This is a genomic window from Neptuniibacter caesariensis, from assembly GCF_000153345.1.
GTDB lineage: Bacteria > Pseudomonadota > Gammaproteobacteria > Pseudomonadales > Balneatricaceae > Neptuniibacter > Neptuniibacter caesariensis.
In genome coordinates this window covers 1,328,394-1,386,064 of sequence record NZ_CH724125.1, presented here as the reverse complement: position 1 = coordinate 1,386,064, position 57,671 = coordinate 1,328,394, and the positions used below count along the sequence as shown (strand labels likewise).

Sequence of the window (57,671 nt, the reverse complement as noted above, 5' to 3'; positions counted from 1 at the left end):
GGAGGTCGCAAAGGCGCTAAATTATAAGTTGGGGGATTCGATTGTTATTGCCCATGGCATGGGTAATGCTGCACTTGTCGAGCATGGTGATAAGCCCTTTGTGGTGAGCGGTATATTGAAACCGACAGGTACGCCGGTTGATAGAACATTGCATGTCAGCCTTGAAGCCATTGAAGCGATCCATGTTGACTGGAAGGCCGGGACTAAAATTCCAGGACTTAACATCAGTGCAGAACAAGCACTGGGGATGGACCTGAAACCTAAGCAGATCACTGCTTTTATGCTGGGGTTAAAATCGCGCCTAAGTGTGTTTCACCTGCAGCGATCTATTAATAACTACCGATCTGAACCTTTGCAGGCGATTTTACCTGGCTTAGCTTTGCAAGAGCTTTGGCAGATGTTTAGTCTCGCGGAGAAAGCGCTGATGTTTGTTTCGGCGCTGGTGGCCCTGTCCAGTTTTATCGGGCTCTTGGCCCTGATGTTAACTTCACTCAATGAGAGAAGACGAGAGATGGCTATTCTGCGATCGGTCGGCGCGAGGCCGATGCATATTCTCCTGCTCCTTGTGATCGAGTCTTCACTCTTAACTTGTTTAAGCGTCTTATTTGGCGTCGCGTTACTTTATCTTTCTTTGGGAACTTTATCGCCGTGGATCCAGTCTGAATGGGGATTCCGTTTAATCGTTCAACCGTTAACTCTTTGGCAGTGGCAGCTTTTAGGTATACTGATGTTAGCGGGTAGTTGTGTTGGGGTGATACCCGGTATTCGAGCGTATAAACAATCTTTGATCGATGGTATGGCGATAAGGCTTTAGAGAAATGAAAGTATTGGTAATCCGCTGTGTGTTAATGCTGATGGTGTTAATGCCGTCTTTTGCTTCAGCTACAGAAAATATGCTGAATGGCCAACCAGTTGAGGAGATGGAGTGGGATCAATTGATGCCTGCGGATTTCTCATTGGAAAGCATCTTTAAGCAATCCGATGAACTGGCGATGATCGACGATTTTGATCCACGTGCGCAGAAGCTCTTGGATGAAATGATGGTGGCGATGCAGTCGGCGCCCGTGATCCCAGAGTTAGATGGAAAAATGATCAAGGTGCCAGGCTATGTAGTGCCAATGGAATCTGATGGGCTTAATGTAACCGAATTCTTCCTGGTCCCCTATTTTGGGGCCTGTATCCATGTGCCACCCCCACCTTCAAATCAGATTATCTATGTACGTTTTGAGCCAGGTACCAAGGTTGAAAACCTATACGATGCAATTTGGGTAACAGGGCGGCTGAAAACCGAGACTGTCAGTACCGATATGGCGACTTCCGGTTACAGCATGGAAGCTTTCCAGATCGCGCCTTATGAACTTTAGTAATTATTGGTCATACCAATAGAAATAAAGATTATAAAAGCGCTAGCTTAGCTTTTTCTCGCTCGATAGAATTAAACCTCGTTTAATTTGCTAGGAGCAGACAGTGGAGCAGTTAGTCACCCTTATACTCGATTCCGGACGTGCGGGTCTGGATATGGGCCTGTACATACTGCTTCCTATCATGGTCGTGATGCTTGCGTTGATGAAGCTTCTCGATGCTAAAGGGGTACTCAGCTGGATCTCCAACCTGCTTGCTCCTGTCTCAAGAATCTTTGGTATACCGGGGTTAGGCATTTTCGCGATGTTGAAAATGCTTTTTGTTAGCTTCATCGCACCGGTCGCCACTTTCGCGTTAATGGACAAAAATGGTACTTCGCAACGTTATATCGCGGCGACTTTAGCGATGGTACTTGCGATGTCCCAAGCCAATGCGACATTCCCTTTGAGTGCTGTAGGGCTTAATCTTGGGGTTACCCTTATCACTTCGATCATCGGTGGTTTAGCCGCTGCTGCCTTTACTTACTATTTACTGACTCGGCATATTCAGGAGCCTGAAGCTAAAGAGATTGAAGTCGCGCGCCAACCCGAAGAGAAAAAAACCGTGATTCAGATATTGGGTGCAGGCGGTAAAGAGGGGATGCAACTTGTTTTCGATATGCTTCCAATGCTCATTTTGGCGATTTTTTTAGTGAATGTCCTCAAAGAAACTGGAGCAATAGGACTACTAAGTAGTGCTCTAGCGCCTGCTTTGGCGTTAGTTGGATTGCCTGAAGCGACTGTCCTTCCCTTAGTGACCAAGTTCATTGCTGGCGGTACAGCTTATATGGGGGTGACTATCGACCTGATCAATCAAGGGGCGATCACGGCCAATGAGCTAAATCGTATGGCGGGCTTTGCTACCAACCCCTTGGATATCGTTGGCGTTGCTGTTTTTGCCGCCGCGGGTAAACGGGTAGGGCAGGTGGTACGCTTCGCGGTGTATGGCGGGCTTTTCGGGATGTTACTCCGTGGCGTAATGCACCTGCTAATCTTCTGATCTGAACAGCGCTGTAAACCTCATCGGTTTAGCACTAACTGAGGACCTTTCTTTCCAGCTGGAATGGTGTGTTTAGCGAATACGCCATAGATATGTCCACAGCCATCGCAGTAAGCTACCTGAAACCACGCGTGATTATCGCGAGCACGTTCTTCGCTGTCTTTAGAAACGATATGTTTTATTCCTTCAATCTGGCATTCAGGGCACTTTGGTTCAGCCATTTTATTTCCTCACATAATTAGCTTTGCATTCTTAGTACGGTGTTTTTGCGAAAGGTTCCAATAATTTACACCTAGCTTAGCTCACTTAGACAATCCTCGAGTACCGACATCGCTTTGTAGATCTCTTCGGGACCGATATTCAGGGCGGGCATTAGTCTTATACAGTTACTTCTTGGAGCATTGATCAGTAGCTGTTTTCTGAATGCGCTTGCTGCAATTTGATGGGCATCATAGGCCCCGGTATCTATCGCCAGTAACAACCCCTGACCTCTGATCTGGCCTAATCCGTATTTCTGGCTCAACTCAAAGAACTCGGTTTGCAATAATTCGCTCATCTTATTAACGTTACTCAAAATATTCTCGGCCTCTAACGCTTCCAGTACAGCCAAAGCCGAAGCACACATGAGAGGGTTGCCATTAAAAGTACCGCCCTGATCCCCAGGAGCAAAACAGCTAACAGCTTGTTTAGCCAGCAGGGCAGATATTGGTACCCCACCACCAAGCCCTTTGCCCAGGGTTAGAATGTCTGGGGAGATTCCATAATGTTGATAAGCAAATAGCTTCCCTGTCCGACCCACCCCGGTTTGTACTTCGTCGACGATCAATAACAAATTGTGTTGCTTGCACTGGGTTTCCAACTTTTTGACAAAATCGTATTCGGCAGGGATGACACCGGCTTCACCTTGTACAAGCTCAAGCATAATCGCTGTAGTGTTCGACGAAATAGCGTTGATTAGTGCTTGTGGATCATTAAAGGGTACTTTCTTGAAACCGCTGATTTTTGGTTCAAATAAGGGGGCAAAGCTTGCCTTTCCAGTGGCGGACATTGTCGCAAGGGTTCTGCCGTGAAAGCTATTTTTAAACGTAATAATCTCAAAGGCGCCTTGTTTGTTAAGCTGTCCCCACTTCCGGGCTAACTTAATCGCTCCTTCATTCGCTTCAGCACCGCTGTTAGCGAAAAATACATGATCAAATACCGATGCGGAACAAAGCGTGTTCGACAGCTCGATCATTGGCTTGTTGTAAAATGCCGGTCCAGGATTGATTAGCTGCTCAGCCTGGTTCAATAGGGCATGTTTCAAAAAATTGGGGGAGTGGCCGAGGGTATTAACTGCCCATCCTTGCATCATATCCAGATAAGCGGTACCTGAAGCGTCGAACAGGTAGTGCCCCTTTCCTTTGGTGAAGACAACATCCGGCCTTTGAGTGATTGGCATAAGATGCTGAGTCTGGTTTTCGATCGGTGGTTCTGCCACTGATAATAGTGATTTATTCATTTCTCAAATTTCCTTTAGGCAAAAAAAAACCGCAGGCGATTAACCTGCGGCTTTTCAGAAATAGTGATTGGTTATGCAATTAACATATCGATTCAACTTTCCTCAAGGCGCAGGAGATCGATACGCGACGTCGCAGCGTATTTTTCAAAATCATCAGGCCTTGCTGTGGAGTTGTTTTCATAACGATTGGGAGTATCTCAGCATTTTTTATCTGGCGTCAAGTTGCACAAATGATTACCGGGTGTTTTTCCCAAGTTACTTATTAATGATCAGATCTGCGGGAAGAATTGAATGGTAATGATCTGTTGCAGAGATCAACGACTTCGCAGTCAGTGCTTCGATTGAATAGACTTCGGTTGTTACCTTGTAAGTACTGCGGATCTTTTTAAGTAACAGATCAAAGTCCCCATCTCCAGATAAAAGGATGACTTTATCCACATGTGCAGCCTGTTCTAAAACGTCTATGGTAATGCCCACATCCCAGTCCCCTTTTGCTGTGCCATCCTTACGCTGGATAAAAGGTTTTAATTTAACGTTAAATCCGATGTGACGAAGGGCATCCTGGAATTTTTTCTGGCCGTCATCCGCTCGTTCAATAGCATATGCATTGGCTTCCACAATCTCCCCTTGTGTTGAGATCGCCTGCCAGAACTTTCTGTAGTTGAAGGATCCGCCGAACGCTTGCCTTGTGGTGTAGTAGATATTCTGGACATCAACAAAAATGGCGATTTTGGTCACAATAAACCTATGGGGTAGCGCAAAAAAGGAAAACTATATCAGATTGGCGGTAAATAGACGCGCAAAGGCTGGAAAACTCTACTGGAGTGCACTATCGTTGCATGAGAAGTGAAAAAAGGTTTTACTCAGCCTTAATGTTTGATTATTCGGAGCTTTTTGATGTCTGAAGCAGAGGTTTCTGTTGCCAAAGGTCCTAAGGGAAAACGGATCGATATAGCGGTCATGTTTGCCCTGTGTGGCACTCTGTTCTCACTATTGATTTTTATCTTCATGCTTAAGCAGGAACGAGATGCTTCTGTGCAACAGTTTAAGATGGAGATGACTCAGTTAGCCGCTGCTTTTCAGCAGCAGATAACAACTGAATTGTATGCCCTGGACCGTTTGCAGATCGCGTTGGGTGTCGAAAACGAATCACTTGATAATGTCGTTGAAGAAAACCTTGCCGCTTTTATTCAACGCCGAGATTCATTGCAAGGTGCATTTATTTCGGGTGAAGGGGCTATTCAGGTCTCTGCATTGAAACAGGATTCGTTATTACAAAGTCGTTTTATTTCCGATTACTTTCAGCGATTAGGCCCAAATGAACAGCCGTCACTTAATGGGTTTGAGCATGAAGGTAGTGCCCTGGCGGTCGCTTCTCAACAGTTAGTTCAAGGTGGCCAAATCTCTTTGGTCATGGATCTGAATACACTGCTGAAAACCTCGATAAATGACGAAGAACTCAACGGTGTGAGTGGCGCTTTGTTGGCGGGTACTGAGGTATTAATGCCTATTGGTTCTGCAGATGAGTTGAGCGAGGCAGAGTATGTTAAGGCACTGCGTCTTCCTTTGGCGACTGACTGGAATATACGCTTAGTTGCATCAGGTAATCGTCTTGATTCAGCGATGAGCTGGACCCCGGCAATGTTCCTGCTTACCGGATTACTCCTTTCATTTCTAATTGCTTCCTATTTGAAGCGCGTGAGAAATCACTTACATAATCTAAGTGAACAACAAACGGTTATGTCAGAACAGCTGGTGGACACCGCTTGGCACGATCCTTTAACAGGGCTGGTCAATCGTATCCACTTTGATGAAACACTGGATGTGGAATGTCGTCGGGCAGTACGTGAATTTTCGCCGCTGACCTTAATGCTGATCCGCGTTGACCATTACGAGCAATATTCTGAACGCTATGGTGTACAGGCTGCTGATATCTTACTTCAGCAGGTGTCTGAATCGCTTCGCTCAGCTGTGGGTAGGCCTGGGGATATTATTGCAAGATTAGATGGTTGCCTGTTTGGCTTGATCCTTCCCTCAACAAATGAACAGGTCGTGCAGCTCGCTCAGCGTTGCAATGAGATCATGCACCAACGGAAAATTCCGCATGAGGGTGTTGATGATATTGACTATGTCACGCTGAGTATTGGGGTTGCGACCTTACAGCCTTCCCGAATGCTCACACCTGATACGCTGCTTGATCAGGCTGATCGACAGCTAAACAACGCTGTGGAAGCAGGTGGTGACCAGTATCAGGCTTATGCTGAGTCTACGCTCGAGCCTTCTGCGACTTATTCTGTTTAGTGCCTAGTTGTGCGAAATATAGGCCCGGTAAGTCGTCGTTGGCTCGCTGAAGTTGATGTTTACGACCTGGCTGATCTAAAACAGGTGGGTGTCATAGGCACCTATCGGATGGTATGTGCGGTCAAAGGAAAAAAGGTTAGCTTAAATCTGTTATGGGCGCTTGAAGGAGCACTGCAAGAGATAGATTGCAGAGACTTGTCGCCTGAGTGTAAGGCAGAGCTGAAGCAGCTACTATAAACCGACAAGCCTATTGTCATTTACAGGGCAGAATGTTCTATGCTCAGCTCTCTGTTTGATCGTTTAGCAAAAGATGCGCTTGCGCATTTCCATCGCAGACTGCTCGTTGTGAGTGGCAGTCGGGACTGGTGCCATCAACAGGTCAAACAGTTAGAGAGTATCCAAGGGGTAATTTGGGTAGGAAATGACTACTCGGGCCCTGCTAAAAGTGTCGGTTCTCGACAAGTACATCGTTTGCTGGGCCAGACTGTAGAGCATCTTATTTTTGATGCCTGGAGTGGTTTCAATCCGGATAGTTTTGGGCAGGCTGCCGGGCTTCTTCAAGGCGGTGGAGTCTTTATACTATTGTGCCCCGAACTCGATGAATGGGGACACTTTGATGATCCAGAATATCGCAGTTTAGTTCCGCATCCTTTACCCTCGTCGGCCGCGGGCCGACGCTTTATCAATCGTCTCTGTTTGTTGTTAGAGGACGATGCTTATACCGTACTCTATCGTGAAAAAGAGGAGCTTTCCGGTGTAGAGATTGAGCTTCCGGAGCAGTCAGATAGAACCGACCTTGTTGATGAAGAAGTTGTTTCTCCGCATAAAACAAAAGATCAGCAACTTAGTGTTGAGTTAATTCTCAGTCAATTTAGAAGGGGACGTCGCCCTGTTGTGATCACCGCGGACAGAGGGCGCGGAAAATCGGTTGCACTGGGTATAGCGGCAGCGCAGCTTTCTGGTCTGGATTTTACCGATATTCTGGTGACTGCGCCTGAATACGATTCAGCAGAAGAAGCATTTTTAATGGCTCATCAACTTCTTCCCGATTACGAATATAGCCCAGGACGATTGAGTAAAGGCGACCATCATATTCGGTTTGTTGAGCCCGAACTTGCTTGTCTTGAAACAGGTGAGGGCAAGGTCCTGTTTGTAGATGAAGCCGCAGCGATACCCGTACCTATTTTGAGGAAGTGTTTAGAGAATTTTCCGCGGGTTGCTTTTGCATCGACAATACATGGCTATGAGGGCAATGGTCAGGGATTTGCGATACGGTTTAGGCAGATTCTCCAGGAAATAACACCGAACTGGAAATCGATCCATCTCAAGCAGCCTATTCGCTGGAAAGAAAACGATCCTCTTGAAACGCTGGTTTTTGACGTGCTATTGCTGAATGCCCAGGCTGCCAGTATTGAAGCGCTGAAAGGAGACAGTGATCACTATTCTCCGGAAATTGTAAAACTTGATAGAGATCAGTTATCTGAGGATTATGAGACCCTGAATCAGCTGTTCGGTTTATTGGTCTTAGCGCATTATCGTACCTCTCCGGGTGACCTCAGAATCTTACTAGATAGTCCTGGGCTGCATATCTGGATTCTTCGTATCAATGGGCAGGTTGCAGGGGCTGTCATGGTTTCTGAGGAAGGGCCATTGGACGCAGAATTAGTCGATGATATCTGGTCAGGAAAGCGCAGGCCGAGAGGGCATTTGTTGCCACAAACGCTGGTTGCTCAGGAGGGGGTAAAAAATGCCGCACCCCTAAAGGCGGGCCGGGTAATCCGTATCGCAGTGCATCCTCATCTCCATGGTAAAGGGCTGGGTTCTCAGTTGCTACAGAGTGTTGAAGCTTATTCAAGAGAGCAAGGCTGGGACTATATAGGGTCCAGTTTTGCAGTAAACGCTGCTCTGGTTAAATTCTGGCAACAAAACAATTGGCAAACGCTTCGCCTGGGCTCTTCTCAAGACAGTGTAAGTGGGAGTTATGCAGCCTTAGTGATGCAGCCTATTTCAGCTGAGGCCGTGCAGTTAGCTGTGCAGTTAAAGGCAAGGTTTACGGAGCAGTTTCATTATCGGCTTGGGGATGACCTGAATTCGCTGGATATAGCAGTGGTTTGTAACTTGTTAAGCAAAGGGGCTAACAGGTACGAATTAACTGAACATGAGTATGCCGATCTGATCGCCTTTACACAGCACAATCGCAGTTACGAAAGCTGTTCACTGAGCATCAACAAATTCCTCAGCTCCTTTCTCTCTGTTGTCGATGCTATTCAATTAGATCATCTTCTCCAGGATGAAGAGGTGATTCTACTGCTGAGAAAATCGTTTCAGCAGTATGGTTGGCAAGAACTAGGGCAAGAGGGCTTAGGTCGCAAGGGCTTGATAAGACAGTTGCGTAGCGCTTTATCTTTATTGCTAGAGCTCTATCAAGATTACTAAGGAACCTGCGAACAAGTCCTGAACGACTTTTCTATGCCCTTTGGATAAAGGCTTTCAGAGCGGTTCAAGATTAAGGCAACGATTACAGGGATATAGATTGTACGTCGAAGTTTCCTAACGTCGTAACGTTAGCGTATTCCCTTTCTGAATGATCTCCAGGTTACGCATGAAACTCATACCTAGAAGCACGGTATTGCTATCCATATGTGGATTGATATGCCCCTGAATATCATTAAGGGTAATTCCTCCTAAGCTAACGGAATCCAAACGCGTTTGAAAAACCTCAATCATGCCATTAGCCGTACCTACTTGTTGTTTATAACCCCCAATAAGGCCGATATTGTCAGCGACTTTTTTAGGTACACTAATGGTTGTTGCTCCGGTGTCCAGTAGGAACACGACCGGCTTGCCATTGATTAAACCGGGCGCTACGTAATGCCCTTGCCGGTTACGTTTGAGGATAACTTCCCCAGAGTCGTCTGATGACAGGGCGTGATTCGGGTCATATTTTTCCTGAATCAGATCCTCAAAATAAACAAATAAAATGCCCATTAGGATCAGCCATGCGGCTAGCCACATCCCTTTGCCGATTTGTTGAGGGGTTTTATCACTTTCCATAGATCACGCTCCTGCACTACAAAAGGCTCTGAAAATAATCAGGTTTTCTTCAGAGCTTCTGCAATTGTAGGAGGATTAGTAATCTAGTAGAAGCTTAATTCACCTGCTTCAATTCGTTTAGATGTTCCAGAGTGATTTGAATCTGGGCGTCAATCGCTTGAGTCATTCGCTGGAAATATACCCGGGGTTCTATATGAATTTTTTCCGGCTCAAGTATCTCTTTTTCAATGAGAGATTTAATCTCTATGCACGTTGTGCTGTCCATAGAGTTATTTGCCAGACACTGTAACTGATAATGCAGTTGCACCCGGATATCGGCAGGGCAGTAGCCCAGAGAAGCCGCTTTATTCCCCAGTGCCCTGAGTTTACCTAGTGACTCCGCAAACATAGGACGTTCGAGAAGGTTTTGCCACAGTTCAGAATGGTTAATGTTGGTTTGGGTTGACGTGAGTGAACAAGTATCCGCAATCACATTTAATTCATTGAGTAGCATCTCAATCAGCTGACAATGCGGCATAAAGCTATTTTCCGGTTGTGCTGCCAGTGCTTCCCAGTTTCGCTTCTGAATATGTAAACGTGTTTGGTTACCATCGTATTCGGGTGAAATCAGACTATCCCAAATTGAGTTAATTTCAGCGCTAAGGCGCTGTTGCTGTTGGCGGTTGTTCGGGTCCAGGTTTGCACAAACTCCGCGATGCCGCTGAAGGTTCTGAATCAGACTAAGTAATAAAGAGAGTTGGTAGATCCCTTTTTGCAGCTTGGCATGGTTTTTACGCTGAAGTCTAAATTTATTGTAAAGGTTTGCGCTGATGATTAGCGCGATTAAGCCGATGAAAATAATAGTCTCAATCATGCTACAGCCTCCTTAGAGGATGCCTTCTCTGCTAATTTTTCCAGGTAGCCGGTTAACTCAGTTAATGAACCCGCTTGTTGACTATGCTGCTCAAGCAGATCGCCTATCTGAGTAAGTTTTTCACTCAACTCGTTGCTAGCGTGGGCATGTTCATCAATTGAGAGATTCACTTCACCAATCAGTTTCAGGCTGGTATCGCTTCCGGATTCTATGTTCTGTAAAAGTCCCTGCATTTTATTGCAGGTAGTTGAGCCCAGTTGCAGTACTTCATCGCATTGCTGCATGCTTTTTGTGACTTCATGCACCCGGTTCTGCATAGATTCAACCAGTTGTGTGATATCAGCTGTTGCACGTTCGGTATTTCCCGCTAGCTGGCGTACCTCGTCAGCAACGACTGCAAACCCGCGCCCTGCTTCTCCAGCTCTGGCGGCTTCAATAGCGGCATTCAGGGCAAGTAAATTGGTTTGTGCAGCCACCTCTTCGATAGTGCTGACAAAATTTTGAATCGCCTGAGCTTCTTCTGAAAGTTCTGAAATCTTGTGGCAGGTCTGGCTGAACTGCTCTGAAACCCCGTTTAATGAGTAACTCAGTTCAGCAGCTTCACTGCTGCCTTGCTGGCAAATCTCTTGGGAGGTATGTGCATTGTCGTAAGTATTCTGCACGTGACCGCGGATTATCTGAACCGTCTGGCTCATCTCTTCAGAAGCGCTGGCGATTGTTAGTAATTGGTTCTGCTGTTCGGAAGCCGCATGGGCTGTATGGGTCGCTAGATTCTCTAACTCGTGAGTTGAATAGCGCATCTCACTGCATAACTGATCTGAAAGGGAGTTTAGCTCCTGATAATCACGTGAAATTGAGTACAGGTGCTGGCTCAGATCACATAAGGGTTTGTCAGCACTGTTATATCGGCTGCGGAATTGGTGATCCTGATCGGCAAAGGCTGCAATAATCTGCGAAAGGTGCTGCCAGCGCTGTTGGCAAAGAAAGATAAAACAGATTTGCAGATAGACTAAGGGTAAAAGCAGCCAATACGCATGAGGAAGATCTGCATAAGTGGCTGCAAACAAAGCAATCCAGATCAACAGTAAAGTGATTCCTGAAAGCAGAAGTGATGCTCTGCTCAGCAGTGTGTAACCCAATGATAGAAACAGCATGGCTGGCTCCTTAAACTTGCTCTCCTGACAACCTTTGAGCAAAACTTGAGCCAATTTAAGATAAAGAGAACTTAAGCGCCCATTTTATGGGCAATTTGTGACTGATTGTGCAAAGTAGTTGGGCACAAATGAGGGTATGGATTGGTGGCTGGGTGCATTGTTTTGGTGCGGGTGGGTTCCATTAAGTTGCACGGCATAAACCCTGCCGGGTGTTATTTAATCCGGTTTGATCCTGATATTAGCGTTAAATGCGACTGAACGTCTTTCACCTTCGCCAATAAAGGGTTCAGCGCCATGAAGTAACCAGCCTGGAAAGACGTATAAGTCGCCAACCCTGGGTTCGAAACTGATCAAGGATTTGGAAAAGCGCTGTTTATTGCCTTCAATAAAATTGATAAATCCAGCTTTACGTCCCGAGATATAGTTACGTTCATATTGCTGCGGGTCGATCTTTGTCGGTTCTTTGAGATAGAAGACACCCGAGATATCGCCGGAATGGAAATGGACCGGGCTTGGGGTATCTTCATACTGGCTAACCACCCAGAATACTTCAAATTCAATATGTTCAACCTCGCTACCTTCTACCTCCTTCACATAATGGCTGATCTGTTCCTCAATTAATGAGGCCAGGGAAGGGGAGCCGCTGAAAACGGCCTCAGCAGAGAGCAGTGCTTCACTACTCTTATTCTGGTCAATATGCGGGTCAATGGACTGGTTTAAACGATCTATAACAGCCGTGGGCAGTGTCGTTTTTGCGATCTGTGGCCCGAAAGGGGAGTGCAGTTCAGTGGTCGGATTTGAGTGAGAGGGTCGCCCAAGATTGTCATCTGCTTCATACTTGCGTAAGCGACGGGTTCTTTTTAATTCACTCATAATTGGGCCTGTTGCAGTATTTTTGTCATCATAGCACTTTATGCTTCATGTAATAGAGGATCTACATGCACATTTGGGTTGATGCGGACGCTTGTCCAAAAGTTATCAAAGAGATTTTATTTCGGGCTTCTGATCGTAAACAGGTACCGGTAACCCTGGTTGCTAACCAGTTTTTAAGTACGCCGCCATCACCGCTGATCAATGCTGTTCAGGTCCCGCAGGGCTTTGATGTCGCGGATAACCATATTGTTGAGAAGATGGCGCCTGGTGATCTGGTCGTAACCCAAGATATTCCTCTGGCATCTGAAGTCATTGATAACCAGGGCGTGGCGATCAATCCAAGGGGAGAACTCTATACTCCTGAGAATATTCGACAGCGTTTGTCGATGCGTGACTTTATGGAAACGTTGCGCAGTTCAGGTGTTGAAACGGGTGGTCCGGCAGCCTTTAGCCAGGCTGACAGGCAGGCATTTGCGAATGCTTTGGATCGCTTTTTGGCCAAGCGCTTAAAATAATTTTGTGCAATGCACAAAAAAGTGCTTGACTAAAAAATAGACAAGATTTATCTTTGCTGTAAATGGATTGCTGCGCCGCAGCATTAATTACTTTTGGAGACAAAACTATGTACGCTGCTAACAACCCTTTCGCTGATTTCTTCAAACCAGAAATGTCTAAAGAGATCGAAGCGCTGTTCAAGCCAATGCAGAATCTGGCTGAAGTAAACACTAAGACTGTAGAAACTCTGGTTTCTCTGCAGAAAGCTTACATCGAAGAACTGGCTAATGCTTCTGTTGAGCAGTTCAAAACTCTGTGCGAATGCAAAGATCCTAAAGAAGCAATGGACCTGCAGGTTAAGTTCTACAAGTCTGTTGAAGCTAAAATGACTGAAGCTGCTGAAAAAGGTGTTGCTGCAATGACTGTAGCTAAAGACGCTTACGTTGCAACTGTAGAAGAATCTACTAAACAAGCAACTGAGATGGCTGAAGAAGTGGCTAAGAAAGCTGCTGAGATGAAAGTAGCTTAAGTTCAGACTTACTCTCTACCTATTTAAAAAACCGCTACCTTGGGTAGCGGTTTTTTTGTGCCTGTTGTGCCAAATTCAGCAGTTAAATACGTTTAGTATTCAATGACGACATCCGTCTCTGGTGTGCAACTGCAAGCGAGTACAATCCCTTTGGCTTTTTCCTCCTCAGTCAAAGGAATTTCGGAGCTTCGATGGGCGTCACCGGCAATCAGCTGAACTTTGCACGCACCGCAGACCCCTGAACGGCATCCTGCCGGAATGGAAAAACCATTCTCTTCCGCTTGTTCCAGTAATGTTTGTTGATTGTCACCGGTAAAACTGTCGCCATTCAAAGTCACTTGTACACTATGTGAATCGGCTGTGGGATCAATACCAGGAGGTGCCCCGAAGCTCTCCTCAAACCAACGTTGTTCAGCTAAACCTAATTGGCGGCAATAGTCTTTAGCATGCGACATAAAGCCTTCCGGTCCGCAACACATGACCGTGCGCTGGGGTAGATCGGGTATATGATGAATGAGCTGTTCCCGACTAATTCGGCCTTTAATACCGAGCCAGTCAGGTTCGGGCTGGCTGAGGCTGAAGATAAGCCGTAGTTTAGGGTTTTGCCGGGTCAGCCATAGCAATTCATCTTCGCATATCAGATCGGCTTCAGTTCGGGCCTGATGGTAAAAGACAATATCGCGTTCGCTATGGGTATCGGTTAATTGTCTAACGGCCGAAAGCATCGGTGTAATACCGCTACCAGCAGAGAGCAATAGGAGCGATCCATTTCCCGTTACGGCTTCATTGAATTCGCCTATAGGCGCCAGTGCTTGTATCTGATCGCCAGGCTGAAGGTTTTTGTGCAACCAATTGGATATCTTCCCATCCGTTACTCTTTTAACTGTGATCGCGATATCCTGAGGCCGGCTGGGTGAAGACGACAGGGTATAACAGCGGGAGACTGGGCTATCATCAATCATAAGATTTAGGGTGATAAACTGCCCGGCAATGTATTCCGCTCGCAACCCTTTTGGTAGAGCAAAACGGAAGGTTACAACATCACGGGTCTCATCAACACGTTGTAGACATTGAAGTGTCACTTCCTGTCCCGCTTGCCAGCTATTTTCCTCTATGCTGCTGTCGTTGCTTCGAATGATCGGTGCATTGTTTGGATAGGTTTCAGATGCCTGAGTCTCTAAAACTTCCACTCGGTCTGTTGTGCTGATCTTTCCCTCGTTGAGAGGAATAAGGTTTTGCCCAAAGTAGACCTCATTATCAGCACCTAAACGATACTTAGCCAAGGTGTTAATAGGCTCCCCCTGGGGAATTTTTTCACCCGTAGAAGGGTTAAATGTCGTCATGACGCAACGGGAGCAGGGTTTGACTGCTTCAAACTCTACCTCACCGATACGGATACGCTTCCAGCTATCTTCAGCAAAAGGTTCGCACCCATCTACAACCAAGTTGGTACGAAAATGATCCATAGTGATAGGCGTCGATGAGCGGCTGTTTAGGTCATCTAGTGAAGCCTGCGATATCACCAGAATAGGATAGCCGTCGGCAAAGGCGACGGGTTTTTCAGGTCTTCTAGATGTAAATCGTTCGGATTGTTCGCCAAAGAACAGAAGATGGCAGTCCCGCCCCAGTTTTTCAGTGAACCATTCATCAAAACCGATTCCGCAATGTTGGGCATTAATCTCCGTACCCCACACAGTGACCTGTTTATAGTTCTGAAAAAGTTCCGGGTATTTAATACTCAGATGATCACCGTCGGGTGCAATAACCTCTATCCCGTCATCCCGCAGTAAAACTGAATACTGAAGAAGGGAGGGGATCTGGCGAGCAGAGAGTAACTCGCCATCGGGATTACTGAGCATAAATCTTCGATCAAACGAGAGTCCCTGCTCGCTAACAAAGACGTCTGAAAGATTTAGCCCGCCGAGGGATTTGATGGGAAATACATTGATGGAACTAAGTGTTACCTCTGACACATCGTCTTCCTTCTGATCAGTATGGCAATTGGCTGAAAATGGAATCCAAACGAATCTTGCGTGGTTCCTTCTGCTCGTTTTCAGCGATTAGAAACTCACCTTTTTTACTGTATTCAAGATCAAGGAAACGTAACTTCTCTGAATGCGTTTTGCCTTGATCAATCCATTCAACGTTGTGGATTGCTTTACGCATGCACGCAAGTTCATAGCCGTCATGAATTTCACAATTAATCGGTGTGTATTGCTGTTCGTTGGCCATGGCTATTGCCTTATATTTTTCTCCTTAGCATACTGCCTGAAATTGAGATTGGATAGTTCGGAGCCCGATTTGGACCTAGATAAGCAGCACCTAATTAAGCTGGCAAACATGAAAATGCCATTTGGCAAATATCAGGGACGTGTCCTGCTGGATCTGCCCGAAGAGTACCTGCTTTGGTTTGCAAAAAAGGGCTTTCCACAAGGGGAGCTGGGTTTCCTTTTGCAACTGATGCTAGACATTCGTATCAATGGTGTTGAATCTGTTTTACAGCCCCTTAGAAATAGAAATCGCGCGGATATCTAATACACTAAAACATGAGCTCAACGTTTAAGGGTAAGTTCATGTTTAGATCAATACTATCAATTGTATTCTCTGTTTTTTTCCTTTTGGGAATCGCTTCCCCAGCTATTGCGGCTTCAAATGCTGAGATAAATGCTAAATCAAAGCAGGCGCTAAAAGAGTTTTATAGACACTCTTCTGCGGGTAAGCAGCTGTTTCAACAGGCGAAAGGGGCTCTGATCTTTCCTGAAGTTTATAAAGCGGGGTTCGGCATAGGCGGGGAATATGGAGAAGGTAAGCTGGTAGAAAACGGCAGAACCACTGGTTATTACTCCATTGCTGCCGCTTCAATCGGCTTTCAACTGGGGGCTCAGGTTAAAACTGAGATTATTCTGTTCATGACGGATAAAGCGCTTCGTCAGTTTAAACAAAGTGATGGTTGGGAAGCAGGGGTGGACGGAAGTGTTGCCGTAGTGACCTTAGGTGCTGGTGGCGAAATCGATACCAGTACGATTAAGGATCCGATTATTGGCTTTATTTTTTCAAATAAAGGTTTGATGTATAACCTATCGCTTGAAGGCTCTAAAATTACACGGAAATAGAAGGTGAAATAATGCTTATGAAACGTTTGATGGTATTGATGGTAGCGGTTTTACTGCCTGTTTCTTCATGGGCCGCAAAGCCCGAATGGGCAGGTAATAAGGGTGGTAAGCATGCTGAAAAGTCGGAACAGAGAGCTGAAAAAAATCACAAGGAAAAGCAGGAAGAAGAAAGTATCGTGAGTGACACCGAGGAGATTCTTGACGATATATTCTCATCAGAAGAAACAGAAACAATTCGTGATTATTATAATGAAAAGGTAGCGTCAGGGACGGGCAAACACAAAGGTAAAAAGAAAGAGTTACCTCAGGGGCTTAGGAAAAAGCTGGAACGCGGGGGGGAACTACCTCCGGGTTGGCAGAAAAAGGTTGCTCGAGGTGAAGTGCTAGATAGTGATCTTCGTAGTCAGGCTGAGTCAATTCCTGACGATCTTCTTTCACGTTTACCGGGTAGCGATCAGGCCACCGAGATCATCAAGCTTAAAGATAAGATTATTCGCGTGGGCAAAGGGGAAGGAACCGTTGTCGATATTATTGATATCGCCGATATTCTAACTGGACGCGGTGGTAGTTAAGATTAAAATAGTATCCTCTACTGAGCCGGCGTAGTGCCGGCTTTTTTAATTCTTGCAAGAGACAAATATGACTCCAGCAATTAATGCCGCAAAAAAAGCTAAGGTTGAATTCAAGGTTCACGAATATGACCATGATCCCAATGCTGCTTCTTACGGCGAAGAAGCGGCTGATGCCTTAGGGCAAGATCCTTATCGTGTCTTCAAGACGCTGCTGGTCGCCATTAATGGTGATAATAAGAAGCTTGCGGTGGGCGTTGTGCCTGTTTCAGGCCAGTTGGATTTGAAAGCGATGGCGTCAGCGTTAATGGCGAAGAAAGTCAGTATGGCTAATCCTCAGGATGCAGAGCGCGCGACCGGATATGTTGTCGGCGGAATTAGTCCACTGGGGCAAAAGAAACGTTTACCGTTGTTGTTGGACAGCAGTGCGAGCAATTACCCGACAATATGCATGAGCGCAGGTAAGAGGGGGCTGGAGATCGAAATGCATGCAGATGATTTGCTGCAGATTACCTCAGGTAAAATTGCTGAGATCGCCAAGTTTTAGTGAGATGTTTGTTTTTTTAGGATCTCTTCTAATTCATCGGCAGGAATGGGCTTACTGAAGTAGTAACCTTGTGCCATATCACAGTTCTTTCTTAAGAGAAGGGCTGTTTGTTCTTCGGTCTCAACCCCCTCTGCAATCACTTTTAGGCCCAGACCATGAGCCATATCGATCGATGCATTAACTAATTCCAGGTCGGCTGCATCAACCGATATATCATTTATAAAACTACGGTCGACCTTCAAAATATTAAAAGGGTAGCTTCGCAGATAGCTCAAGGATGAATAGCCAGTACCAAAATCATCCATGGATATACTGATCCCTTTTTGGGTCAGTTTGGCGATGGCCTCTTCAACATCGGCATGTTGTGACATAAGTACGCCCTCGGTAATTTCCAGCTCGAGGTTGCGCCCTTCAAGACCGTAACTATTTACGAAAGATTCTATATTATCAATCAAATGAGGGTCACGAAACTGGCGTGGTGATAGGTTGATTGCGATATGGAAATCCGGGATGAAGGTTTTTATCCATCTGCTTGTGGTGCGCAGGGCATCGTCCAAAACGAACTTTCCTATCTCAACAATTAGACCTGTATGCTCCGCTACCGGGATAAATTCCTCTGGAGATATTGCTCCCAGTTCTTTTGAATCCCATCTCAGCAGAGCTTCGGCACCGACGATTTTACGTGTTTTCAGATCGACAACAGGTTGGTATAGCAAACGAAGTTCATTTCTATCCAGTGCATTATGCAATTGCTCTTCCAATTGCAGGCGACGGTTTGCCTCGATATTCATCTCCTGCGTATAGAAATGAAAGCTATTCCTGCCAGCCGCTTTGGAGTGATACATGGCCGAGTCTGCATTTCTCAGCAGTTCAGAAGGGGTTGTGCCGTCGCCAGGGTATAAGGCGATGCCAATACTCATTGTCAGCAGGATATCTCTACCATCGATAGTAAGGGAGGAGCGGAACTGTTGCAGAAGATTTTGTGCAATAGGGAGTGCTTGTTCAGGCCTTTCAAGGTGGTTTATCAAAACGATGAATTCGTCGCCGCCTAAACGACCAATGGTATCTGAATCCCGGACCGACCCCTGTAACCTTTTGGCGGCTTCAACGAGTATTTTATCCCCCATATCGTGACCAAGAGTATCGTTAACTTTCTTAAAGTCATCCATATCAAGGAAGAGAACAGCGATCTGGTGTTGGTTTCTCTTTGCCTCATGCATCATGGTCTCTAAACGATGCATAGCAAGAAAACGATTTGGCAGTTCGGTGAGTCCGTCGAAATGAGCTTGGTGAAGAATCTTTTCTTCCTGGGCCTTCTGTTTGGTTACATCCTGTTTCACGGCAAGAAAATGACGAACTTCGCCTTCGGCATCAAGCACCGGAGCGATATGAGCTTGTTCCCAGAATATTTCGCCATTTTTCTTTTTATTTTGGAATTCGCCTTGCCAGGATTCCCCTTGTACGAGCTTGGCCCACATATCGGCATAGCGCCCAGGCGGTGTTTTACCTGACTTAAGAATGCTCGAATCTTTACCTAGTACTTCTGCTTGTGAATAACCGGTAACGCTTTCAAAGGTACTGTTAACATACTCAACCTCCCCTTTAAGATTGGTAATCACTACTGACACAGGGCTTTGTTCTACTGCTTGAGAGAGGGTCAGGATACGTTCTTCAGCCTTGCGTTTTTCAGTAATATCCCGGCTGATGCCTACGATACCCTGGGGCTCACCATCCATATCCAGAAAGGGGGCTAATTGAGACTCTAATAGTATTGGAGAGCCATCTTGTTCATGAGTCCAGGCTTCGCGGTTAATCGGCAGTAAGTTATTGATGACCTGAAGCGTGTCACTTTTATCGGTTATTGCATGGTTACTTTCAGAAAAATCCTGATCTGTCTTACCGATCAGGTCTGCCTCTTGATGCCCGGTAAAACTCTGGAATGCTTTGTTACAGCCGAGGTACTTACCTTCTTTATCTTTAATGAAAATATGATCAGGTAAAGCGTCAATTAGTCCTCTTAACAGGCCTCGTTCTCTATTTAGGATCTGTCGACTGATATGGAGTTCTCGCTCAGCTAAACGGCGTTCCTCCTGCCGACTAAGGATCATACCGAGCAACATAGTGCCGATAGGGTAGAAGATCAGGATGGTTGGAGCGATAGCCGCAATAATTTTGTATCTAAGATGCTCAGGCATAAAGAACATCAGACATAACACGGTGATTTGTACACTGAGACCAAGAAAATAAAGACGCCACCAGGTAAGGGCTTTATTGTGTTTCTCAATGTAAGCCCGCCAGCCTAACCCAATGAGAGCCGAACAGATAATGACAGCGGAACCAACATAGATGCCCGCGCCTCCCTGATAGAGCCTGAGGGTGACCGTCATTACTACTGCGATCAAAGTGGGTATGACACCAAAATACAAGCCACACAGGCTGATCAGGACCCAGCGTGCGTCAAAGAAAACACCGGGGATCAGCTCCCATGGCGTTAACATGACCGCCATACCAAGCAGACCGACGAGTATCCCTGTTATTCCTTCACGCAGGAAACGCTGGTGTATATTCTGTAAGCCCAGAGAATCATAGACGATGCCCATCGCTAAGAGCAGGGCAACGTTATTAATAAGGCCTATAAAGCTGGATGATTCCATTTCCAGTAATTCTCATCTCGGGCTTTGCTTTTAGTATAACCATGTTATCGGGTTCTATGAGATTGATTTAAATCTATTTTCGGAATGTTTTAAATTCATTTAATGGATATGTCGTTAAAGCAGTGGCAATGGAATGGCTTGATAGACAGTACAAGTCGCCTAGTGTAGTTTTCAGTTTAGGGCTCATTGATAACTACGATAATGCGGGGTCATAAAAATCGCTACACTTCTTCATCCATATATTATTGACTTGGAAGCGTCTGGCTTTGGTCCGGATAGTTATCCTATTGAGGTAGGTCTTGCGCTGGATGAAGGAGAACGATATTGCAGTTTGATCCAGCCTAAACCCGAGTGGACCCACTGGTGTGAAGAGGCTGAGGCCTATCATAAGATCCCGCGAGAGAATCTAATCCGCTTTGGTTTGACTGCAGAGCATGTCGCTTCGGAACTGAATAAGCGGCTATTTAATCTTACTGTTTACAGTGATGGTTGGGTGGTTGATCAAAGCTGGATGATCAAACTTTTCTACAGGGCCGGATTGCCAATGCAGTTCAGAATCAGCCCTTTAGAGATGATCCTGAATGAAAGTCAGATGGAATCCTGGCATGAAGTAAAGGATCAGGTGATTCAGGAACTTAAGTTAGAAAGGCATCGTGCCAGTAACGATGCCCTTATAATCCAGCTGACCTACAAACGTACCTTAGCGATGTCGGCTAGTTAAAATTGGCGCCAAACATCTCTCCAATGGCTTGAGTGAGGGCTTCGCTCCTCTCACCATTTCTAAACTGCATGAGGATCAACGCCCTCAGAGTTGGCAGGAACATCAGATCGGATAACACCCTGGAAAACCCAGCCTGGCCTGCTTTGCCAATTGCCAGTTTCTCAAGAAAGACGGCGAGTAACGCCGGGTCTTGAAGGCTATCGCTGCAACGCGTGGCTATTGAAACAATCACTTCAGGTTCCAGTGCGTAGTCACTCTCCAGAATATTTTTAATAATGGCTTGTTTGCGATCCGAATGCCTTCCATTGGAAAGCCCGCGGGTAAGGGCTGCAATATGATTTGCGTTGGCCGTGCCCCGTGTTAGGGTTTGTTCCGCTCTTACACAGAGTGCCTCAAATAGCTTATGGTCTGGCTCAATACTTTCCAGACAGGTACACAGCACCTCAAAAGGGACATCCGGTAGTAGGGGGATGGCCTTAGTCAGGATTGAACTGTTACTGCCTTTTTCGTGGCGAACTGCAAGATCAGCAATGCCCTGGAATCCAAGTGCTTGCCAGTTATCGAAACCTGCCTGGCCAGCAAAGTATTGCTGCGCATTCTCATAGTATTGTGAAGCAGGTTGGCTTGCTGCCAGCGTTGAATAGGCATGGAACAGTGCCATTTTTTCCTGATCAGGTTTAAAGGAGAAGGGGTTATCCTTCAGTGCGTCTTCAGGCATCTCGCCGGTTTCTTCATGCTGCAAAATACCTCCAGCATTTTTCAGTAACCGTCCCAAAAGATCATCGCGTACGGCCTGAATCAGAAAACCTTGCTCATCAAGTGGCAGCTTTAAAAACCAAGCAACACCTTGATCCTTGTTCTTAGGATTCCAGATCATCAATGCCAACCAGGCATGTTGAAGATAAGGGTACGGATAAGGGGTTTGTTGATTTTCAATTTTTTCGAAGAGATCAGCAGAGATTTTCTGGACCCTGCGACCCATATCAAAAAAACGAATCTGACCGCCGCTGTGGCGAAGTACTTGAGTGAGTGAAGAAAACTCGGACATGACTGCTACCTTTACAATGAGGTCGCAATTCTAACAGTTCAGGGGCAAGGAGCAATAAGACCTGTGATCAGGGCTTAGATTGTAAAAAACTGGTTTTTACCCGCTTTTTTCGCCTGGTACATCGCTTTATCTGCCAGGTTTATACACTCTTCAGCACTGATATCCTCTTCGTTGTGTATATAGATCCCGATGCTCGCGGTAAATGAAAACTGATAGGGGCCGACAGAATATGTTTTATTCAGAGTGTGAATAAGTTTATTGGCGACCACTGTTGCATGGGAAGCTGCGGCAATATCGGTCAGGATAACGAGGAACTCATCTCCGGCTAAACGACCCAAAATATCTGAACCTCGTAGGGCTTTTGCCATCGCTTCGGAGACTTGCTTTAAACATTGATCACCCACGTCATGTCCATAATCGTCGTTGACGGGTTTAAAGTTGTCTAAATCAATAAACAGTACAGCGGTATGTTCTTTTTTACGTTTTGATGAGGCGATGGCCACCTCCAGTTGGTTCAGAAGAAAGAGCCGGTTGGGGAGGCCTGTCAGGGTGTCGTGGCAGGCAATGTGTTCCAGCCTTTGGTTAGCTATAGCCAGTTTCATGCTCTGTTTGCGGGTATTAAATATAACGATGCTAGCGAAGAGTAATCCGCAGAACACTATAGCTATTAACGTAACGATCAGATCCCTTAATAAAATCTGTAAGTTAAGTGCAGAAGCTTCACGAACCGCAATATTTTGCTGTTGCTGGTGGTCGATCAGGCTATCCAGTTGGTCGGCCACAATGATCTGGTCTGAAAGAACTCTGTTAAGTTCAGGTGTGTAATCGCGCTCGACATCTTCCATAAGAAGATCAGCAAACCTTCTCAAAACAGGTGCCCTCTGTGTGGTTTCTGCATCGAGGGTGGTAAAGATTTCACGTTCGGTCGAATCCAGCTCACTGCTTAGTAGGGCCAGTCGGGATTTTTGGTAATTTGAACCATGATTGTAGAACCGCTCGAATAGCTCATCACGTTCAAAAAAATCTTCTGAAAGGGTCATATGCCAGAGCAATATAGCTCGTTCACGGACAGCGACTCGCATTGCCATAGCCGCACGTAACTGTGTGTCATTATTTTTGGTGGTTTGGACTAAGGTGTCGCGCAGCCCTGCGAACTGCTGATAGAAATAGATTGAAGAGCCAGCGAAGGCGAAAAAAATCAAACAGAAACCGATGATGTAGAAAAGTATCTGAGATCCCTGATTCTTTTTCGTCATCTTTATGAATTCGTTATCAGCTAATATTTTACCAGTCTAGCCTAGTTTATTAATGACAGCATGGTAGTTATGGACCTATGTGAATAAATAATGAGCTGTATCAGTTGAAAGAGCATTCACTTTTTATGGCGCGCCTCGGTAATAGTGCCATAGAAAAAGTGATCCAACACTCAGCCATGGGGACCAATGTTCGGTTATGACACGCGCCTCTTTTGCACTGGGGCGTTCCTCAAGACCTTTTAGTTTTTGTAAAGCAATGACGATAGCCAGATCGTCGGCTGGGAAAATATCTTGTCGTTGCAGTGAAAACATCAGGTAGATCTCTGCACTCCAGCGGCCCATTCCCCGTAATTGAGTAATATGATTAATCGCTTCGCTATCGGGCATCTGTTTTAAGGCTTCCAGATCTAGCCTGTTAGTTTTAATGGCTTCTGCCAGCGCGCAAACATATTCGATCTTTCTGCGTGAAAGTCCTGCTGCTCTCAGTTGCTCCGGAGGTGTTTTAAGAATGGAATTGGCGCTTATATCGGGCAGGAGGTTTTTTACTTTTGCCATGATACTTGCTGCAGCTTCAGTGGAAAGCTGCTGGCTGATGATAATTGAGACAAGGGCCTCTATGCCATGGGGCCTGATACGTGGTGCGGGTGCGCCAATCAGTTCAACAGCATCTTGAATATCGGGATCGATTGATGCCAGATATTTTATTCCCTTAGCGATCATTGTGTTATCCATAGCTATTTAGCCTAACGCTATTCAGGGGTTTGAAAAAGTTTTTTATTTTGCGCGAATGCGCAAGAAACGGGTGGCTTGATGAAAATAGGTTCCATAGAATTCTATGGAACCTACAAACAAGTCTTGAACGACTTTTCTATGCCCACTGAGAAAGTCCAAGACTTATTCGCAGGTTCCTAAGGCATTATATCGCAGGGGTATCAGCATGGACGGTGCTAGTGTTGTTCGTTTACTTCTATTAGCCGCAATTTGGGGAGCATCCTTTCTGTTCATGCGTATTGCTGCGCCGGAATTAGGCGCTGCATTAGTGGCTGAGATAAGAGTATTGCTAGCGGCTATGTTTCTTTGGGCGGCCAGTGTTTTTTTCAAGCGTTCCTTAAGGGTGGGTGAAAACTGGCGTCATTATCTTATTGTCGGTTTTTTTAATTCGGCACTACCGTTCATCTTATTTAGTTATGCCGCCTTGCAATTGTCCGCATCGATTCTCTCGATACTGAATGCCACAGCACCCTTGTGGGGGTGTGTCATTGCAGCGGCTCTGGATCGGCAGCGAATTCCGGTTAAGACATTCAGCGGCCTTGTTCTGGGGGTTATCGGTGTGGGTGTGCTGCTTGGCTTTGATACTGCAGTCGTCAGTGAAGCGGGCTGGTTACCCTGTTTGGCGGCGATAGGTGCAGCATTCTGTTATGGTATTGCTTCTAACTATACCCGTAGAGCTAAAGCAGATGATGCATTTAGCAATGCTCATGGGACCATGTGGTCTTCAACTTTGATTCTCTTGCCTATGGTGATCCTGTTCTCTTCTACAGAACAAGTAACGGTGATAACGGAAGGGGCTGTACTGATGTCGGTAACCGCACTCGGGGTAATCTGTACCGGGATCGCTTATCTGCTCTATTTTCGTTTAATCAAAGACGTTGGAGCAGCCTCCGCTTTAACTGTGACATTTCTTATTCCTGTGTTTGGTGTCTTATGGGGCGGGTTATTCTTAAATGAAAATATGGGCTGGCATACCTTCTGTGGAGGAGTCATCGTGGTGATCGGAACGATGCTGGTGACAGGCTTCTCGCCAAAAAACCTTTTTAAAAACAGGTCTGCCCATGTCTGATAATGGTTTGTACACCCAGAGTAGACATTATCAGCAGATCGCTGCTGCAATTCGGTTTATATCTGAAAACCAGACTGAGGGGTTATCGCTGGAGCAGATTGCGGAAAGTGTTGGGCTAAGTGTCTATCATTTTCAGCGCCTTTTTGCTCAATGGGTTGGCATATCCCCCAAGCGCTTTATTCAGTTTCTGGGTAAGGAGAGAGCTAAGCAGGCTCTGCTCACTACTTCTAGTGTTCTGGATGCGGCTGAAGAAGCCGGTGTCTCAGGTGTGGGACGAATGCATGATTTGCTGGTGACATGTGAGGCAATGAGCCCTGGGGAGATCAAACGCCAGGGTGAAGGGTTGTATATCAGTTATGGATTGGCTTTCTCACCCTTTGGTCAGGTTCTTATCGCCTGGACCGATCGGGGTGTTTGTTATCTGATGTTTGGTGATGTCTTTGACTCGTTATTCTGTGGTTTACGGCAGGAATGGCCCAATGCAGTATTTTGCCGGAAGGATCTTGAAGCATCTGGCTTGGCTGAAAAGATCTTTACGCCTGCAGATAAACCGCTTCCTTTGCATCTGCTTCTTAAAGGTACCAATTTTCAGATCAAAGTCTGGGAAGCGTTGTTAAAGGTTCGTGAAGCTGACCTGGTCTCTTATTCGCAGTTGGCTAGATTGTGTGAATCCCCGAAGGCTGCCCGTGCTGTGGGCAGTGCGGTAGGGAAAAATAAAATAGCTTATTTAATTCCTTGTCATCGTGTTGTTAGAGAGACAGGTGAAATAGGTCAATACCGATGGGGCAGTGATAGGAAAGCTGCAATGCTTGGCTGGGAAGCTGCCCGGTACTCGACCGGGCGTCGGTAAAACAGAGTTTTTTATTCGGGACAAGCCCCCTCGATGACCCAATCAACTTGTTTATCAGCACAGGCCCCGCAAGCGTTAGAGAACGTTTTTACGGCTTCTTTGTCACGGGTGTAACCGCAGGCGGGCCGGTAATCCATGGTGCAAAATTGCGGTCTGGGTTCCTCGCAAACCAGCGCACCTGAAGGGACTTCAGGTTGGCTTTGACAACCCGTCACTATCAGGGCGCCGCAGATAAGAAAGATCTTAGTTTTCATATTATGTACCTGCCTTATTCTGATGGGCTTGTGCCTTTTAGTTTTTCTCTAAGCGATTGCATGGCTACAAAGAGAGAGGGGATAAAGAAAATACCCACTATCGTAGCCAGAAGCATACCGCCAAGTACCACAAAGCCTATTGAGATACGGCTAGCTGCACCTGCGCCTGAAGCCGTGACTAGCGGAAGTACCCCCAGAATAAATGAGAAGGCGGTCATTAAAACGGCTCGGTAGCGAAGGTTTGCTGCTTCGTTTGCTGCTTCAATAATCCCCTTGCCTTGCTCCCTTAACTGTTTAGCAAATTCGACAATCAGAATGGCTGATTTACTGGCTAAGCCAATCAACATAACGATGCCGATCTGGGCGTAAAGGTTATTAGTGAGACCTGGAATAAGCCAAAGCGGCAGAATAGCGCCAAGTAATGCTACCGTAATGGATAGCATCACCGCCATTGGGATTGACCAGCTCTCATATTGAGCAACCAGGAATAGATAGGCAAACAGAATGGCTAACGACATGATAATAATCACATAGCCACCTGATTCCTGTTCCTGCTGGGTCGTGCCGGTCCATTCAAGTACGTAACCATCAGGTAGTGTCTCTTTAGCGAGTTTCTCCATCAGAGCGATACCTTCTCCGGTCGCAATGCCACTGCCGACCATTGCTGTTAGAGAGGCGGAACGTGCTTGGTTAAAGCGGGTTAAAGACTGTGGTCCAAGTACGGGTTTTACATCAACCAGCGCGCTGATTGGAATTAGATAGCCCTGATTACTCTTAACATCCAGGTCATTAAGATCGTCCACATTATCGCGGAACTGAGCATCGGCTTGGATCATCACCCGATAGTTGCGCCCGTAGAGGTTAAAGTCATTGACATATTGCGTGCCTAACTGCGCCTGAAGCGTACTGAACAGATCGCTCATTGAGACCCCCAGTGCTAGCGCTTTGTCACGATCGATGACTAATTCAAGCTGGGGTACATTGGCAGAGTAAGTGGAATAAACCCGGCTGAATTGCGGAAGCTGGTTTGCCGCAAAGATTAAAGCGTTTGTCGCCTGAGCCAGTTCTTGGGGTGAACCATTACGGATATCCAGAATGTTGGCTTCCAGACCCGCTGCATTACCCAGGCCAGGAATCGGCGGAGTAGGGAAGGCCATGATGTTGGCGCCAGGTATCGTTGCCAGTTTTTGGTTGAGCTCTCCTAAAATACGGTACCAGGCCATCTCTGGTGCCGTACGCTCATCCCAATGCGTCAGAACAGGAATGGCCAGTGCAGCGTTGGGAGCCGCGCCACCCAGAATACTGAAGCCTTTAATACCAATGCGGTTTTCTACTCCGGGTTGTTCTGCAAGGATCTCATCGATCTGCGCAACGATAGCATCAGTACGGTTTAGTGACGCACCGTCAGGCAGTTGGATATTGATAAAGAACGCACCGTTATCCTCATAGGGTAGGAAGCCGGTAGGCGTCGTACTAAACATGTGATAAACACCACCGCCCATGGCAGCGAGCAAGCCCATGCTTAATAAGAGGCGTTTATTCAGAAAGCTGACTTTATTGACGTAGCCTCGGCGGGTCCAACTGATCAACTGGTCAAACTTACGGAACAAGCCTTTAGGTTCCTGAGCAGGTTTCAGAAGCAGTCCACATAATGCCGGGGACAAGGTAAGGGCGTTCAGAGAGGAGAAGCAGACTGCAACAGAGATTGTTACTGCAAACTCCGTGTACAGTTTACCGGTGATCCCTGGCATAAATGCGACAGGAACAAATACGGCTAGCAGTACAAGTGTGGTTGCTATAACCGGGCCGATAACCTCTTTCATTGATACCGCTGTTGCTTCTTTTGCCGATAGACCTTCCTGCATATGACGTTTAACGTTTTCCACAACCACAATAGCGTCATCGACCACAATACCGATGGCCAGAATCAGAGCGAATAATGAAATCGTGTTGATACTGAAACCCAGTACGGAAAGGACAGCGAAGGTTGCGATTAGCGAAACAGGAATCGTTGCCGATGGAATGAGTGTGGCCCGCCAATCCGCCAGGAACAGGAAGGTGACCAGTACAACCAGTGCAAAAGTGATAAACAGTGTTTCTACCACCTCTTGCAAAGACGCTTTCACTGAGAGTGTGGTGTCATAAAGAATGGCATAGTCCATGTCATCGGGAAAACGCTGGCTTAGTCTTTCTAGCTCAGCGTAAACCTGATCGGCGACATCGAGTGCGTTCGCTCCCGGACTTTGATAAATAGCAATCGTGGCTGCCTGATTGCCATTCATGATCGATGAAGCGCTGTAACTTTGCGAACCCAGCTCTACACGAGCGACATCGCGAAGGCGAACGGAGGCACCATTCTCGCCGGTACGGAGGATGATATTTTCAAACTCCTCGACGCTTTCTAAGCGACCCTTTGCTCTAAGGTTGTACTGGAATTGTTGATTTTGAGTGAGGGGTGGCTGGCCGATTATACCGACTGAGGCCTGTATATTTTGCTGCGATATCGCATTGCTGATATCGCTAGGCGACATATTCAGCGCTTTCAGACGGTCAGGGTCGAGCCAGACCCGCATGCCGTAATCCATGGGGCTAAACTGAGAAGCTGAGCCTACTCCGTTAATACGCGCTAGCGCATCTTGCACGTAAAGGGTGGCGTAGTTACTCAGGAATAACTCGTCATAGGTGCCTTCAGGAGAAAACAGGTTGATGACCAACAGCATATTGGTCGCTTGTTTACGGGTGGTAACCCCTTGTCGAACAACCTCCTGGGGTAAGGAAGATTCAGCCAGAGCGACTCTGTTTTGTACATTGATAGCGGCCTGGTCAGGGTCGGTTCCCACCGCAAAGGTAATATCCAGGCTATAGCTGCCATCATTGTTAGACTTTGATGACATATACAGCATGTTATCAACGCCGTTCACCTGAGCTTCAATCGGTGTGGCTACGGCTTGTTCAACGACTTCAGCATTTGCGCCAGGGTATTTTGCCTGTACCTGTACCTTAGGCGGTGTGATATCAGGAAACTGAGCGACAGGCAGGCTTAAAATAGCCAACCCGCCAGCAATCATTAATACGATCGAAATAACCAACGCAAATTTGGGCCGGTTAATAAAAAAGATAGAGAACATGGTTTACTCCTCTACCGCATTAACCTGAATGCCAGGTTTAACCTTTTGCAACCCTTCGGTAATGATTAGGTCACCTGGTTCCAATCCGTTTATGACCTGCCATTGCCCTTCAACCTGTGGCCCCATCTCTACCCGGGATATACTGATTTTATTGTCTGTATCGACTTCCAGTACGAAGTAACCTTCACGGTCACGCTGAACAGCTGATTGTGGAATCTGAATGCCGGTTTCTGGCTGTTTCCGTTTGATCTCAACATGGACAAATTCGCCAGGCAGAAGCAGATATTTAGGGTTGGGGAAATTGGCCCGCAGCGTAATGGTATCGGTATTGGTGTCTACCTCTGGAGAGATAAAATCAAAACTGCCTGCCTGATCATACACGCTACCGTCGGAAAGAATGAGTCTAGGCGCGACCGGAGGGTTATCCAGATCGATACCTTTACGGCGGGCATCCAGCATCAGTTTTTCACTGACCGCCATCTCTACATACACTTTATCGATTTTTACAACGGTGGCGAGGGTTCCGCTCTCAGGGCTGATCAGGTCACCGACAGAAAAGTTAGCTTTACCTATGCGCCCACTAAAGGGAGAACGAATTTCTGTGTAGCTAAGGTCAAGTTTAGCCTTACGTAAGCCTGCTTCAGCTTTCAGAACCTGGGCGCGAGATTGATCCCGATCAGCCGCCGCCTGATCCAGTTGAGATTGCGAAGCGGCCTGACGCTTACGTAGCTGACTGACCCGATTAAGGTTAGCCTGCGCGTTTTTTAGGCCTGCACGGGCTGAAGCAAGGTCTGCTTCTGCTTGCTTTAAGGCAATTTCGTAATTGTCTTTTTCAATACGGAATAGTGGTTGATCCGCTTCAATATCCCGCCCTTCGGTAAACAGGCGCTCTTCCAGAAAACCAGAAACACGTGCCAGAAGGTTAACCCGTTCAGTCGGTTGGATGCGGCCGACCAATTTAAAGGTAGGCGTGAGGTCTGACGTTTCTACCTTGTGGACCAAAACAGCAGGGAGAGGTTTGTCTTCAGCAAATGTGACAGCCGGATTGATGGCTAAAGCACTTAAAAGTGAGACGATAAATAACTTTTTCAAAACAAACTCCTCGAACTTGCCTGTTCAGACCAGAAAAAGAATAAAGTTGAAGTGTAGCTACTAATGCTGGCTAGGGGGAATATAGGATAACCCCGATATACAAAGAAAAAGCGGGTGATCTACACCCGCTGTTCTTGCTATTTCAACCAGCTATCCAGCTCGTTTATATCTTCGGGATTGAGTGTGCCGAGCTGCTGTTTAAAGGTAATCAGATTCTGTACATAGTTAAAACGGGCATTCGCGTAATCGCGCTGTGCTGCATAGAGCTGTTGCTCCGCTTGCAGGACATCAACAACATTACGCGTTCCAACTTTGTAACCCTCTTCGGTCGCCTGCAGGGCTGTTTCGCTGGATTTTATGCTTTGCTTAAGTGCATTGACGCTGAGCGCGCCGGTTCGCAGATTACGCAGCAGGCTACGGGTGGTCTGGGTGACTTCACGAAGCGTGTCTTCACGATTGAACTGGCTTTCTGTCAGACGTTGTTCAAGTTCTCGGGATTTTGAGCTTGTTGCACCGCCACTAAAGATAGGCACTGAAAGGGACAGGCCAATGGATGAAGTATCCGATCCATAGTCTGTAGTTGCAGTACCGTTGTCGTAATCGTAATTCGCAGTCAGGCTCAGTGTCGGGTAGTGACCTGCACGTGCCGCTTGTGCTGCGCGTCGGGAAGCTTCCGATCCAATGTCCGCTAGTTTCAGGGCCAGATTGCCTTTCCATGCCTTTTCCAGCCATGGTTGCGCTTGAGTTGGTACAGGTTCTTCTACTGGGTAATCGTCAGCCAGCTCTGCTGTTTTGGCTACGGTTTGACCTGTTAAGCGCTCAAGCGCTTCGTAACTATTATCCAGCTCACCTTCTGCAGTAATCCGAGCAACACGGGCATTATCGAAAGATGCCTGGGCTTCCTGCACATCAGTATTTGCAATCAGGCCAACTTCAAACTGGGCGTTAACCTGATCAAGACGGCGTTTAATCGCGCGCTCCTGGGCTTCGGAAGTCTGTAGTTCACTTTTAGCGCGAAGAACGCCAAGGTAAGCTTCAACGGTACGCTGAATCAGATTCTGTTGTTGTAGATCAAACTGTAGCGCCGCTTGTTCAGACAGTACCTTACCTTGCTTGAAGGTAAACCAGGAGGCTGCATTAAAAACAGGCTGACTCAGGGATACAGTGTATCCGTGGTTGTTGTAATTGGCACTGTCGGTGTCAAAGGAAGTTGTATTTGCGGTCAGGCCAATGTTTGGCAATAGCGCAGCACGGTTCTGTATTTCAACCTCTTTGCCAGCATTATACGAGGCTTCAGCGGCCTTTAGCTGAGGGTCATTTGCTAGCGCCTGTTGGTAGATCTCAGACAAGCTACCAGCAGAAGCAGTAGAGCTGATCGCCAAGGATAGGCAAGATACCTGAAATAGCTGTTTTACGTTCATAAATAAAGCTTCCTTAAACCTGTTCCGGTTGAACTTCCTTAAAAGTTCGCTTACCTAGATAACTGTATACGGTGGGTATGACAAAAAGTGTCAAAAGTGTACCGAAGGTCATTCCACCCACAATCACCCAACCAATCTGCTGGCGGGATTCAGCGCCAGCTCCAAAAGCAATGGCTAGAGGAACCGCGCCCAGTACAGTTGCACCGGTTGTCATCAGAATAGGGCGTAAACGTAGAGAAGCGGCTTCAATAATCGAACTTCGAAGGTCCCTGCCCTGATCCTGCAGTTGATTTGCAAACTCAACAATTAGAATACCATGTTTAGTTACCAAGCCCACCAGTGTGATTAGACCAATCTGGCTGTATACGCTCAGTGAGCCCCCACTGTAATGTAGCGCAAATAATGCCCCGAATATGGCTGGTGGTACAGAAAGCATGATAATCAAAGGATTTTTAAAGCTCTCAAACTGGGCAGCAAGTACCAGGAATACCACAATCAATGCCAAGGCAAAAGTGATCTGCATACTGCTACTTGAGGTTTTGAACTCCCGTGAAGGCCCTGTGTAATCGTAGGTAGCCTGCGGTGCAATCTCTGCAAGGTTTTGCTCCAGGAAGGTCAGAGCTTCACCCAGACTGTAACCGGGTGCTAACTGTGCCTGGATCTTAACTGCTTTCACTTTATCAAAGTGGTTAAGTTCGCGTGGCGCTACGGTTTCTCTGACTTCTACCAAGTTAGATAGCTGCACCATATCGCCGTGTTGGTTGCGCATGTAAAGTTCGGTTAGATCACTTGGGTCACGACGCTGTTCGTCGGCAACCTTGATGATAACCTCGTACTGCTCACCCTCGCGTTTGAAGCGGGTCACTTCACGGCCTGCCATATAAGTTTCGAGCGTACGTCCCAGATCCGATACGTTGACAGCCATATCGGAGAGTTTGTCACGCTTAACATCAATCTGCAGTTCGGGCTTGTTCAGTTTCAGGTCTGAGTCTGGTTGAGCAAAGCCTTTATTTGCATAGATCTTTGCCATCAACTGATCAGTTACTTTTTTCAGATCATCATAAGTGCCATTGGTCTTAACAATGAATTCAACCGGACGTGAGATAAAGCTTTGACCCAAAGATGGCAGGTTCAGCGAGAAGCTCATGATCCCTGGGATGCCACCATAAAGTTTGGGTGTTTGCTCCTGAGCAATAGCTTGTTGTTTACGATCTCGTTCTTCCCAGCGGTCAAGACCCTGGAAAACCATCGCATTGGTTTCGGACGGGAAGCCTACCACTGCAAAGAAACGGTCTGTTTCAGGGGTTTGACTGATAGTGCCCTCGATCTGACGTGTATAGCGGTCGATATAGTCGACCGAAGAGCCATCAGGTGCCAGGGCAAAGTTCAGAATAGTACCTCGATCTTCGTAAGGTGCTAATTCCTGAGGTAGTTGCATGTAGTAAAACGCAGCACCGCCGAAACTTGCCAGCATGATGACAACAGCCAACAAACGCGAACGGAGTAGTTTATTCAGAAGGTTTTTATAGCCGTCTGTCAGCCCCTGTAGGAAGCCTTCGATCAGATTAAAAATCGCACTGTGACGTGTTTCATGTTTCAGTAGTCGCGAAGACATCATGGGCGATAGGGTCAAAGCGATGAAGGTTGAAACAACCACAGCACCCGCAAGCGTCAGAGCGAATTCGGTAAACAGTTTGCCGGTCCGTCCTTCAGAGAAGGCAACCGGAGCAAAAACTGCCACAAGAACCACGGTGGTAGCCAGTACTGCAAAGCCGATCTCTTTGGCGCCTTTAAATGCTGCCTGTATCGGGCTTAAGCCCGCTTCAACATGACGATAGATGTTTTCCAGCATTACGATGGCGTCATCAACCACCAGGCCGATCGCCAGAACCAATGCCAGTAAGGTCAGAGTGTTAATACTGAAATCCATCCAGTACATCATGGCAAAGGCACCAATCAGTGACAGGGGAATCGTCACGACAGGTATCAGTGTTGCACGGATGTTACGCAGGAAGAAAAACAGTACCAGTACTACCAGTACACCGGCTTGAATCAGGGTCTGATAAACGGACTTAATTGACTCGTCGATAAAAATGGAGGAGTCATACGCGACTTCAACATTCATGCCTTCTGGTAGGGTTGGCGCAAGCTTAGCGAGCTTCTCGCGGATACCATTGGATACGTCCAGTGGATTTGCGGTCGATTGTTTTACAACACCCAAAGCAACAGCGCTTTCACCTTTATAACGGGTAATACGGCGAACGTTTTCCGGCGCTATCTCGACCCTTGCAACATCCTGAATTCGGACAGGGTAACCTTCATCATTACGAATAATCAGCTGCTTAAAGGCTTCAATATCGTTGACATCCGTTTTGGTCAGCAGGGTGAACTCACGTTCTTTACTCTCGATACGACCCGCTGGTATCTCAACGTTTTGTCCACGCAGTGTCTCCTCAATATCTTTAGGGATCACTTTGTAAGCGGCCATACGTGCAGGATCCAGCCAGATGCGCATAGAGTATTTGCGCTCACCAAAGATCATCACGTTAGCGACACCGGAAACGGTTTGCAGCTGGTCTTTGACCTGTTGATCCGCAATATCCGAGACTTCCATAATATTATGGCGATCAGAGTTGAAAGCCAGCCAGATAATAGGCTGAGCATCCGCTTCGGTTTTTGCTACGACAGGAGGATCGACATCTTCAGGAAGGTCTCCGGTGATTCGGCTAACCCGGTCACGGACGTCCGCAGCAGCGGAATCCGGATCCCGATCGATCTTAAAAGTAATAGTGATCTGTGAGTTCTCGGTGCGGCTGATCGAATTCATGAAATCGATCCCTTCGATGCCCGACAGAGAATCTTCAATAATCTGGGTGACCTGAGTTTCAATAATCGAGGCGCTGGCACCGGGGTAGGTGGTTTCTACAGTAACGACAGGCAGATCGATTTTAGGGTATTCACGAACAGTCAGGCGCTCATAGGCGAGAAGGCCTACCAGTAACACCAGTATGCTCATCACGGTAGCCAGGACCGGACGTTTAATGCTGATATCAGAAAGGACCATTATTATTCGCCCTGTTTAGCTTCGGTGTTTTCTGCGGGCGCTTCCGGTACTGCTTTAGTTGCGGAAGTTCCGTCGACAAAGATCGGTGTTACAGGCATGCCCGGGAACAGTTTGATCTGTCCTGCGGTAATCAGTACTTCACCTTCATTAAGGCCTTCAATGATCTGTACAACGCCTGGGCGTCTCTGGCCCATAGTCACAGGTGACATAGCGACCTTGCCTTCTTCAACTTTCATTACAAAGAACATACCGTCTTTGGGAATAATCGCTTGTTCGGGAATAACAACGGTCGTTTGTTGATCAACCAGTAGGTCAACTTGCGCAAAGAGGCCCGGGCGTAATTTTCCATTACTGTTCGGGATAACTGCACGTACTTCAATATTATGTGCATTGCTGTTTGCGCTCGGTGAAACGGCATAGACCTTACCTTGGATCGCTTCACCCGGTAGTGCATCCACTTTGATTGACAGTTGACGCCCAGGTTGAAGTTCTGCCAGGTAGATCTCAGGTACGCGGAAGTCCAGCTTCATTGTGCTCAGGTCGGTCAGTTCAATCAGATCTTGACCCTGATTCACATAGTCACCGGCACTTACCAAACGAAGACCTGTAAAACCTGTAAAGGGTGCTTTGATGGTCATCTTGTCTAAACGTGCCTGTGCCAGAGCTTCCTGAGCCTGGTTAACCCGCAGCTGCGCCAGCGTGCTGTCTCGCTCCTGAACCGAACCAACGCGTTTGCTTAACAAGCTGCGCGCACGATCATAATCGGTACGGCTCAGTTGGACACGTGCCTGAGCTTCTTTAAGTTCGGCTATATAAATTGAGCTGTCTAGTTTGAAGAGGGGAGTGCCCTGTTCAACCATTGCACCTTCTTTAAATAGAATCTCCTCGACGCGACCACTCTGTTCCGGTCTGAGCATGATCGATTCGTTGGCGCGGAGGTTGCCTACAGCCGAGATCTTCTTATCCAGGGTCTGGGTTTTTACCGTGATGACTTCCGCCGGTAATCCTTGTGCCTGAACCAGGCTGGCAAAAGGCAATAAAACTGCAATGGCAGCTAGGTAAGTGTTTTTCATTAATTTCATCTGGAGACCCTGTCATAAATTTCACTGGGCTATTGTAAACTGATCGGTGTACTTAACAACGCAATATTATGTAAAGATTTGCAACAATCTGTTTTCAATTCCCTCTCAAAGGGATAGTGAGAGGGAAATTATAGTAAACACGGGGTTAATAACGGGTTAAAACAGCGTTAAAGCGAGGTATCGTTATTCTGCTCCAGATTTCTTTGCTCCGCTTGCATCTCCTCAAGAATCCAGTCTCTAAAGGCTTGCATGCTCTCAGTCAACGGACGGCCCTTCTGATACACCAGATAAAAGGCTTTTTGAGTATCAAGAGAAATATCCAGAGGACAAACTAACTGGCCGTATTCAAGCTCTCGCTCAGCAAGTCCACGGTCGGCTAGAGCAATGCCAAGCCCTTCCATAGCAGCTCCTAATGCAAGGGATGTGCTGGAAAATGTCATGTTGCGGGCTTTATCAATACGTGGGACGCCAGATTGCTTGAGTAGAGACTGCCACTCTTTATCTCGCTTAGAAATATGAATAAGTGTGTATTGCAACAGATCTTCTGCACATTGTATTTCCGGCTTTCCTTCAAGTAGCTTTGGGCTGCATACCGGCACAGAGTGAACGTTGCGAAGATGATGGCTATGCAGATCGGGCCAGTTTCCATCTCCGTAGAACACTGCCATATCCATATCGCTGTAACGAAAATCGATCTGACTCATGGAAGCCGTGAGGCGAAGCTCTACATCGGGATTGCGGTTTTGAAAGTGGTTAATGCGTGGAACCAGCCAGCGTGTAAGGAATGCCGGTGCAACGCTAAGATTGACCACGCCTGTATTAGGGGTGGTCATGAGCTTGCGTGTTGCATCGTCGATTTCATCCAGCGCGGTTTGCACGGAAACAAGATAGCGTTCACCCGCTGAAGTCAGCTCAACTCGACGCTTGATTCGTTCGAAGAGGGCTAGCCCTAAAAATTCCTCAAGACCTTTTATCTGATGACTTACTGCTGAAGGCGTAACAAATAGCTCCTCAGCGGCTTTATTGAAGCTGCCGTGCCTGGCAGCGGACTCAAAACTGCGTAATGAGTTGAGTGGGGGTAAGCGTCTGATGACTAAAACCTCATTGTTGAGAAAAATTCACCAATAGGGTGAAAAACAGTCGTTTGTGCAAAGTGTGATTAGACTTTAGTATACGCCATATCGTTAATCAACAAGCGATCAATTTGAAAGTAAAAACAATAGGTTAGATGTCCTAGTCTTTTGAAATCAAATAAAGATCAGATTGTTCGAGTAGCGGGGCTTCATTTTTGTTTTAGATTTTGTTGATTTAATTTGGTGTGAACATGAGCAAAGAACAGGAAATTTCAGTACGTCTTGACGCATACGGTGCAATTGATACTGCATACTACATTGACCAGGCTAAGCAGCAGCGTGGCGAAGTATTTGCGGCGGCAATGAGCAAAGTAGCGAAAGCTGTCAAGAAAATGCTGAGCCTTTCCCGTTCAGACCGTCAGAGCGCTCCTGCTTACAGCTGTTAAGTGACACCTCTATTTAGTAACATCCTGTTTTTTTGCCCGCTCATTGAGCGGGCTTTTTTATGCCTGATCTACAACGAAACCTTGTGACTAAACCTTAAATTTAGCGATCAGGTTATTCAGCTCGTTAGACAGTATAGACATCTCGCCGCACGCTTGAGCTGTTTCTCCAGAACCTGAAGCGGTCAGTTCGCTTGCCTGGCTTACCTCTTTGATACTGTTTCTGATACTCAGCGCGTTGTCACTCTGTTCCGCTGAATAATCGGAGATACGTGCATTCATCTCTGAGATGGTCGATACCGAGGCGGTAATATCTGACAGAGCGCTTTCAATGGCTGAAGAAGCTTTTACTGTGTCTTCGGCGCTACTACTGCTGCGGTTCATGTAGACCACCGCACTTTCCATACCGCTTCGAAACTCCGTGATCATCTGCTCTATCTCTTCGGTAGAGCTATGCGTTCTTTGGGCAAGGCTTCTGACTTCATCCGCGACAACGGCAAACCCTCTGCCCATATCGCCGGCCCTGGCGGCTTCGATAGCTGCATTAAGCGCTAACAGATTGGTTTGTTCGGCTATACCTTTAATGACATCTAATACCTTAACAACCCGGTTGCTCTGCTCAGCCAGGTGGTCTATCGCAGTACTGGACTGTTTAATATCCTGGGTCAGTGCGTTGATCTGCTTAAGAGACCTTTCTACCTGCTGGCGGCTGTTTGCGGCAAGGGTATTAGCCTGTCCGGCTTCTTCAGAAGCGAGGGCAACTTCCTGGCTGATTCTATCGGCCAGAGAAGCCATGTCATTCACTACAAGCTCCATTTCCTGAGTCTGGGATTTCTGTTGTTCTGCCGCAATACTGGAATTCTGGGCGGTTTTATCCAGATTGTTGGAATGTTCTGCCACGCTGACAGCCGTGTGTTTTACCTGGCCTATCACGGCGTGAATCTGTTTACTCATCTCATTAAATTGTGAGCTAAGCTGAGCCATCTCATCTTTCGCCCTGAGATAAACTTCTGAAGTGAGATCTCCCTGCGCCATCCTCTCTGCTGCAGACAGAACTTTCGCCATGTTCTGTTGAATGGAAATATTAAAACCCAGATAAAAGTAGGAAGATAAAAGAATAATGATTGATAGCGCCGCTAGCAGTGTGAACAGGGTTTGCTCCTGTTCGTTATGGCGTTCTGATAACAGTGATTCTGTATAAGTTAATGAACTGTTGGCGAGCGTAAGTAAGTGGTTAATCTCTTGAGTACCGGCTTTAAAGAAAGTCTCCCAATGCTGGTCCATTTTATCGCCAATGATGATCTCTTCATCGAGCTTATCTGCAAAAGCGCTTAGTGAAGCTGCAGCAGATTTGGCTTGTTCTAATAATTCAGTATTGATTCCTGGTTGAGCCGCGAGTAGATCGGCGGACTTTGCTAGTGCTTCGGCGCTGTTCTGAATGCGGTCGTAGAGACGATTTAAGTGATCCAGAGCAGCGGATCCCGAATAGCCGGTCATCAATCCATGACCAACATAACTGCGTGTTTCACTGAGTGTCGTTATAGCTGCAGGAATCTGTTCTAAAACACTGTCCAGAACCAGGAATATTCGGCTGTCACTGTCTCGGGTTAAGCCACTATCAAAGCCATCGCTGCGACTGATTTCAAGCAGTTGATCCGTGGTTTGGCTGAAATGCGCAAAACGATTTGCGATATCAAGATAGAGTGTGGAAAAGCGGCTCTGATCGAGTTTTTGCCATGCTTCTAAGAGTTGTGGTATTGCGGCTAATGATTGGGGAAGTCTCTCCCTTAAGTAGTTTAAGCCCTGATGGTTTTCCTGAGGCTGAAAACCGAGCAAGAAACGCAGATCGCGGTAGCGGATTAGATCCTGCTGAAGCTGAAAATCGTTTTTTAACGAAGTGGTTGTGGCAATACGCTGCTCGGTATCATCAATCTGTGTTTGGAGCGCTTGCACCTGCAACGTTGCGAGCACAATCAAGGGAATGATAAAGATGGTACTGACAAGAATAAATTTATAAAGGTAGGGGATCCGGTCCATTAAACGGATAACCGGCAATAAAGCATAATTCACGATAAGCTCCGCAGATATCTTGTTATTTTTATTTGTGGCTGCTGGGCTACTTGCGTCTGACCACCCAGAGATTGTTGCTGGAGATCAAATTTTAGTCAGTGACATAATGGCTAGTATTTACTAACAAAAGGGGGCAGTCTGTTGCCGGACGTTTTTTTATGTAGAGCGTTTTTTTGACTCTGGCGATCAAATTCATCTCTTCATCATGTATTTCAATGTCGAATTCAGGCAGGTATTTTTGGCCCGATGCGGTTTTAATCCGGATCTCATCAATTTGTGACTGGCTGATTGAAATGATCGATGAGATACGCTTTGTTGTCGCTTTTATAAAGTCGATTTCTGCAGATTTATCCCAAACCCAATAACCTTTTCCGAGCCGCTGCATGAGTAAAAGCATAATGTGCGGATCGGTCATCGAATAGATACTGCCGCCAAAGTGGGTCCCCACAGCATTTTTGTTATACCAGCGGGCTTTCATTGAAACTTCTAATTCGCTCCAGTCTTCCCGGATATAGCCTATTCTGATACCAGCCCCCAGATAAGGCGGATAGATGTTAAGCAGGCGTTTCATGGTTTTAGCGGAAACCTTCATCGATCTGATCTCTTAGGTTGAAGAACGATAATGGTCTGGGGATAGTCTTTAATTGTCAGTAACAATTTTTGTGAGTTTTACTGACATTATCAGCCATCAGATTCTGATGGCTGATAATCGGTTGGCGTTTATTGATGGCGGCGGAACTGAAGCGCAAAGAACAGCGCAGAGCTGATAACCAACAGAGCAGAGAAAGCCATCAAGCCTTCGGCCATAGTAACGCCAAAAAGCAGTTCGGGCGTATAACCACAAGGTTCCCAGGGCTGAAATACGGAAGGAAACCATTTATCCAACGCGAACCAGTCAGGAAGTCCGCTATCCATGGAGCATTCATCGATGATCCAGCCCCGTTCAACGGCCAGTGTCTGCCAGGAGCGTTCTGCAAGGCCGATGCCTGCGCCGAGTGTCAGCAGATGGCTCAATTTACTTAGCCCTTGCTGTTTACGAGTGATCAGGCCAAGCAAACCAATTAAAATCAGTGCTAATACCCAGATGCGCACGTGGATGCACAGAACACATGGATAGTAATCCAGTGCATACTGGTAATAGAGCGCAACGGCTTCCATACCGATACCTGTTGCTATAAGCCCCAGCCAATACCAGGTTGAGCGGCTTATACAGGTCAGTTTATCAAGCATTAAAAGTTCTCCAGGCAAATGAATCCATCTATGGGACGCTAATTTCCACTCAGGGTTCCCTGTTTCTTAAAGGGGGTGAGCCTTTAAAGTAGCGAAAGTGTATTGGTCGCGAAAATTAAGTCATTGCCCGGTATAATACTGGGTCTTGTTTTTGGTTGGAATGAGTATGAAAGAGCGTTTTAAGGTCCACTCGAAATTTACCCCGGCAGGTGATCAGCCCAATGCGATAGCTGAACTGGTCGAGGGTATTGAATCAGGCTTGGCTGCTCAGACCCTGTTAGGGGTAACGGGTTCAGGTAAGACCTTTACAGTGGCCAATGTGATAGCCCAGGCGCAGCGCCCAACCATTATTATGGCGCATAATAAAACGCTGGCCGCTCAGCTATATGGGGAGTTTAAAGAGTTTTTCCCCGATAATGCGGTTGAATACTTCGTTTCATACTACGACTACTACCAACCAGAAGCCTATGTGCCATCTTCAGATACTTTTATCGAAAAAGATGCCTCTATTAATGACCATATCGAGCAGATGCGGCTCTCCGCCACAAAAGCGCTGCTCGAACGCGAAGATGCAATTATTGTCGCGACTGTCTCTGCTATCTATGGTCTGGGTGACCCAAAGTCCTATTTGGGGATGATGTTGCATGTAGATCGTGGCGACATTATCGACCAGCGGGCGGTGCTGAGAAGGTTGGCCGAACTGCAATATACCCGTAACGATGTTGAGCTGCATCGTGGTACCTATCGGGTCAGAGGGGATGTGATTGATATCTTCCCGGCTGAATCAGAAAAAGAAGCCGTGCGTCTTGAGCTATTCGATGAAGAGATAGAGGAGATTAGTTACTTTGACCCTCTGACTGGTGAAGTTCTACGCAGAGTCCCAAGGGCGACTATCTATCCTAAAAGTCACTATGTGACTCCCCGGGAAACCTTGTTGGCGGCTGTGGATAAGATTAAGGACGAGTTACGTGGTCGCCTTGAGCAGCTTCGCGAGAACAATAAGCTGGTTGAAGCTCAGCGCCTGGAACAGCGAACCCTCTATGATATGGAGATGATCATGGAGCTTGGATACTGCTCAGGCATCGAGAATTACTCGCGCTACCTTTCTGGTCGTGATTCGGGGCAGGCGCCCCCTACACTGTTTGATTATTTGCCAGATAATTCATTGTTAGTCATTGATGAATCCCATGTGACAGTTCCTCAGATTGGAGCTATGTATCGCGGCGACCGATCTCGAAAAGAAACGCTGGTTGAGTTTGGCTTCCGTTTGCCTTCAGCGCTTGATAACCGCCCGATGAAGTTTGAAGAGTGGGAGCGTGAATCACCACAGATGATTTTTGTTTCTGCAACGCCTAGCAAGTATGAAGCGGCCAACCAGCAGCAAGTGGTTGAACAGGTGGTTCGACCGACCGGATTGATCGATCCAATTGTCGAAGTGCGGCCTGCATCCACTCAGGTTGATGACTTGCTGTCAGAGATTCAGAAAATCGTTGCAAAGCAGGAGCGTGTGGTTGTCACGGTGTTAACCAAGCGTATGGCAGAAGACCTGACGGAGTTTCTCGATGAACACGGTGTGCGAGTTCGCTATCTGCACTCCGATATAGATACCGTTGAGCGAGTCGAAATTATTCGTGATCTGCGTATAGGTGAATTCGATGTGCTAGTGGGAATTAACCTGCTGCGTGAGGGGATCGATATGCCTGAAGTATCGCTGGTGACTATTCTGGATGCAGATAAAGAGGGGTTCCTGCGCTCCGATACTTCCCTGATCCAGACAATTGGGCGAGCGGCAAGGAATGTGAATGGTAAAGCCATTCTTTATGCTGATCGGATAACGGGTTCAATGCAACGCGCAATGGACGAGACGGACCGTCGTCGCCAAAAACAGATAGCCTTTAACGAAGAGCACGGCATTGTGCCTAAAGGTATCAAGAAGTCAGTTGCCGATATTATGGAGGGGGCGAGCACTGTTCCTGGCCGTAAAGCTTCAAGAACGGCTAAGAAAGTGGCTGAGAAGGCGGGCGATTATCAGGTTGATCCAGCTCAGATGTCGGCTAAAGAACTGTCTAAAGCGATGACTAAGCTGGAAGACAAAATGTATGAAGCGGCTAAAAATCTGGAATTTGAGTTAGCCGCTAAATACCGAGATGAGCTGCAGACCCTGAAACAGCATTCGTTTATAGAATAAAAATGCTTTGAGGCAGGCTTACTCATATTCTGTGATATTGTCTAAACTTCAGACAGCAGGGAGGTGGACTGATGTATAGATTGATTTTTTTATTATTTTCAGTGGGTTGCTTTACTATTGCTAACGCCGCAGAAAAAGCGGGTTCTGTTGTTTTAAGTGTGGGAACAAACACTGCGCAAATGGAAGGTGCAGAGGTTCGAAAACTTAAAAGACAGTCGTCTGTTTACACTACCGATACAATTAGTACCGGGGCTAAGAGCGTCCTTCAGCTCAGATTTACTGATGGCTCGCGCCTGTCTCTTCGTGAGGAAAGCCTCTTCGAAGTTGCCGAATACCGGTTTGATAGGGATAAGCCTGAAAAGGGCCGGTCTGTTTATAAGCTGCTAAAAGGTGGACTAAGGACCATTACCGGGGCGATTAGTGATGCCGATACGACAAACTATTCAGTTCAGACTCCAATAGCGACTATTGGGGTCAGGGGAACTCACTACTCATTGTTCTATTGCGATAGAACATGTAATGAGACAACCCGGGCTAAAGTAGGCCTATACGGTTACGTTCTGGAGGGGGCTATTGTCGTAGGTACTGATTCTGTAGGAGCTCCGATTCAGGCGGGGCATTTCTTCTTCCTTGGAGGGAATGGATCTAGTTTGCAAATTAGTAAGAAGCCTTTTGAATTGTTTGAACTCATTGGCGATGAAGGGGTAGATCTAATGGGCAATACGAATAGTCCCGACATTCCTGCTTTGAATGAAATTCGTTCGCCAGTTTTGGATATTCCTCGCGGCCAGGGCGGGCCAACTAATTATCCTTGATCAATGTTTCTACGATATTGGTATAAAAAATAAGGGTTTGTCATAGAAGTCAGTTATAAAGGCTGATAGTGTTTGAATTTTGAATGATTACTCTCCAAGAAACTTAACTTAAGATAGAGGCTGGAGTTTGAAAAGGGTATCAATTGGGCTTTTAGCGGGCCTGTTTTTTTCAGCATGGGTTTCTGCCGGGATCACTGAGAATATTAAGTCCCTAAATGATCAGGGTAAATTTGCTGAAGCATACAAGCTTGCTCAGAATCAGCTAGATAGCTTTGAGGGTGATCCAAAGTTTGATTTGCAATATGGTGTTGCTGCGATCGATAGCGGCCATATTAGCGAAGGTATCTTTGCTCTGGAGCGGGTGGTCTTTCTTGAACCCAATAATGCTCTGGCCAAATTGGAATTAGCACGTGCGTACTTTTTGCTAAAACAGTTGGATAAGTCCCGTACTCTGTTCAATCAGGTCAAGGCTGCTAATCCTCCTCCGGTGGTTATGGCAAGGATAAATCAGTTTCTGGAACAGATTACTAATAAAACCACAATTCCTCCGACAAAATTTAGTGGTTTTGCTGAGTTATGGGCGGGCTACGACGACAATATCAACTCAGGCCCTGGTGGGCAGACTCAGGTTGTTACGCTGAGCGATAGTGCTCTAGGTAGGGGAGATCAGTTCAACCAAATACGTTTAAACGGCAGTGTTGAACATGCTTACTCTCCCCAAGAGTCTTTACTTTTCAGTGCCAACGCAGACTTTCGCTATTATCACACTGAGCCTGAGCAGAACTACAAAAGCTTTACAGTGAATGGTTCTCACCTTTGGAAAAGAGATAGCGAGCAATACCAACTTGGTTTTACGACGCAAAATTATCAAATTGATCGAGAGAATTATCGCACTCTGATTGGTATGAATGGGGTATGGAGTAAGCAGCTAACCTCAAACTCGGTTCTCAAGTCATTTGCGGGGGTTAACTCCCTGAATTATGCCAGCCTCACATGGAAGGACGCTACTCAGATCAATTTAGGTACAAATTATCTCTACGCCGGAAGTGGTAAATGGCAGCCGCTTTTTTTTGTTGGAGGTTTTTTGGGAGATGAATCGCCGAAAGTTGATGGTGTTTTAGCTGCCGGCCAGGTAGACCGACTGTTTTTTGGTGCAAATGCGGGTGTTCAACTAACACCATATCAGGATGTTACCTTTACACCCTCTGTGACTTATCAGGGCAGTCGTTTTGAAGGTAATGACTGGATCTACAATATCAAGCGCCAAGATGATTTTTACATGCTGAATCTAAACCTTGAATGGGTCATGCATCCATCCTGGTCGTTATTGGCAAACTATAGTTTTACTGACGTAAATTCGAATATCGAAATTTACGAATATGACAGGCAGCAGATTATGTTTGGTCTGCGCTATAACTTTCAGTGAGGTCAGCTAGTATGAACCGATTAATTATAGCCTCTCTGCTCCTGCTAATTAGCTCTTGGGGTCACGCTGCTGCCAGTGTAGGCAAGGTTATCCTTAGCTTTGGTCAGAATGTTGCCGTAACTTCTGAAGGCAATGAACGCTTGTTAAAACGTCAGAGCGATATCTACGCTGATGATCTTCTAAAGACTGGCGGTAAAGGCCGATTACAAGTTCGTTTTACTGATGGATCCCGGTTATCGCTAAAACCTAATACTGAATTCAAGATAGAGCAGTACCAATTCGATGACGCAACACCTGAAGATGGTAAAGCGATTTATAAGTTGCTTAAGGGTGGTATGCGAACGATTTCCGGGCAGATAGGTAAAGTTGACCGAGAAGATTACAAGCTCGATGCAGTGGTAGCTACTATTGGTATTCGCGGAACTGACTTCAGTGTTGATAAAGCTGGCGATAAAATCAGTGGTTCCGTTAATAACGGTAGAATTAATGTATCCGCGAAGCAGGGAAGTGATCGTGATATAGCCGCTGGACGTTCTTTTGCGCTTACCGGTGCTGCAGGCACTATCAATGAATTTAAAACACCGGCTCAATCAGGTAGTTCTGAGGAGGAGTCTCAATCGGGTGATGAAGAATCTGAAGAAAGCAGCGAGGATTCAGGCACCGAAGAGGAGTCGGATACTAGCTCATCTGAGGGTTCGTCAGATTCTGATGATTCGGCAACCCAGCAAACGGGTTCAGACGATCAGGCTTCAACGACTCAATCTGAGCAGCAAGCATCTTCTGAAAGTACGACTGAGTCTAATTTAAGTCTTAATACAACAACCACGACCAGTAGTGATAGTTCAGGCACTACAGGTTCAATTCCTGCCTCTAATCCTTCATCGGACGGAGCATCTGTAGTTATTGCATCCCCCAACCCTACAGGTAATGGTTCCGCAGCACCTGAAGGTGCCGTAGTGGCCATTGCTTTTTCTGAGAATGACCCGACTAAAGGGAACCGGGGTGGTTCGGGTGTGGTGATTGCTAATAATGTTTCTGCTATCACGGTTGATAATAGTGCAGGTAATGGTGATCTGCTGACCGGTATTCTTTATGTGGATACCAATACGAATACCTCTTCGGATAACCCCTGTGCACCATGCTCCTTTACCGGTGCTGATACGACAGCGCAGATTGTTGATAGTAGCAATACGGGATCGATTTCTGGCGCGTCTATTACTTGGGGGCGTTGGAATGCAGGGTCGTACTCTGTTGTTGAAAACGGCACCGAACAACAGTCCGTTGGTAGTTTCCACTTTATGTACAGCGATAGTCAAACAAGCTCATCGCAGCTGGCAGCCGTTGCTGCTGCAAAATCAGGACAGTACCTCTACACCTTTTCCGGCGGTTCGCAAAAATACACTAAACCGGAAAGTGAAAATGGTGCGACAGGTTCTTTAACCGGATTCACCGGGAGCAGCTCTTCGACCTATCAGGGCACCTATCTGATTGTTAACTGGGATTCTCAGACCGTCGACAAGGTTAGCATTAAAGGTCTAACCGGCACGGGTGGTGAGCAGCGTAACTTTACCCTGACAGAGGAAACGAATGCGTCTACAGGGACATCGGTTCAGACGTCGCTGGATTCTCTGTTAAAAGGCGGGGACTTGAAATTGACAGGCACCTGCTCTGGGGGAACCTGCGCTACCAGTACAGACTTGAGTGGACGTATGACCATGAACCTGGTGGGGGATTCTGCAGGTGCTGCGTTAACTTCCTATGGCGCGCACGGCACAACCTCTTCTAGTGATCAGGTGACTTTCACAGGTACGGCGCTTCTAGAAGACGGTGGTGCAGTTGTCCCTTAATCCGGGAGTGAAGCAAACATCAAACAGTGATTAGATCGCCATGATGAAGGCGGTCGATCTGCCAATCAGGTAAAACTTTTCGGCACTGTTGCATGATTGTGTCTTCAAAGCCCGGTTTTAGGTGGGTAATCATAATTCGGGCGTGATGTTCCAGTTGTTGCAGCTGGTCGGCAAGATGGCTGGGTGTTAAATGCCCACTTAGTCGGGCTAGTTCATCTACCTCGTCTGTGAAAGAAACATCAATTATTAAAAGATCGGGTTTGCGGTCATTGAGAATAGGCCATAACACATCGTTTATGCCGCTATCTCCGCTGAAAGCAAAGGAAGTGTTTTCATCACTGACTAAATATCCAACAGTGGGTGTTGGGTGATTAGCTGGGAGGGCTTCAATTTTTTTACCCTGAAGTTCCAAGGTATCCCCAACGTTAATTTTATGCAGAGAGATAATTGGGCGTTCTTCAGGTAAGCAAGTGTAATCAGGCCAGATCGTCCAGTTAAAGATGTGCTGTTCCAAGGCCTCTATAACTTCGGGAAGTGCGTATAAATTTATAGGTTCTTTATGCTGGTCGTAGATGGTTGCCAGCATAAGTGGTAATCCAATGATATGGTCAATATGTGCGTGCGTGATCACTACATCACGGATCGCCAGCATCTGCTCCATATTCAGCAGTTCGATGCCTGTACCTGCATCGACTAACAGGGAATCATCCACTAAGAATGTAGTAGTCTTAAGGCCATGGCCAATGCCTCCACTACAACCTAAAATTTCTATCTTCACATCCCACCTCTGGTGTGGCTAACAGGGAAACTACAGTACTTTTTATTATGGTAGTTAAGCATGACAAAAGCGATTGAGAAGGATACACAGCAATTTTACTCACGTCTGACCAAAGTTCTTAGCAAAATCCATCAGGCTAAGAGTTTTGAAGAAGCCTATCCCCTCGTCGAAAAGACGCTTTTAGCTTTGTTTAATGCTCAGCGTATCACGGTATATCAACGTAATCGCTCGAGCAAGGATATTGTGTCCCGCTTTAAAACCGGAAAGGATCTCACCGAGATCAGAGTACCGATTACTGCTTCTTCGATTGCAGGTTTTGTTGCGCTAAGTAAAAAAGCGTTGGTAGTAAAAGACGTTCGCAATACGGAAGAGCTCCAGAAGATAAACCCCGCGCTGCAATTTAATGACTCGTTTGAGAAAGATATCGAATTTAAGAGTCGATCTATGCTGGTGTTACCGATTCTTTATCAGGATGTTTTACTCGGTGTTATACAGATAATAAATCGCAGGGATGGGAAGTATTTCTCAGCAATCGACCTGAAAAGAGGGCGCCAATTTGCTGAACTGCTGGGGCAGAAATTTCGCTATGATTTTGGCTGTACAGAAGGGCCATATGATTACCTTCTTGAGCAGAAGCTGATCGACGAGAAAGCCTTTAAACAGCTGCAGGAAAAAGCGGATGAGCGTAATCCTATAACGCGTTTACTTAGAGATCATGCCCGCCTCACCAGTGCGCAAATTGGCCAGTCCCTGGAATGCTTTTATCAGGTACCCTTTGTCGCTTATAACCCTGAACGCTACTACCTTCATCCACTTTGTGATCAGGTAAACAAGGCTTATCTGAAAAACAGCAACATAGCGTTATTAGCAGAGCAGGGCAGCGAACATGCGATCATTCTTATTGATGATCCTAATGATACCAAGCGCCTTATGGAGATTAAGAATGTTGTTGGCAGCCATGACTCGCAAATCTGTATAGGCCTTATTGACGACATTCATCAATACCTCGGTTTTACAGCGAGCCAGGCCCAGCAGGATGGAGCAAATTTAAGCACCATTTTGGATGAGCTTGATGACGGTAACCAGTTAGATATTGAAGAGGCGGCTTCGGAAACCGAAGAGGTTTCTGAGGAAGATTCGACAGTGGTACGTCTGGTGAATCGGGTCTTGCTCGATGCCAAGCGTTTACGCGCATCAGATATACACATCGAGCCTGGCAAAGGGAGAACACCAACCAGTGTGCGAATGCGTATAGATGGTGTATGCCAGGAGATTATCCAGATACCTGCAACCCATGCCAAGGCGACGGTTTCGCGTATAAAAATTATGTCTCGATTGGATATCGCGGAGAAACGTTTGCCTCAAGATGGCAAGTTTGCTGTTCGCCTTCAAGGCCAGGCTCTGGAAGTGCGTGTTGCTACGATTCCTACGGTTAATGGTGAAGGGGTTGTGATGCGCTTGCTGCAAAGTGGTGAGCCGGTAGCATTTGACCAACTAAACTTCTCAGCAACCAACCAAACCGGTGTTAAGGAGTTGTTACAGCACCCACATGGCATCTTACTAGTGGTCGGGCCTACGGGGTCTGGTAAGACAACGACACTGCATGCGCTTTTAGCAACGCTGAATACTCCTGAGCGTAAGATCTGGACAGCTGAGGATCCGGTAGAGATTACCCAGCCAGGCTTACAACAGGTCCAGATACAACCCAAGACCGGTTTTACTTTTGCGGCTGCACTTCGTTCTTTCCTGCGAGCTGATCCGGATATCATTCTAATCGGGGAGATGCGTGATCAGGAGACTGCGCATGCAGCCGTTGAGGCTTCTCTAACCGGGCATCTGGTTCTATCGACCCTGCACACTAACTCGGCGCCAGAAACTATTACTCGTTTGCTAGATTTAGGGATAGATCCCGTGAGCTTTTCGGATGCCTTGCTGGGGGTTCTCGCTCAACGCTTGGTGAGAACTTTATGTCCGAGTTGTCGTAAGCCTTATAAGGCATCTACCGAAGAGATCGCTTTTTTGAAGCGTCGTTATGGGGCTTTATATAAAGAGCTTAAGCTTGGTGAAAAGGTTAAATTATATAAAGCAGAAGGCTGCGTAGAGTGTAATCAAACGGGCTACAGGGGAAGAACGGGTATTCACGAACTGCTGGTTTCTACTCCACAGATGCGAGAAAAAATATATCAGGGCGCTACGGTTTCTGAGATCAGGGAACAAGCTGAATCAGACGGTATGCGAAGCCTGTTGCAAGACGGGATTCTTAAAGTGCTTAAAGGTGATATCGACTTTGAACAGCTGCGCAGAGTAACTGCGGAATAGATTATGAAACAACGTTGGATACGAACAGTACTTGGCCTGTTACTGACCCTGATAATGCTGATTCCGGTGATCCAGGGTGATAGGCCTGAGTTGTTAGAGCGGTTTGAGTATGACCTTTACGATATTCGTTTGAAGCAATTTCTGGCGGATGATAAAGACCCGCGCATCGTTATCGTGGATGTAGATGAAAAGAGCCTTGCGACTGAAGGCCGCTGGCCATGGAATCGAACTAAACTCGCGTTGATGCTTGATCAGCTCTTTGATCAGTATGGTGTGGCTATTGTTGGTTTTGATATGGTGTTCTCCGAAGCAGATCAAAGTGTCGATCTGGGAGAACTTAAACAGTATCTAGCGTTAAGCGGTAGCCAAAATATTGATGATGCGCTTGCCGCGCTTGATTCAGACCAGCATTTCACGCAGGCAGTACAGGATCGCCCAGTTGTATTGGGCTATCTTTTTGATCGCAGTCCAAAAAAATTACAAATAGGCCATCCGGGTAGTGCTGTTATTAGTCATGATCCGACACTCGATCGATTACCTATACCGGAAGCTAATGGTGTGATCTCAAGCCTGAACCGGTTGCAAAATGTCGCTGTGTGGAACGGTTTTTTTGATAACCCTATGGTTGATTCAGATGGCGTGTATCGGCGTGTTCCGGTACTGCAGCGTTATCAGGATGAGTATTACCCTTCGCTTGCGCTGGCCATGCTGCTTGCTTTATTTGCTGAAGAATCCGTAGCTCCTATTGTTGAGACTGATGCAACCGGAGAGCGAAATGCACTTGTCGCCGTGGATGCTGCTGGGATGCATATCCCTGTAGATCAGCATGGAGCAGTACTGGTGCCGTATCGCGGCCCGCAAGGAAGCTTTCCCTATATTTCTGCAACGGATGTGATCCGTGGAACGGCTGATCCTTCTCAGCTCGAAGGTGCAATTGTATTGGTGGGGACAAGTGCGGCAGGCTTGTTGGATCTACGTGTTACACCAATGAGTAACCGATATTCGGGTGTGGAAGTACACGCCAATATCCTCTCAGGGATGCTTGATGAGCGGATTCAGCATCAGCCAGATTACACTTTAGGCGTTGAGCTGGTTCAGCTCTTGGTGAGTGGCATCCTTTTATCGTTAATTATTCCTCGGACATCGGTACTTATCTCTACATTGATCACCTTTGCCTGGGTCGGTGCCATCGTTGCAGCAAACCTGTATGCCTGGAGTGAGATGCTTTGGGTGATTCCGCTAGGTTATACCTTGATCATGATATCGGTGCTTTACCTGTTTCAGCAGACAACGGGGTATTTCTTTGAAGCGAGAAATAAAGCCCAGCTCGCTAATCAGTTTGGTCAGTATATTCCTCCAGAAGTGGTTGAAGAGCTAAGCCAGCAGGACCAGTCTGTTCAGCTGACCGGTGAAAACCGGGAAATGACTGTATTTTTCTCTGATGTTCGAGGTTTTACGCATCTTTCTGAACAGTTGAACCCGCAACAGCTGACCCGCTTGATGAATATCTACCTGAGTGGCATGACCAAAATCATCCATGAGCAGAAAGGCACTGTGGATAAGTATATAGGTGATGCAGTAATGGCGTTCTGGGGGGCTCCACTTAAAGACGAGAACCATGCGCGTCATGCGTTGCAATCGGCTTTAAAAATGATCGAGGTGCTTCCGCAATTAAACCAGGAACTCGCCAGGGAAGACCTTCCTATGGTTAGTGTCGGTATGGGAATTAATAGTGGGCCGATGAACGTAGGTAACATGGGGTCTAACTTCCGAATGGCGTATACCGTTATGGGGGATTCGGTCAACCTGGCTTCAAGGCTTGAGGGGCTGACTAAGTATTATGGGGTTCCTTTATTGGTCAGCGGTGAGTTAGCCAGTCAGGTGCCTGAGTACTTGTATCGGAAATTAGATCGGGTTCAAGTGAAAGGGCGAACAGAGCCGGTTGATATTCTGGAGCCCATCTGTTTGTTAGAAAAAGCAGAGAAGTTCCTGTTGGATGGAGTAGAGCTATTCTCAGAAGCTCGAGATCACTATCAAAGTCAGCAATGGCAAAAGGCTAAGGAGTGCTTTGCCGAGTATCTGAAGCATTACCCCTCTGATGAGATGAGCAAGATTTATATCGACAGGATTACAGAATTTGAGAGAGAGGCGCCAGGCGAAGGCTGGTGCGGCGTCTACAGCCACACCAGTAAGTAATTAGTTAAGGCCGGGAAGTGAAGAGATGTCTATATCGTCGATCTGCCTTGGCGCCATATGTGTCTGGGCATACTCCAGATAAGTGCCGCTTTCGACAAAGAGTCTAAACAAGTCTTTATCCAGATGGTTATCGTTAACCATTCTTCCCAGAATCGTCATGGCCTGAGAGAGAAGCATACCTTTTTTATACGGACGGTCAGGGGACGTTAAAGCCTCAAAAATATCAGCAATACACATGATTCTTGCCCGGGTAGAAAGCTTTTCACCCGTTATGCCACGCGGGTAGCCGCTGCCATCCATATGTTCGTGATGATTGCAGGCTATTTCCGGTACTTCCTGAAGCTGTTTAGGATAATTAAGGGATTCCAGCATATCTGTGGAAACCTTAATATGGTCTCGCATAATCTGACGTTCATTGTCGGTTAGCGTACCTTTACTGATGCAAAGGTTATCGATTTCATCCTTACTTAGCAGGTGGTGACTTTCGCCTTCTGCATCGATCCAGCTGATCTCGCCAATGCTCAGAATTTTGGCTTTGTCTTCGTCTGCCATAAATTCTGAGCCTGTATTTGATTTACGAATAAATTCAAGATCGTGATCAAGCTGCTGAAGTTTTTCCTGAAGTTTAATCTGTGCTTGATTAAATGCGTCTTGCGGCATCTCTCTTTGCTGAAGCAGTTCAATTTGCAGGTGCTGCTTGTATTCACGGAAACGGCATTCGACTAGCTCGATTCGATCAAACATTGTATGCAGTTTGGTCGCTTTATCGATGATATATTCCGGTGTGGTGATCTTGCCACAATCATGGAGCCAGGCAGCAATTCGCAGTTCATACATTTCATTGTCATTAAAGCCTAGATCTGCAAAGTGTCCGGTTTTGGCATTATTCACTGCGGCCGCCAGCATCATCGCAATTTCAGGTACCTGCTCACAGTGTTTACCAGTGACCGGTGACTTATGGTCAATTGCGCGGCCGATAAGCTTAATAAATGACTCGAATAACTGCTTCTGAGCATCAATTAAACGACGTTTGGTCAAAACAGCCGCCGCTAAAGACGCCAGGGATTCAACCAGATGCTGTTGGGTTGGCGGGAAGGGAGTGATCTCACCATCATCGCCAATCGCATTGATGAGCTGAAGAACACCAATAATTTCTCCCTCATGATCCTGCAAAGGCACACAAAGGAAAGACTTAGAACGATAGCTTAGTTGCTTATCAAAATTGCGCGTACCTGAGAAATCGAAATCATTACACTCATAAACATCGGGAATATTGATTGTTTCGCGTTGTACAAAGGTTTGTACCACGACAAGCTTTGAAGCTTGTTGCTGCGCGTTATAGATTTCAACAGCGGGCAGATCACGGGGTTTACGATGAATGCCCAGCGAGCGGTTATGCAAAATGGTAAATTTTAGCTCGTTCTCATTGTCTTCATTCAGGGTATACAACGTTCCCCCATCCGCATTAGTCAGGAACATACAACCCAGTATGATTCTGTCTAACAGTTTGGTGTGGTCTTTCTCAGAGGTTAAAGCGCCGGTAAGGTCGGCTAATTGCTTAACTACTTCCTGAGTATCGAGGTGACGCATAAGCTTCCTGAATGAGTGGTTCCAATATAGGTTAAATGTGGCTTTCAAGGGGCTTGGTGTCAAGGATTGGATACAGAAATACAGGGGAATTTTTAAGAGAATTGATCTGAACCCGACCATTGGGTCGTCGGGTTCGGATCGAGGGATTTCTTTTTTACTTAGACAGATACTTAATCGCGGATTCCATACCCTCCAGTGTTAGGGGGTACATGTGACCGTCGAGCTGTTCTTTGATCGCTTCGGTGGTCTGGGTATATTTCCAGGAACGCTCATGGCTTGGGTTAAGCCAAATTGCCTTGTCCCAAGTGTCCAGAACCCTTTGCAGCCAGACCTGACCGGTTTCCTCATTCATATGTTCGACGCTGCCATAACGGCTAAACAACTCATAAGGCGACATGGCGGCATCACCGACAAAAATCACCCGGTAATCACTACCATAAGTATGTAAAACGTCTAGCGTGGAAACTGTTTCGTCCCAACGGCGACGGTTATCCTTCCAGAGCTTTTCGTAAATGCAGTTATGGAAGTAGTAGTATTCCAGGTGTTTAAACTCGGTTTTTGCCGCTGAAAAAAGTTGCTCACACATGTGGATATAGGGGTCCATAGAACCGCCAATATCAAGAAAGAGAAGTACCTTGGCTGCATTATGTCGTTCAGGCACCATTTTAATATCCAGTAGCCCCGCATTATCGGCGGTGGAACGAATCGTATCGTTTAGATCTAACTCTTCGGCTGCGCCTGTTCGGGCGAACTTACGTAACTTACGCAAGGCCACTTTCATATTGCGGGTGCCGAGTTCTACCTGATCATCAAGGTTCTTAAACTGGCGTTTCTCCCAGACTTTGACCGCACGTTTGTGTTTGCTCTCACCCCCGATGCGTATCCCTTCCGGGTTGTAGCCACTATGGCCAAAAGGAGAGGTGCCTCCGGTTCCTATCCATTTATTACCCCCAGCATGGCGGTCGTGCTGCTCTTTAAGACGATCGTTGAGCGTTTCCAGTAATTTATCCAGCCCCCCCAATGCCTCGATCTGAGCTTTTTCCTCTTCGCTAAGGTTCTTTAGAAACTCCGACCTTAGCCAGTCTTCAGGTATCTGGTCATCGGGAAAGAGCTTGATGTCCTCAAGGCCTTTAAAATAGTGGCCAAAGGCACGGTCGAACCGGTCAAAGAACTTTTCGTCTTTGACCAGACATAAACGCGCCAGCAGATAGAAGTCATCCAGGTTGGCAAAAGCGATCCGCTTCTGAAGGGCTTCCAAAAGGGTTAGCAACTCTTTAATGGTCACCGGGACCTGAGCTTTTCGTAATGTATTAAAAAAATCGATCAGCATGAGCTTTCAGCCGTTAGCGCTGTGCGCGTCGTGTCATAAAAGCCAGGCGTTCAAGCATATGTACATCCTGCTCGTTCTTTAGCAGAGCGCCATGTAGCAGCGGTACCGCGTTGTTACTCTCGCTATCTCGAAGCACTTCTGCCGGAATGTTGTCAGCCATCAGTAGCTTAAGCCAATCGATTAGTTCCGAAGTCGATGGCTTTTTCTTCAAACCATTAACCGTTCGTACTTCAAAGAAAATTTCCAGGGCTTCTTTTACCAGCTCCTGTTGAAGATCCGGGTAGTGGACCTTAACGATCTCTTCCATCGTTTCGCGATCCGGGAACTGGATGTAGTGGAAGAAACAGCGACGCAGGAAAGCGTCCGGTAGCTCTTTCTCGTTATTTGAGGTGATGATAATAATCGGACGATGCTTAGCTTTTACCTGCTCGCCAGTCTCATAAACACTGAACTCCATTTTATCCAGTTCAACTAACAGGTCATTGGGGAATTCAATATCTGCTTTATCGATCTCATCGATTAGCAGTACAACCTGTTCATCTGCTTCAAAGGCCTGCCAAAGCATGCCCTTCTTAATGTAGTTAGCAATATCGTGAACTTTTTCTTCACCCAGTTGCGAATCACGCAGGCGGGAAACCGCATCGTATTCATACAAGCCCTGCTGAGCTTTGGTCGTTGACTTGATATGCCAGCACAACAGTTTTTTCCCAAGGCCAGCAGCGACTTCTTCAGCCAGCATGGTCTTACCGGTACCCGGTTCACCTTTAATCAGCAACGGTCTTTCCAAGGTAATTGCCGCATTGACGGCCATTCTCAGATCATCCGTCGCTACATAATTATCGGTACCTTTAAACTGCATTGTCTGCTCCTGTTCATTGTTCGGTGACTTATCGTGGCCATTGATGTCAGAAATAGCAGGCCTGATTCGATATTAGTGTTTTCCCTAATTTACGCGAAAAATGGCTTTGAAAATAGTGGCGAAATCGTTCAGCGGACCCCCATGTCTGCTGAGACAGAATTGAAAAATAACTTTTGACTGTCCGAGCCGTAGTTTGACCGTGTCAAATGAGTTGATTAGTTGTACCCTGAGCAAATCGAAATTTAAGTTACGTTAAAGGTTGATCATGTCCTTTCTTAAATCCTTAGGCTCTATTTTCAAATCAGAACCGAAAAACAATGAACCTGAAACTATGGAGTCCGTTGAATATGAGGGTTTCACCATTACGCCTGCACCGGTCTCAGAGGAGATGGGCTTCAGGGTCAACGGTACGATTGTAAAAGGGGAGAAACGACACACGTTTATTCGTGCAGATGTGTTGCCGAGCCAGCAGGCATGTGCTGATGAAATGGTCCGTAAGGCAAAGCAGATGATCGACCAGCAGGGTGATAGTTTCTTTCAGTAGATATGAGGTCCCAGGCCGGTATTGCGCTTAGGAACCTGCGAATAAGTCTAATGCTTTCTCAGTGGGCTGTAGAACGGGCATATGCGCGAAAGGCAGTGCAGCGAAATGTCTGGACCTTTTCAAACTGACTGACAAAGCAGATGGCCGTTATAAAGCCCACCCTACGGGGCTTGCAGAGCAAACGAATCGCTTTGTTAATAATTTGCGTCCTGAGGCAACCAGCATGACTGTAATTATTGCCTCGCGCTTCGCTTGCTCTGTAAGCCTGAGGCGCATAGGACTTGTTCGCAGGTTCCCCTATCTTCGGCCAGGGTTAATTCAGACTCCACTCAAGGGAATGTACTTTTCCCTCTCTGATATCCAGTCGCCAGTAGTACCCCTTCGCAACATACTGCCATAGTTCGAATTGAACCCACTGGGTGCAGTATTCGGCTTTAAACTTAATGCAGGTTTGTTGCTGAGATTTTGTTAGAGGTTGCCCCATCTTTTCGACGACTTTTGCAATGCTGTCCCCTTCAGAAATCCGAGACCCATCAGGTGCATAAAGAAAAGTAGCTTGAGCTGCGGATGCCATAAGGAGCAAACCAAATGTTAAATATTTCACTATCTGTCTCCTAAGTCATATAGAGAGGAATCGAGTTAAGCAGGCTATGTTTGCAGATTGCTACACATAGGATGAATGGTCTGTGAATGACCCAATTGCTTGGATTGTTTTGCTCTTTTCTAGTTTCAATACAGCAAAAAAGAAAAAAGGCGGTCTAAGTAAAACTACGTAGATGGCGTACGTAGTATCTCGAGCCGCTTTGCGCAGTAATCCGAATACGTATGCTTTTAATCCTGTGCCAGACTAATCAGGCTGACAAAGATCAGTGGATGTTACTTGTGGTCGATGTGAAGGACAGGCGATCCAGAACCGGCCAACCTTTTTTGAAGGTTCCCCGAGCTCGGGAATACAGATAGAGGACGATAATAACAATGTTTAAAATGAACTTTTCCAAGAAGCTTATCATGGCTGCTGCGACAACAGCTGTGCTGGCAACTCCAGCAATGGCTGCAGATGACAAAGTCTATAAGCTGAAACTGGCTGAAACCTGGCCGACAAACTTCCCTGTATTTGGTGATGCGACTAAAAACATGGCAGCGTTGGCTGAGAAGATGTCTAACGGT

General features: G+C 46.6%; 52 protein-coding genes (2 of these 52 cut by a window edge). 24 read left to right on the top strand and 28 right to left on the bottom strand.

Features of this window, described 5'->3' with window-relative positions:
- The 3 genes from MED92_RS06540 to MED92_RS06530 form a co-directional block, all read left to right on the top strand.
- Nucleotides 1-814 carry the 3' portion of an ABC transporter permease gene (locus tag MED92_RS06540; RefSeq protein WP_007020727.1) on the top strand. It extends 446 nt beyond the left edge of the window, so 814 of the gene's 1,260 nt are visible here — the last part of the coding sequence; its start codon lies off the left edge, out of view; the stop codon is at nucleotides 812-814.
- Nucleotides 815-818: 4 nt separating this feature from the next.
- On the top strand, nucleotides 819-1,364 hold the full coding sequence (locus tag MED92_RS06535) for a DUF3299 domain-containing protein (protein WP_007020726.1): 546 nt from the start codon (nucleotides 819-821) through the stop codon (nucleotides 1,362-1,364).
- 103 nt (nucleotides 1,365-1,467) lie between these two features.
- Nucleotides 1,468-2,400, top strand: a complete 933-nt coding sequence (locus MED92_RS06530; protein WP_007020725.1) for a nucleoside recognition domain-containing protein — start codon at nucleotides 1,468-1,470, stop codon at nucleotides 2,398-2,400.
- Between the two features lie 20 nt (nucleotides 2,401-2,420).
- On the opposite strand, the gene MED92_RS06525 is transcribed toward MED92_RS06530, so the two are convergent.
- From MED92_RS06525 to MED92_RS06515, 3 genes are all read right to left on the bottom strand, one after another.
- Nucleotides 2,421-2,621 carry a hypothetical protein gene (locus MED92_RS06525; protein WP_007020724.1) on the bottom strand — a complete coding sequence of 67 codons (201 nt, stop codon included), beginning with the start codon at nucleotides 2,619-2,621 and terminating at the stop codon, nucleotides 2,421-2,423.
- Nucleotides 2,622-2,692: 71 nt separating this feature from the next.
- Entirely contained in the window at nucleotides 2,693-3,898 is a 1,206-nt protein-coding gene (locus MED92_RS06520) for an acetylornithine/succinylornithine family transaminase (protein WP_007020723.1), read from the bottom strand.
- Nucleotides 3,899-4,153: 255 nt separating this feature from the next.
- The gene (locus tag MED92_RS06515) at nucleotides 4,154-4,636 is read right to left on the bottom strand and encodes a LabA-like NYN domain-containing protein (RefSeq protein WP_007020722.1); all 483 of its coding nucleotides are present in this window, start codon (nucleotides 4,634-4,636) and stop codon (nucleotides 4,154-4,156) included.
- Nucleotides 4,637-4,795: 159 nt separating this feature from the next.
- On the opposite strand from MED92_RS06515, the gene MED92_RS18460 reads away from it, so the two are divergent.
- The 3 genes from MED92_RS18460 to MED92_RS06500 are packed head-to-tail and all read left to right on the top strand — an operon-like array spanning nucleotide 4,796 to nucleotide 8,635.
- Nucleotides 4,796-6,199, top strand: a complete 1,404-nt coding sequence (locus MED92_RS18460; RefSeq protein WP_007020721.1) for a GGDEF domain-containing protein — start codon at nucleotides 4,796-4,798, stop codon at nucleotides 6,197-6,199.
- A gap of 9 nt (nucleotides 6,200-6,208) precedes the next feature.
- Entirely contained in the window at nucleotides 6,209-6,436 is a 228-nt protein-coding gene (locus MED92_RS06505) for a TfoX/Sxy family DNA transformation protein (RefSeq protein ID WP_007020720.1), read from the top strand.
- 39 nt (nucleotides 6,437-6,475) lie between these two features.
- On the top strand, nucleotides 6,476-8,635 hold the full coding sequence (locus tag MED92_RS06500; RefSeq protein ID WP_007020719.1) for a tRNA(Met) cytidine acetyltransferase TmcA: 2,160 nt from the start codon (nucleotides 6,476-6,478) through the stop codon (nucleotides 8,633-8,635).
- A 114-nt stretch (nucleotides 8,636-8,749) separates the two neighbouring features.
- On the opposite strand, the gene MED92_RS06495 is transcribed toward MED92_RS06500, so the two are convergent.
- The 4 genes from MED92_RS06495 to MED92_RS18455 all read right to left on the bottom strand — a co-directional run bounded on the left by MED92_RS06495 (nucleotide 8,750) and on the right by MED92_RS18455 (nucleotide 12,133).
- Nucleotides 8,750-9,253: a retropepsin-like aspartic protease family protein gene (locus MED92_RS06495; RefSeq protein ID WP_007020718.1), complete on the bottom strand. Its 504-nt coding sequence runs from the start codon at nucleotides 9,251-9,253 to the stop codon at nucleotides 8,750-8,752.
- Between the two features lie 94 nt (nucleotides 9,254-9,347).
- The gene (locus MED92_RS06490; RefSeq protein WP_007020717.1) at nucleotides 9,348-10,106 is read right to left on the bottom strand and encodes a hypothetical protein; all 759 of its coding nucleotides are present in this window, start codon (nucleotides 10,104-10,106) and stop codon (nucleotides 9,348-9,350) included.
- Nucleotides 10,103-11,260 (bottom strand): methyl-accepting chemotaxis protein, encoded by a 1,158-nt coding sequence (locus MED92_RS06485; protein ID WP_007020716.1) that lies wholly within the window; start codon nucleotides 11,258-11,260, stop codon nucleotides 10,103-10,105. Before MED92_RS06485 ends, MED92_RS06490 begins: the two co-directional genes overlap by 4 nt.
- A gap of 216 nt (nucleotides 11,261-11,476) precedes the next feature.
- The gene (locus MED92_RS18455; protein ID WP_007020715.1) at nucleotides 11,477-12,133 is read right to left on the bottom strand and encodes a putative 2OG-Fe(II) oxygenase; all 657 of its coding nucleotides are present in this window, start codon (nucleotides 12,131-12,133) and stop codon (nucleotides 11,477-11,479) included.
- A gap of 65 nt (nucleotides 12,134-12,198) precedes the next feature.
- Between MED92_RS18455 and MED92_RS06475 the strand changes: the two genes are divergently transcribed.
- Nucleotides 12,199-12,648: a YaiI/YqxD family protein gene (locus MED92_RS06475; protein WP_007020714.1), complete on the top strand. Its 450-nt coding sequence runs from the start codon at nucleotides 12,199-12,201 to the stop codon at nucleotides 12,646-12,648.
- A gap of 107 nt (nucleotides 12,649-12,755) precedes the next feature.
- Nucleotides 12,756-13,157 carry a phasin family protein gene (locus tag MED92_RS06470; RefSeq protein WP_007020713.1) on the top strand — a complete coding sequence of 134 codons (402 nt, stop codon included), beginning with the start codon at nucleotides 12,756-12,758 and terminating at the stop codon, nucleotides 13,155-13,157.
- 92 nt (nucleotides 13,158-13,249) lie between these two features.
- Here MED92_RS06470 and MED92_RS06465 read toward each other — a convergent pair whose 3' ends face one another.
- Entirely contained in the window at nucleotides 13,250-15,130 is a 1,881-nt protein-coding gene (locus MED92_RS06465; protein WP_007020712.1) for a hybrid-cluster NAD(P)-dependent oxidoreductase, read from the bottom strand.
- A gap of 16 nt (nucleotides 15,131-15,146) precedes the next feature.
- Nucleotides 15,147-15,389 carry a Rho-binding antiterminator gene (locus MED92_RS06460; RefSeq protein WP_007020711.1) on the bottom strand — a complete coding sequence of 81 codons (243 nt, stop codon included), beginning with the start codon at nucleotides 15,387-15,389 and terminating at the stop codon, nucleotides 15,147-15,149.
- 69 nt (nucleotides 15,390-15,458) lie between these two features.
- Between MED92_RS06460 and MED92_RS18820 the strand changes: the two genes are divergently transcribed.
- The 4 genes from MED92_RS18820 (at nucleotide 15,459) to ybaK (ending at nucleotide 17,386) form a co-directional block, all read left to right on the top strand.
- Nucleotides 15,459-15,692, top strand: a complete 234-nt coding sequence (locus tag MED92_RS18820; RefSeq protein ID WP_007020710.1) for a DUF3820 family protein — start codon at nucleotides 15,459-15,461, stop codon at nucleotides 15,690-15,692.
- 38 nt (nucleotides 15,693-15,730) lie between these two features.
- Nucleotides 15,731-16,270, top strand: coding sequence for a BPSL1445 family SYLF domain-containing lipoprotein (locus MED92_RS06450; RefSeq protein WP_007020709.1), 540 nt, complete (start codon nucleotides 15,731-15,733; stop codon nucleotides 16,268-16,270).
- Nucleotides 16,271-16,287: 17 nt separating this feature from the next.
- Complete coding sequence (locus MED92_RS06445; RefSeq protein ID WP_154715146.1) at nucleotides 16,288-16,842, top strand: hypothetical protein; 555 nt, start codon at nucleotides 16,288-16,290, stop codon at nucleotides 16,840-16,842.
- A gap of 67 nt (nucleotides 16,843-16,909) precedes the next feature.
- The gene (gene ybaK, locus MED92_RS06440) at nucleotides 16,910-17,386 is read left to right on the top strand and encodes a Cys-tRNA(Pro) deacylase (RefSeq protein WP_007020707.1); all 477 of its coding nucleotides are present in this window, start codon (nucleotides 16,910-16,912) and stop codon (nucleotides 17,384-17,386) included.
- On the opposite strand, the gene MED92_RS06435 is transcribed toward ybaK, so the two are convergent.
- Nucleotides 17,383-20,040 (bottom strand): EAL domain-containing protein, encoded by a 2,658-nt coding sequence (locus tag MED92_RS06435; RefSeq protein ID WP_007020706.1) that lies wholly within the window; start codon nucleotides 20,038-20,040, stop codon nucleotides 17,383-17,385. The genes ybaK and MED92_RS06435 overlap by 4 nt on opposite strands.
- 250 nt (nucleotides 20,041-20,290) lie before the next feature.
- On the opposite strand from MED92_RS06435, the gene MED92_RS06430 reads away from it, so the two are divergent.
- Nucleotides 20,291-20,761 (top strand): hypothetical protein, encoded by a 471-nt coding sequence (locus MED92_RS06430; RefSeq protein WP_007020705.1) that lies wholly within the window; start codon nucleotides 20,291-20,293, stop codon nucleotides 20,759-20,761.
- On the opposite strand, the gene MED92_RS06425 is transcribed toward MED92_RS06430, so the two are convergent.
- From MED92_RS06425 to MED92_RS06415, 3 genes are all read right to left on the bottom strand, one after another.
- Nucleotides 20,754-21,809, bottom strand: a complete 1,056-nt coding sequence (locus MED92_RS06425; RefSeq protein WP_007020704.1) for a DUF3549 family protein — start codon at nucleotides 21,807-21,809, stop codon at nucleotides 20,754-20,756. The two genes, MED92_RS06430 and MED92_RS06425, sit on opposite strands and share 8 nt — an antisense overlap.
- A gap of 74 nt (nucleotides 21,810-21,883) precedes the next feature.
- Entirely contained in the window at nucleotides 21,884-23,065 is a 1,182-nt protein-coding gene (locus MED92_RS18450) for a GGDEF domain-containing protein (RefSeq protein WP_007020703.1), read from the bottom strand.
- Nucleotides 23,066-23,188: 123 nt separating this feature from the next.
- Nucleotides 23,189-23,797, bottom strand: coding sequence for a DNA-3-methyladenine glycosylase family protein (locus MED92_RS06415; RefSeq protein ID WP_007020702.1), 609 nt, complete (start codon nucleotides 23,795-23,797; stop codon nucleotides 23,189-23,191).
- Nucleotides 23,798-24,002: 205 nt separating this feature from the next.
- On the opposite strand from MED92_RS06415, the gene MED92_RS06410 reads away from it, so the two are divergent.
- Entirely contained in the window at nucleotides 24,003-24,905 is a 903-nt protein-coding gene (locus MED92_RS06410; RefSeq protein ID WP_007020701.1) for a DMT family transporter, read from the top strand.
- On the top strand, nucleotides 24,898-25,755 hold the full coding sequence (locus tag MED92_RS06405; RefSeq protein WP_007020700.1) for a methylated-DNA--[protein]-cysteine S-methyltransferase: 858 nt from the start codon (nucleotides 24,898-24,900) through the stop codon (nucleotides 25,753-25,755). The genes MED92_RS06410 and MED92_RS06405 overlap by 8 nt, the downstream gene beginning before the upstream one ends.
- An 11-nt stretch (nucleotides 25,756-25,766) precedes the next feature.
- Here MED92_RS06405 and MED92_RS06400 read toward each other — a convergent pair whose 3' ends face one another.
- The 7 genes from MED92_RS06400 to gcvA form a co-directional block, all read right to left on the bottom strand.
- Nucleotides 25,767-26,009: a hypothetical protein gene (locus MED92_RS06400; protein WP_007020699.1), complete on the bottom strand. Its 243-nt coding sequence runs from the start codon at nucleotides 26,007-26,009 to the stop codon at nucleotides 25,767-25,769.
- Between the two features lie 14 nt (nucleotides 26,010-26,023).
- The gene (locus MED92_RS06395; RefSeq protein WP_007020698.1) at nucleotides 26,024-29,137 is read right to left on the bottom strand and encodes an efflux RND transporter permease subunit; all 3,114 of its coding nucleotides are present in this window, start codon (nucleotides 29,135-29,137) and stop codon (nucleotides 26,024-26,026) included.
- Nucleotides 29,138-29,140: 3 nt separating this feature from the next.
- A complete protein-coding gene (locus MED92_RS06390; protein ID WP_007020697.1) occupies nucleotides 29,141-30,229 on the bottom strand; it encodes an efflux RND transporter periplasmic adaptor subunit in 1,089 nt (362 codons plus the stop codon).
- Nucleotides 30,230-30,366: 137 nt separating this feature from the next.
- Nucleotides 30,367-31,650 carry a TolC family outer membrane protein gene (locus MED92_RS06385; RefSeq protein ID WP_007020696.1) on the bottom strand — a complete coding sequence of 428 codons (1,284 nt, stop codon included), beginning with the start codon at nucleotides 31,648-31,650 and terminating at the stop codon, nucleotides 30,367-30,369.
- Between the two features lie 13 nt (nucleotides 31,651-31,663).
- The gene (locus tag MED92_RS06380; protein ID WP_007020695.1) at nucleotides 31,664-34,714 is read right to left on the bottom strand and encodes an efflux RND transporter permease subunit; all 3,051 of its coding nucleotides are present in this window, start codon (nucleotides 34,712-34,714) and stop codon (nucleotides 31,664-31,666) included.
- Nucleotides 34,715-34,716: 2 nt separating this feature from the next.
- A complete protein-coding gene (locus MED92_RS06375; protein WP_007020694.1) occupies nucleotides 34,717-35,796 on the bottom strand; it encodes an efflux RND transporter periplasmic adaptor subunit in 1,080 nt (359 codons plus the stop codon).
- 167 nt (nucleotides 35,797-35,963) lie between these two features.
- Complete coding sequence (gene gcvA, locus MED92_RS06370) at nucleotides 35,964-36,887, bottom strand: transcriptional regulator GcvA (protein WP_040661614.1); 924 nt, start codon at nucleotides 36,885-36,887, stop codon at nucleotides 35,964-35,966.
- Nucleotides 36,888-37,120: 233 nt separating this feature from the next.
- Here gcvA and MED92_RS06365 point away from each other — a divergent pair, with 233 nt between their 5' ends.
- Nucleotides 37,121-37,315, top strand: a complete 195-nt coding sequence (locus MED92_RS06365; protein WP_007020692.1) for an RSP_7527 family protein — start codon at nucleotides 37,121-37,123, stop codon at nucleotides 37,313-37,315.
- Nucleotides 37,316-37,402: 87 nt separating this feature from the next.
- On the opposite strand, the gene MED92_RS06360 is transcribed toward MED92_RS06365, so the two are convergent.
- The 3 genes from MED92_RS06360 to MED92_RS06350 all read right to left on the bottom strand — a co-directional run bounded on the left by MED92_RS06360 (nucleotide 37,403) and on the right by MED92_RS06350 (nucleotide 40,612).
- A complete protein-coding gene (locus tag MED92_RS06360) occupies nucleotides 37,403-39,382 on the bottom strand; it encodes a methyl-accepting chemotaxis protein (protein WP_007020691.1) in 1,980 nt (659 codons plus the stop codon).
- Nucleotides 39,383-39,473: 91 nt separating this feature from the next.
- The gene (locus MED92_RS06355) at nucleotides 39,474-39,974 is read right to left on the bottom strand and encodes a DUF4442 domain-containing protein (protein WP_007020690.1); all 501 of its coding nucleotides are present in this window, start codon (nucleotides 39,972-39,974) and stop codon (nucleotides 39,474-39,476) included.
- Nucleotides 39,975-40,102: 128 nt separating this feature from the next.
- Entirely contained in the window at nucleotides 40,103-40,612 is a 510-nt protein-coding gene (locus tag MED92_RS06350; RefSeq protein WP_007020689.1) for a disulfide bond formation protein B, read from the bottom strand.
- 166 nt (nucleotides 40,613-40,778) lie between these two features.
- Here MED92_RS06350 and uvrB point away from each other — a divergent pair, with 166 nt between their 5' ends.
- The 4 genes from uvrB to MED92_RS18440 all read left to right on the top strand — a co-directional run bounded on the left by uvrB (nucleotide 40,779) and on the right by MED92_RS18440 (nucleotide 46,888).
- Nucleotides 40,779-42,800, top strand: coding sequence for an excinuclease ABC subunit UvrB (gene uvrB / locus MED92_RS06345; RefSeq protein ID WP_007020688.1), 2,022 nt, complete (start codon nucleotides 40,779-40,781; stop codon nucleotides 42,798-42,800).
- A 71-nt stretch (nucleotides 42,801-42,871) separates the two neighbouring features.
- The gene (locus MED92_RS18445; protein ID WP_007020687.1) at nucleotides 42,872-43,615 is read left to right on the top strand and encodes a FecR family protein; all 744 of its coding nucleotides are present in this window, start codon (nucleotides 42,872-42,874) and stop codon (nucleotides 43,613-43,615) included.
- Between the two features lie 127 nt (nucleotides 43,616-43,742).
- Nucleotides 43,743-45,041, top strand: coding sequence for a porin family protein (locus MED92_RS06335; RefSeq protein WP_007020686.1), 1,299 nt, complete (start codon nucleotides 43,743-43,745; stop codon nucleotides 45,039-45,041).
- 11 nt (nucleotides 45,042-45,052) lie between these two features.
- Nucleotides 45,053-46,888 carry a FecR family protein gene (locus MED92_RS18440; RefSeq protein ID WP_007020685.1) on the top strand — a complete coding sequence of 612 codons (1,836 nt, stop codon included), beginning with the start codon at nucleotides 45,053-45,055 and terminating at the stop codon, nucleotides 46,886-46,888.
- 19 nt (nucleotides 46,889-46,907) lie between these two features.
- Here MED92_RS18440 and MED92_RS06325 read toward each other — a convergent pair whose 3' ends face one another.
- Complete coding sequence (locus MED92_RS06325; protein ID WP_040661611.1) at nucleotides 46,908-47,666, bottom strand: MBL fold metallo-hydrolase; 759 nt, start codon at nucleotides 47,664-47,666, stop codon at nucleotides 46,908-46,910.
- A gap of 60 nt (nucleotides 47,667-47,726) precedes the next feature.
- Here MED92_RS06325 and MED92_RS06320 point away from each other — a divergent pair, with 60 nt between their 5' ends.
- Both MED92_RS06320 and MED92_RS06315 read left to right on the top strand, forming a co-directional pair.
- Nucleotides 47,727-49,985, top strand: coding sequence for a GspE/PulE family protein (locus tag MED92_RS06320; protein WP_007020683.1), 2,259 nt, complete (start codon nucleotides 47,727-47,729; stop codon nucleotides 49,983-49,985).
- Between the two features lie 3 nt (nucleotides 49,986-49,988).
- Nucleotides 49,989-52,181 (top strand): CHASE2 domain-containing protein, encoded by a 2,193-nt coding sequence (locus MED92_RS06315; RefSeq protein ID WP_007020682.1) that lies wholly within the window; start codon nucleotides 49,989-49,991, stop codon nucleotides 52,179-52,181.
- On the opposite strand, the gene MED92_RS06310 is transcribed toward MED92_RS06315, so the two are convergent.
- From MED92_RS06310 to MED92_RS06300, 3 genes are all read right to left on the bottom strand, one after another.
- Nucleotides 52,182-53,771 carry a GAF and HD-GYP domain-containing protein gene (locus tag MED92_RS06310; protein WP_007020681.1) on the bottom strand — a complete coding sequence of 530 codons (1,590 nt, stop codon included), beginning with the start codon at nucleotides 53,769-53,771 and terminating at the stop codon, nucleotides 52,182-52,184.
- A 154-nt stretch (nucleotides 53,772-53,925) separates the two neighbouring features.
- On the bottom strand, nucleotides 53,926-55,101 hold the full coding sequence (locus tag MED92_RS06305; protein WP_007020680.1) for a vWA domain-containing protein: 1,176 nt from the start codon (nucleotides 55,099-55,101) through the stop codon (nucleotides 53,926-53,928).
- A 13-nt stretch (nucleotides 55,102-55,114) separates the two neighbouring features.
- On the bottom strand, nucleotides 55,115-55,960 hold the full coding sequence (locus MED92_RS06300; protein WP_007020679.1) for an AAA family ATPase: 846 nt from the start codon (nucleotides 55,958-55,960) through the stop codon (nucleotides 55,115-55,117).
- Nucleotides 55,961-56,225: 265 nt separating this feature from the next.
- On the opposite strand from MED92_RS06300, the gene MED92_RS06295 reads away from it, so the two are divergent.
- A complete protein-coding gene (locus MED92_RS06295; RefSeq protein ID WP_007020678.1) occupies nucleotides 56,226-56,504 on the top strand; it encodes an HlyU family transcriptional regulator in 279 nt (92 codons plus the stop codon).
- A 313-nt stretch (nucleotides 56,505-56,817) separates the two neighbouring features.
- On the opposite strand, the gene MED92_RS06290 is transcribed toward MED92_RS06295, so the two are convergent.
- The gene (locus MED92_RS06290; RefSeq protein ID WP_007020677.1) at nucleotides 56,818-57,108 is read right to left on the bottom strand and encodes a DUF2845 domain-containing protein; all 291 of its coding nucleotides are present in this window, start codon (nucleotides 57,106-57,108) and stop codon (nucleotides 56,818-56,820) included.
- Between the two features lie 371 nt (nucleotides 57,109-57,479).
- On the opposite strand from MED92_RS06290, the gene MED92_RS06285 reads away from it, so the two are divergent.
- A protein-coding gene (locus MED92_RS06285) for a TRAP transporter substrate-binding protein (protein ID WP_007020676.1) crosses the window boundary here: on the top strand, nucleotides 57,480-57,671 show its start. Its footprint extends 888 nt past the window's final position; the window shows 192 of its 1,080 coding nt (coding positions 1-192); its start codon is at nucleotides 57,480-57,482; its stop codon lies beyond the right edge, outside the window.

Bases quoted from the DNA above. Each gene is read 5' to 3' on its own strand.
- MED92_RS06535 (WP_007020726.1), top strand. From the start codon at position 819: ATGAAAGTATTGGTAATCCGCTGTGTGTTAATGCTGATGGTGTTAATG.
- MED92_RS06525 (WP_007020724.1), bottom strand. From the start codon at position 2,621: ATGGCTGAACCAAAGTGCCCTGAATGCCAGATTGAAGGAATAAAACAT.
- MED92_RS06520 (WP_007020723.1), bottom strand. From the start codon at position 3,898: ATGAATAAATCACTATTATCAGTGGCAGAACCACCGATCGAAAACCAG.
- MED92_RS18460 (WP_007020721.1), top strand. From the start codon at position 4,796: ATGTCTGAAGCAGAGGTTTCTGTTGCCAAAGGTCCTAAGGGAAAACGG.
- MED92_RS06500 (WP_007020719.1), top strand. From the start codon at position 6,476: ATGCTCAGCTCTCTGTTTGATCGTTTAGCAAAAGATGCGCTTGCGCAT.
- MED92_RS06495 (WP_007020718.1), bottom strand. From the start codon at position 9,253: ATGGAAAGTGATAAAACCCCTCAACAAATCGGCAAAGGGATGTGGCTA.
- MED92_RS06490 (WP_007020717.1), bottom strand. From the start codon at position 10,106: ATGATTGAGACTATTATTTTCATCGGCTTAATCGCGCTAATCATCAGC.
- MED92_RS06485 (WP_007020716.1), bottom strand. From the start codon at position 11,260: ATGCTGTTTCTATCATTGGGTTACACACTGCTGAGCAGAGCATCACTT.
- MED92_RS18455 (WP_007020715.1), bottom strand. From the start codon at position 12,133: ATGAGTGAATTAAAAAGAACCCGTCGCTTACGCAAGTATGAAGCAGAT.
- MED92_RS06475 (WP_007020714.1), top strand. From the start codon at position 12,199: ATGCACATTTGGGTTGATGCGGACGCTTGTCCAAAAGTTATCAAAGAG.
- MED92_RS06470 (WP_007020713.1), top strand. From the start codon at position 12,756: ATGTACGCTGCTAACAACCCTTTCGCTGATTTCTTCAAACCAGAAATG.
- MED92_RS06460 (WP_007020711.1), bottom strand. From the start codon at position 15,389: ATGGCCAACGAACAGCAATACACACCGATTAATTGTGAAATTCATGAC.
- MED92_RS06450 (WP_007020709.1), top strand. From the start codon at position 15,731: ATGTTTAGATCAATACTATCAATTGTATTCTCTGTTTTTTTCCTTTTG.
- MED92_RS06445 (WP_154715146.1), top strand. From the start codon at position 16,288: ATGAAACGTTTGATGGTATTGATGGTAGCGGTTTTACTGCCTGTTTCT.
- ybaK (WP_007020707.1), top strand. From the start codon at position 16,910: ATGACTCCAGCAATTAATGCCGCAAAAAAAGCTAAGGTTGAATTCAAG.
- MED92_RS06435 (WP_007020706.1), bottom strand. From the start codon at position 20,040: ATGGAATCATCCAGCTTTATAGGCCTTATTAATAACGTTGCCCTGCTC.
- MED92_RS06425 (WP_007020704.1), bottom strand. From the start codon at position 21,809: ATGTCCGAGTTTTCTTCACTCACTCAAGTACTTCGCCACAGCGGCGGT.
- MED92_RS18450 (WP_007020703.1), bottom strand. From the start codon at position 23,065: ATGACGAAAAAGAATCAGGGATCTCAGATACTTTTCTACATCATCGGT.
- MED92_RS06415 (WP_007020702.1), bottom strand. From the start codon at position 23,797: ATGGATAACACAATGATCGCTAAGGGAATAAAATATCTGGCATCAATC.
- MED92_RS06410 (WP_007020701.1), top strand. From the start codon at position 24,003: ATGGACGGTGCTAGTGTTGTTCGTTTACTTCTATTAGCCGCAATTTGG.
- MED92_RS06405 (WP_007020700.1), top strand. From the start codon at position 24,898: ATGTCTGATAATGGTTTGTACACCCAGAGTAGACATTATCAGCAGATC.
- MED92_RS06400 (WP_007020699.1), bottom strand. From the start codon at position 26,009: ATGAAAACTAAGATCTTTCTTATCTGCGGCGCCCTGATAGTGACGGGT.
- MED92_RS06395 (WP_007020698.1), bottom strand. From the start codon at position 29,137: ATGTTCTCTATCTTTTTTATTAACCGGCCCAAATTTGCGTTGGTTATT.
- MED92_RS06385 (WP_007020696.1), bottom strand. From the start codon at position 31,650: ATGAACGTAAAACAGCTATTTCAGGTATCTTGCCTATCCTTGGCGATC.
- MED92_RS06380 (WP_007020695.1), bottom strand. From the start codon at position 34,714: ATGGTCCTTTCTGATATCAGCATTAAACGTCCGGTCCTGGCTACCGTG.
- MED92_RS06375 (WP_007020694.1), bottom strand. From the start codon at position 35,796: ATGAAATTAATGAAAAACACTTACCTAGCTGCCATTGCAGTTTTATTG.
- MED92_RS06365 (WP_007020692.1), top strand. From the start codon at position 37,121: ATGAGCAAAGAACAGGAAATTTCAGTACGTCTTGACGCATACGGTGCA.
- MED92_RS06355 (WP_007020690.1), bottom strand. From the start codon at position 39,974: ATGAAGGTTTCCGCTAAAACCATGAAACGCCTGCTTAACATCTATCCG.
- MED92_RS06350 (WP_007020689.1), bottom strand. From the start codon at position 40,612: ATGCTTGATAAACTGACCTGTATAAGCCGCTCAACCTGGTATTGGCTG.
- uvrB (WP_007020688.1), top strand. From the start codon at position 40,779: ATGAAAGAGCGTTTTAAGGTCCACTCGAAATTTACCCCGGCAGGTGAT.
- MED92_RS18445 (WP_007020687.1), top strand. From the start codon at position 42,872: ATGTATAGATTGATTTTTTTATTATTTTCAGTGGGTTGCTTTACTATT.
- MED92_RS18440 (WP_007020685.1), top strand. From the start codon at position 45,053: ATGAACCGATTAATTATAGCCTCTCTGCTCCTGCTAATTAGCTCTTGG.
- MED92_RS06320 (WP_007020683.1), top strand. From the start codon at position 47,727: ATGACAAAAGCGATTGAGAAGGATACACAGCAATTTTACTCACGTCTG.
- MED92_RS06315 (WP_007020682.1), top strand. From the start codon at position 49,989: ATGAAACAACGTTGGATACGAACAGTACTTGGCCTGTTACTGACCCTG.
- MED92_RS06310 (WP_007020681.1), bottom strand. From the start codon at position 53,771: ATGCGTCACCTCGATACTCAGGAAGTAGTTAAGCAATTAGCCGACCTT.
- MED92_RS06305 (WP_007020680.1), bottom strand. From the start codon at position 55,101: ATGCTGATCGATTTTTTTAATACATTACGAAAAGCTCAGGTCCCGGTG.
- MED92_RS06300 (WP_007020679.1), bottom strand. From the start codon at position 55,960: ATGCAGTTTAAAGGTACCGATAATTATGTAGCGACGGATGATCTGAGA.
- MED92_RS06295 (WP_007020678.1), top strand. From the start codon at position 56,226: ATGTCCTTTCTTAAATCCTTAGGCTCTATTTTCAAATCAGAACCGAAA.